Origin of the sequence: Pseudomonas orientalis (genome assembly GCF_002934065.1) — a bacterium.
Classification (GTDB): domain Bacteria; phylum Pseudomonadota; class Gammaproteobacteria; order Pseudomonadales; family Pseudomonadaceae; genus Aquipseudomonas; species Aquipseudomonas orientalis_A.
In genome coordinates this window covers 869,138-925,376 of the sequence record NZ_CP018049.1, presented here as the reverse complement: position 1 = coordinate 925,376, position 56,239 = coordinate 869,138, and the positions used below count along the sequence as shown (strand labels likewise).

The following is a 56,239-nucleotide window of genomic DNA, read 5'->3' as shown; positions in this document are numbered from 1 at the left end:
CCGCGACTACGTGACGGCGGCGCGCCTGGCCGGTGCCGGCCTGCCACGCCTGATGTTCGTCACCGTGCTGCCCAACTGCATGGCGCCGCTGATCGTCCAGGCGACCCTGAGTTTCTCCTCGGCGATTCTCGATGCCGCGGCCCTGGGCTTCCTTGGCCTTGGCGTACAACCGCCAACGCCTGAGTGGGGCACCATGCTGGCTTCGGCCCGTGACTACATCGAACGCGCCTGGTGGGTAGTGAGCTTGCCTGGCTTGACCATTTTGCTCAGCGTGCTGGCAATCAACTTGATGGGTGACGGCCTGCGCGACGCGCTGGACCCGAAACTCAAGAACGCCGCCTGAGGAGATTCCCATGTCACTGTTAGAAATCAAGAATCTCAACGTGCGCTTCGGCGACAAGACCGCCGTACCGGTGGTCGATGGCCTCGACATTACCGTCGACAAAGGCGAAGTCCTGGCAATCGTTGGCGAGTCGGGCTCGGGTAAATCCGTGACCATGATGGCGCTGATGGGCCTGATCGAGCATCCCGGTATCGTCACCGCCGACGCGCTGAACTTCGACGGCAAGGACATGCTCAAGCTGAGCAACCGCCAGCGCCGCCAGATCGTCGGCAAAGACCTGGCGATGGTGTTCCAGGACCCGATGACCGCGCTGAACCCCAGCTACACCGTGGGTTTCCAGATTGAAGAAGTGCTGCGCCTGCACTTGAAAATGTCCGGCCGACAAGCGCGCAAGCGGGCCATCGAACTGCTGGAAAAAGTTGAAATCCCGGGCGCCGCCAGCCGTATGGATGCCTACCCGCACCAACTGTCCGGCGGCATGAGCCAGCGCGTGGCCATCGCCATGGCGATCGCCGGCGAGCCGAAACTGCTGATCGCCGATGAGCCGACCACTGCGTTGGACGTGACCATCCAGGCGCAGATCATGGACCTGCTGCTGGCCCTGCAGAAAGAACAGAACATGGGCCTGGTGCTGATCACCCACGACCTTGCGGTGGTGGCTGAAACCGCCCAGCGCGTGTGCGTGATGTACGCAGGCCAGGCCGTGGAAGTCGGCCAGGTGCCGCAACTGTTCGACATCCCGGCGCACCCGTACAGCGAAGCGCTGCTCAAGGCGATTCCGGAACACAGCCTGGGCGCCACGCGGCTGGCCACGCTGCCCGGCATCGTGCCGGGCCGCTATGACCGCCCGCAGGGTTGCCTGCTGTCGCCGCGTTGCCCGTACGTGCAGGAAAACTGCCGCACCCAGCGCCCGAGCCTTGATCCGAAAACCAACAGCCTTGCACGCTGCTTCTACCCCTTGAACCAGGAGGTGGCGTAATGGCCGTCGTTCTTACCGCCCGCGACCTGACCCGTCACTACGAAGTGTCCCGTGGCCTGTTCAAGGGCCACGCCACGGTGCGCGCCCTTAATGGTGTGTCCTTCGAACTCGAAGCCGGCAAGACCCTTGCCGTGGTAGGCGAGTCGGGTTGCGGCAAGTCCACCCTGGCCCGCGCCCTCACGCTGATCGAGGAGCCGTCTTCGGGCTCGCTTAAAATCGCCGGCCAGGAAGTGGCCGGTGCCGACAAGGCCCAGCGCAAGCAGTTGCGCAAAGACGTGCAGATGGTATTCCAGAGCCCGTACGCCTCGTTGAACCCGCGCCAGAAGGTCGGTGATCAGCTCGGCGAGCCGCTGCTGATCAACACCCACCTGTCCGCCGCCGAACGCCGTGAAAAAGTGCAGGCGATGATGAAGCAAGTGGGCCTGCGCCCCGAGCATTATCAGCGCTACCCGCACATGTTCTCCGGTGGCCAGCGCCAGCGTATCGCCCTGGCCCGGGCGATGATGCTGCAACCCAAAGTGCTGGTGGCCGATGAACCGACCTCGGCGCTGGACGTGTCGATCCAGGCCCAGGTGCTCAACCTGTTCATGGATTTGCAGCAGGAATTCAACACCGCCTACGTGTTCATCTCCCACAACCTGGCGGTGGTGCAACACGTCGCCGACGACGTGATGGTGATGTACCTCGGCCGTCCGGTGGAAGTGGGCCCCAAGGAAGACATCTACGCCCGTCCGCTGCACCCGTACACCCAGGCACTGCTGTCGGCCACCCCAACGATTCACCCGGACCCGAACAAACCGAAAATCAAAATCGTCGGCGAACTGCCCAACCCGCTGAACCCGCCGCCTGGCTGCGCGTTTCACAAGCGCTGCCCGTATGCGACAGCGCGCTGCAGCACCGAGGAGCCGCTGTTGCGGCCGTTGGATAATCGCCAGGTGGCGTGCCACTACGCAGAGCAGTTCGTGGCCTGAGCGATCGTTCCCACGCTCCGCGTGGGAACGACCAGTGATGCGGCGTCAGTGAGTTCTACAGCCCTTCCCGTCAGGTTGCGCATCAGCCTGGCGGGAGGGGCTTCTTTTTGGGTTGGCACCGCGTCTCAGGTTTCGCCGTCATCAAAGGTCACACTGTCTTCGCCTTCGTTGATCGGGTTTTCCGGATCTTTAACGTCTGTGGGCTGAGGCTGCGGTTTCCAACTGCCGGAATTGACCTCGTTGGCCTTTCTCTTGGTGACAGGGCCGGTGTCCTTCCATTGGGGCGTGCCATCGACAGCCAGTGCCGGGAGCGTCGTCAGCCCCGGGCCTGCCAGTAGCATCAGACAAATAGCGTATCGAACATTTCGCACGGAGGTCTCCTTCGCAGTCAATGTGTGAACGCTAGACCCGATGCAGGGTTCTCGCCAATTCCCAGCCGTATAGAGGGCAAAATGTGGGAGGGGGCTTGCCCCCGATAGCAGTGGGTCAGGACATTACATGTGACTGATAGACCGCCATCGGGGGCAAGCCCCCTCCCACAGTTGATAGTGTTTCACAGCCAAGAAAAAGGGCGAAGCCATGACAGCTTCGCCCTTCTGTGTACCGCTCAGACCTTAATGGTGTTCGCGGGTTGCCCGGAATTTCACATCCGGCCAGCGCTCTTCCATCAGCGCCAGGTTGACCCGGGTCGGGGCCAGGTAGGTCAGGTGACCACCGCCGTCCACCGCCAGGTTTTCCACGGCCTTGTTGGAAAACTCTTCCAGTTTTTTCTTATCGCTGCACTCGATCCAGCGCGCCGAGTACACGGTAATAGGCTCGTAGGAGCATTCCACCTTGTATTCCTCTTTCAAGCGGCTGGCGACCACATCGAACTGCAGCACACCGACGGCGCCGAGGATGATGTCGTTGCTGCGCTCGGGGAAGAACACCTGGGTGGCGCCTTCTTCAGCCAATTGCTGCAAGCCCTGGCGCAGTTGCTTGGATTTCAGCGGGTCGCGCAGGCGTACGCGGCGGAACAGTTCCGGTGCGAAGTGCGGGATACCGGTGAAGCCCAGCGCTTCGCCTTCGGTGAAGGTGTCGCCGATCTGGATGGTGCCGTGGTTGTGCAGGCCGATGATGTCGCCGGCGTAGGCTTCTTCGAGCTGTTCACGCTCGGAGGAGAAGAACGTCAGCGCATCGCCGATGCGTACGTCCTTGCCGGTGCGCACGTGGCGCATCTTCATACCCTTTTCGTAGCGGCCGGAGCAGATACGCATGAAGGCGATACGGTCGCGGTGCTTGGGGTCCATGTTTGCCTGGATCTTGAACACGAAGCCGGTGAATTTCTCTTCGACCGGTTCCACCGTGCGCTCGTTGGCGACCCGGGCCAGAGGCTCGGGTGCCCAATTCACCACGGCGTCGAGCACGTGGTCGACACCGAAGTTGCCAAGGGCAGTGCCGAAGAACACCGGGGTCAACTGACCGTCGAGGAATTCCTGCTGGTTGAACTCATGGCAGGCGCCCTGCACCAGTTCCAGTTGGTCGACAAAACGGTCGTACTCATCGCCCAGGTGGGCGCGGGCTTCGTCGGAGTCGAGCTTTTCGATGATTTTCACATCGGTGCGCTCATGCCCGTGGCCGGCGGTGTAGACGATGATGTAGTCATCGGCCAGGTGATACACGCCCTTGAAATCGCGGTAGCAACCAATCGGCCAGGTGATCGGCGCGGCCTTGATCTTCAGGACGGCTTCGATTTCATCCAGCAGCTCGATGGGATCGCGGATATCGCGGTCGAGTTTGTTGATGAAGCTGACAATCGGTGTGTCGCGCAGACGGCAAACGTCCATCAGCGCAATGGTGCGCGGCTCGACGCCCTTACCGCCGTCGAGGACCATCAATGCCGAGTCCACCGCAGTAAGGGTGCGGTAGGTGTCTTCGGAGAAGTCTTCGTGGCCCGGGGTGTCGAGCAGGTTGACCATATGGTCGCGATACGGGAACTGCATGACCGACGTGGTAATGGAAATACCCCGTTGCTTTTCCATTTCCATCCAGTCGGATGTCGCATGGCGGTCGGATTTACGCGATTTCACCGTGCCGGCCACCGCGATTGCCTTGCCCATCAGCAGCAGCTTTTCGGTGATGGTGGTTTTACCGGCATCGGGGTGGGAAATAATGGCGAAAGTGCGGCGTTTCGCGACTTCGGCGGCCTGGTGGGTCATGGGAAATCGCCTGGCAGGTGAGTCAAAAAAGGGCGGCGAGTATAGCGCAAACGCGAGGGTACGGACCACCGTTGAGCCCATTGGGGGTGGCTAAATGCTCCCAAGTGTGGAACCTTTTAAAAGGTAGAGACGTCCACTCCCCTGCTTACGCACTCGGAACAGGGGCTGGAAAATCAGCAAGTTAGCCTGACGAGGCTGCGCTTATGGCTCGAACTCATGCCGCTTTTGACGGCATTGGCGAGCTGCATTTCGCGATCACATTTCGCTGACAGCCAGCAATGGCTTGCCACGCGGGAATGTGTTCGTCGACAGAAGAAAAAAGGAGTCCGCCTGTGGCTATTCGCTATGGCAAAGGGCTTATGGGAGCAGCGGTTGTCGTCGCGCTCCTGGCCCTGCTGGTCCACTGGATCGGCATCAACACGATCGAACTGTACCGCGACGATTTATTGTTTTACCTGCAAGCTCATTTGATTCTCGTCCTGGTCTCCATGCTGGCCGCCCTGATTGTGGGGATCCCCGCCGGTATCCTGCTCAGTCGACCGAACATGGTCGGGCGCGCAGAACGCTTCATGCAGATTTTCAACATCGGCAACACCGTCCCTCCCCTGGCCGTACTGGCCATCGCCCTCGGCGTCCTCGGCATCGGCAGCGGTCCGGCCATCTTCGCGTTGTTTCTCGCCTCTCTCCTGCCCATCGTGCGCAACACCTACGAAGGCCTGAAAAATGTGCAGGGCTCACTCAAGGAAGCCGCCACCGGCATCGGCATGACCCCGCGCCAGGTGCTGTTTCGCGTGGAATTGCCCAACGCCGTGCCGATCATCATCGGTGGCGTGCGGGTGGCCCTGGCGATCAACGTCGGGACCGCGCCGCTGGCCTTCCTGATCGGTGCCAACAGCCTGGGCAGCCTGATCTTCCCCGGCATCGCCCTGAACAACCAGCCGCAACTGCTGCTCGGCGCCGCCTGCACCGCGCTGCTCGCATTGCTGCTTGATGGCCTGGTGACCATGGCCAGCCGCCTTTGGCTGGAACGCGGGTTACGTCCGTCTTAAGGCTTGGCGCCGTTTTAGGCCTGAAACAGGAATTCACATGAAAACACTAAGCTTGATATTAGGCTGCGTCCTGCTGTTTGCAGGGAGTGCGCAAGCCGCTGAAAAACCGGTGATTCGCATCGGCGCCCGGGTGTTCACCGAACAGACCCTGCTGGCCGAAATCACTTCCCAGTACCTGCGCAGCAAGGGCTACGACGCCCGCGTGACCGGCGGCCTGGGCAGCAACCTGGCGCGCAGCGCCCAGGAAAGCGGGCAACTGGATCTGATCTGGGAATACACCGGCGTGTCGCTGGTGGCCTACAACCATATCGACGAGAAGCTCGACAGCGAACAGTCCTACGCGCGGGTCAAGGAACTCGACGCGAAAAAGGGCCTGGTCTGGCTGTCGCCGTCGCGCTTCAGCAACACCTACGCCCTGGCGTTGCCCGAGAAAGTGGCTCAGGAACACCCCGAGATCAACAGCATCAGCGATCTCACCAAAGCCATGGCCGAAGACGCCAAGGATCACCGCCTGGTCGCCCTGGACACCGAGTTCGCCAACCGCTCCGACGGCCTGGCAGGCATGGTCAAGCTGTACGACATGAACCTCACGCGCAAGAACACTCGGCAGATGGACGCAGGCCTGGTCTACACCGCGTTGCGTAATGGCCAAGTGTTTGCCGGCCTGGTCTACACCACCGACGGTCGCCTGAACGCGTTCAAGTTGAAGCTGCTCGAGGACGACAAGCACTACTTCCCGGACTACACCGCCGCCCCGGTGATCCGCCAGGACTACCTCGACAAGCACCCGCAACTGGCCGCCGAGCTCAAGCCTTTGGCCACGCTGTTCGACGACCAAACCATGCGCCAGCTCAATGCGCGGGTCGACGTCGACCATGAAAGCCCGTCCGCCGTTGCCGCCGATTTCCTGCGCCAACATCCAATCAACTAACGAGGAGAAGACATGGAATTTTTGAACGCCTTTTCCCATCTTGATTGGGCCCAGGTCCTGCACCTGACCTGGCAGCACATCACCCTGGTCGGTATCGCTGTGATTCTCGCGATTGTCGTCGGTGTGCCCCTGGGCGTGCTGATGACCCGCTACCCGACCCTCGCGGGCCCCTTGCAAGCCAGCGCCACGGTATTGCTCACGGTGCCCTCCATCGCCCTGTTCGGCCTGCTGCTGCCGTTCTACTCCAAGTTCGGCCAGGGCCTGGGGCCGATGCCGGCGATCACCGCCGTGTTCCTCTACTCCCTGTTGCCGATCATGCGTAACACCTACCTGGCGCTCACCGGTGTCGAGCCGGGCATCCGTGAGGCCGCCAAAGGCATCGGCATGACCTTCGGCCAGCGCCTGCGCATGGTCGAACTGCCGATTGCCGTGCCGGTGATCCTCGCCGGTGTGCGCACCGCCGTGGTGATGAACATCGGTGTGATGACCATCGCCGCCACCATCGGCGCCGGTGGCCTGGGTGTACTTATTCTGGCTTCCATCAGCCGCAGCGACATGTCGATGCTGATCGTCGGCGCCGTGCTGGTCAGTCTCCTGGCCATCTTTGCCGACCTGCTTCTGCAATGGCTGCAACGCTCGCTGACTCCAAAAGGATTGCTCAAATGATCGAACTTCAAAACCTGTCCAAGACTTTTCAAAGCAACGGCAAGACTGTCACCGCCGTCAACGATGTAAGCCTGACCGTCAACGAAGGCGAAATTTGCGTATTCCTCGGCCCGTCGGGCTGCGGCAAGAGTACGACGCTGAAGATGATCAACCGCCTGATCAAGCCCTCTTCGGGCAAGATCCTGATCAACGGTGAAGACACCACCGACCTGGACGAAGTGACCCTGCGTCGCAACATCGGCTACGTGATCCAGCAGATCGGCCTGTTCCCGAACATGACCATCGAAGAAAACATCGTGGTGGTGCCCAAGTTGCTCGGCTGGGACAAGCAGAAATGCCACGACCGCGCCCGCGAACTGATGAGCATGATCAAGCTCGAACCCAAGCAGTACCTGCACCGCTACCCGCGTGAATTGTCGGGCGGCCAGCAGCAGCGCATCGGTGTGATTCGCGCCCTGGCGGCCGATGCGCCGTTGCTGCTGATGGATGAACCGTTCGGCGCGGTCGACCCGATCAACCGCGAGATGATCCAGAACGAGTTCTTTGAAATGCAGCGTGCGCTGAACAAGACCGTGATCATGGTCAGCCACGACATCGACGAGGCCATCAAGCTGGGCGACAAGATTGCGATCTTCCGCGCCGGCAAGCTGCTGCAGATCGACCATCCCGATACGCTGCTGGCGCACCCGGCGGACGAGTTCGTCAGCAACTTCGTCGGCCAGGACAGCACCCTCAAGCGCCTGTTGCTGGTCAAGGCCGAAGACGCGGCGGACAACGCGCCGTCGGTGAGCCCGGAAACCCCGGTGGCCGATGCGCTGGAACTGATGGACGAGCACGACCGCCGCTATGTGGTGGTCACCTGCGCCGAGAACAAGGCGCTGGGCTATGTACGCCGTCGCGACCTGCACCGTCAGACCGGTACCTGCGGCCAATACCTGCGCGAGTTCAACGCCACGGCGGCGTATGACGAGCATTTGCGCATCCTGCTGTCGCGCATGTACGAGTTCAACCGTTCATGGTTGCCGGTGATGGATGCCGAGCGGGTGTTCCTGGGCGAGGTGACCCAGGAATCGATTGCCGAGTACCTGAGTTCCGGCAAGTCCCGTGGCGGCAAGACCAGTATTGTCTCGCCTGCCGAGACTGCCCTGGCCTGACCTGGCACAACACAGTTAAAACTGTGGGAGGGGGCTTGCCCCCGATGAGGGTGGATCAGTCACTAAGGTATTGGCTGACCCACCGCTATCGGGGGCAAGCCCCCTCCCACATTTGGCTCTGCTGGGTGTCAGGGAAATGCACTCAATTCGCCCATCCGGGGAACATCAATCCGTCACACCGGTCGGTTACATAAGTAGCTGCACGGGGTCGCGCGACGAACGCGTGCAAAAACGCGACATTTTTAGTTGATCCCACGCCCATCAAGCCCTAAAGTTCGCGCCGAACGTCCATGCTGGAAACGATCCATCCGGCTCAAGTACTGACGACGAGACAGCAAGGCCAAGGGACGCGTATCCCATGGCCTTTTTGCTTTCGGCGACATGCCTTGGGAAGTAGGCGAACCAAAGTGGGGATACGGAGGACGTTCATTTGCACCCATTGATTAATACAGTTTGCCCTTAGGAGTTCCCAGCATGTCGATCAACGTCGAAGATTATTTCGCGCGCGCCACCTTTGACAAAATGAAGGCGTTCGCCGACAAACAGGAAACCCCGTTCGTGGTGATCGACACCGCGATGATCAGCCAGGCCTACGATGACCTGCGCGCCGGTTTCGAATTCGCCAAGGTGTATTACGCGGTCAAGGCCAACCCGGCCGTCGAGATCATCGACCTGTTGAAAGACAAGGGGTCGAGCTTCGACATCGCCTCGATCTACGAGCTGGACAAGGTCATGGACCGTGGCGTCAGCGCCGACCGTATCAGCTACGGCAACACCATCAAGAAATCCAAGGACATCCGCTACTTCTACGAGAAAGGCGTGCGCCTGTTCTCCACCGACTCCGAGGCCGACCTGCGCAACATCGCCAAGGCCGCACCGGGTTCGAAAGTGTATGTGCGCATCCTCACCGAAGGCTCGACCACGGCCGACTGGCCTTTGTCGCGCAAGTTCGGCTGCCAGACCGACATGGCCATGGACCTGCTGATCCTCGCCCGTGACCTGGGCCTGGTGCCCTACGGCATCTCGTTCCACGTCGGTTCCCAGCAGCGCGACATCAGCGTGTGGGACGCGGCGATCGCCAAGGTCAAAGTGATCTTCGAACGCCTGAAGGAAGAAGACGGCATCGAATTGAAGTTGATCAACATGGGCGGTGGCTTCCCGGCCAACTACATCACCCGCACCAACAGCCTGGAAACCTACGCTGAAGAAATCATCCGCTTCCTCAAGGAAGACTTCGGTGACGACCTGCCGGAAATCATCCTGGAGCCGGGCCGTTCGTTGATCGCCAACGCCGGTATCCTGGTCAGCGAAGTGGTGCTGGTAGCGCGCAAATCGCGTACCGCCGTCGAGCGTTGGGTTTACACGGATGTGGGCAAGTTCTCCGGCCTGATCGAAACCATGGACGAAGCCATCAAGTTCCCGATCTGGACCGAGAAGAAAGGCGAGATGGAAGAAGTGGTCATCGCAGGTCCCACCTGCGACAGCGCCGACATCATGTACGAAAACTACAAGTACGGCCTGCCGCTGAACCTGGCGATTGGCGATCGCTTGTACTGGCTGTCGACCGGTGCGTACACCACCAGCTACAGCGCGGTTGAGTTCAATGGGTTCCCGCCGTTGAAATCGTTTTACGTGTAAGACGGCTGCAACTAAAAAGCCCATGACGTTTCATGGGCTTTTTTGTGCGTGCTCCGAAGTTTCAGCGGTCCGCGCGAACGTGCCATAACCGCAAAACATAGAGTGTCGACGCTTCAAGCGTCAAGCGACTGCGCTCTCCTCTTGATCGACCCAATCGGCAAGCGCTTGCTTTGACCACCCATCCACGTGAGCGATCCATCCGCGCGGCCATCAGCACGTTCTCCATCAAGCACAACAAGCCCCACGCATCAGATGCGCGGGGCTTTTGCGTGTTTTTCGGCAACTCACGGCATAATGCGCGCCGTGACACCTATATCCAGCTAAGCGAGGCGCTTTGACGTGTTGAAGAAAACCCTGTTTCAGTTGCATTGGTTCTTCGGCATCACGGCCGGGCTGGTGCTGGCCTTGATGGGGATCACCGGGGCTGCGTACTCGTTCCAGGATGAAATCCTGCGCGCGCTCAACCCCACGGTACTGAACGTGCAGAAGCGCGAAGCCGGCGTGCTGCCGCCCGCCGAGCTGGTGCGCAAGCTGGAAGCCGCCGAAGGCAAGCGCGTGGCCATGCTGTGGGTGGAAGACCACAGCGGCAAAGCCGCCCGCGTGTCCTTTACCCCGCCGCCAGGCGAGCAGCGTGGCCCGTTGCGTTACTTCGATCCGTATACCGGCGACTACCTGGGTGACGCCGTCGGCCAGGATGTGTTCGGCTTCATCCTGCAGTTGCACCGCTTCCTCGCCATCGGCGACACCGGCCGCAACATCACCGGCGCCTGCACCCTGATCCTGCTGTTCTTCTGCCTGTCCGGCCTGTACCTGCGCTGGCCGCGCCAGGTCAGGAACTGGCGCGTGTGGCTGACCCTGGACTGGCGTAAAAAGGGCCGCAGCTTCAATTGGGATCTGCACTCGGTGTTCGGCACCTGGTGCCTGCTGTTTTACCTGCTGGCGGCACTGACCGGCCTGTATTGGTCCTATGACTGGTACAACCAGGGCGTGACCAGACTGCTCTCGGATGCGCCGCAGAACGAACGCATGCGCAAGCGCGGCCCGCCGCCCCCAGGCCCTGCGCCCGTGGCCAACTATGAGGCGATCTGGAGCAGCATCTACAGCAACGCCGGCCCTGGCTTGAGCGCCTACAACATCCGCCTGCCGGCCGTCGCCGGGCAACCGGCCACCGTGTATTACCTGCTCGACAGCTCGCCCCATGACCGTGCGCTGAACCAGATCAACCTCGACCCGGTCACCGGCGAGGTCACGTCCCATGAGCGTTACGCCAGCAAGAGCCTCAAGGCGCAGTTGCTGACCAGTGTCTATGCGCTGCACACCGGCAGTTATTTCGGGCTGGTCGGGCGAATCGTGCTCACGGTGAGCGCGCTGCTCATGCCCTTGTTCTTTATCACCGGCTGGCTGCTGTACCTGGACCGTCGCCGCAAAAAACGCCAGGTGCGTGACGCACGCAAAGGCCTGGTGGTCAGCCACAGCGACGCGCCGGCCTGGTTGATCGGCTTTGCCAGCCAGAGCGGCTTTGCCGAACAGTTGGCCTGGCAAACCGCCGGGCAATTGCAGGCCGCCGGGCTTGGGGTGAAGGTGCAGCCCCTGGGCAGCGTCAGCCGCGATGACCTCAGCCAGGCGCAACAGGCGTTGTTCGTGGTCAGTACATTCGGTGACGGCGAAGCGCCCGACAGCGCCCGTGGCTTTGAGCGCAGCGTGCTCGGCCAGGATCTGTCCCTCAAAGGCTTGCACTACTCGGTGCTGGCCCTGGGCGACCGCCAGTACGCGCACTTTTGCGGCTTTGCGAGGCGCCTGCACTTCTGGCTGACCCATCAGGGCGGCAACCCGCTGTTTGCGCCGGTGGAGGTCGACAGTGGCGACACCGAGGCCTTGCTGACCTGGCAACAACAACTCGGCCAGCTCACCGGTCACGCGCCGGCAGCGGCGTGGCAGACGGCCCGGTTTGAACACTGGACCTTGAGTCAACGCTCCCTGCTCAACCCTGGCAGCGTCGGCGCCCCCGTGTACCTGCTGGGCCTCACGCCACCCTCGCCCAGCAGTTGGCTGGCCGGTGACCTGGTGGAAATCCTGCCGCGCAATGGCCCACGGGCCGTCGAGCACTTCCTGGAAGGGCTGGGCCTGGCCGGCAGCGACGGCGTATTGATCGAAGGCCTGGCGCAAACGCTGGACCAGGCCCTGGCCACACGCCAACTGCCGGACAACCGCACGCACCTGGTGGGCCTGCATGCCCAGGCAATGGTGGATGCGCTGGTGCCGCTGGGCATGCGCGAATACTCGATCGCCTCGATTGCCAGTGATGGCGTGCTGGAGCTGATCGTGCGCCAGGAGCGTCATCCGGACGGCAGCCTGGGCCTGGGCTCCGGTTGGCTGACTGAGCACGCCGCCGTAGGCTCAAGCATCAGCCTGCGCCTGCGCCGCAACAGCGGCTTCCATCTGCCCGAGGCGCCCGTGCCGCTGATCCTGCTGGGCAACGGCACCGGCCTCGCCGGCCTGCGCAGCCTGCTCAAGGCGCGCATTGCCGAGGGCCGGCAGCGTAACTGGCTGCTGTTCGGCGAACGCCATATCGCCCACGACTACCTGTGCCGGGAAGAACTGCAAGGCTGGCTGGCCAGTGGCGACCTGGCCCTGCTGGACCTGGCGTTCTCGCGGGACCAGGCGGAGAAAATCTACGTGCAGGATCGCCTGCGCGAGTCCGCCGACGTGCTGCGCAAATGGCTGGCCGACGGTGCGGCGATTTATGTGTGCGGCAGTTTGCAGGGCATGGCCACGGGTGTGGACCAGGCGCTGGTGGACATCCTCGGCCGTGAAGCGGTGGAGCGCCTGATCGAACAAGGCCGCTATCGTCGGGATGTGTACTGAGATTTCACAGTCACTGTAGAACCAATGTGGGAGGGGGCTTGCCCCCGATAGCGGTGTATCAGTACCGGAGATATTGACTGACACACCGCCATCGGGGCCTAGCCCCCTCCCACAGTTTTTACCGCGTTCCAGGTCAAGCAGGCTGCAGTTTTTGCTCGAACACCGAGATACCATCGAGATCGCGCAAAATAACGGTCAACTCCGCCGTCTGCCCATCAATCTGCACCTCGCCGAAAAACTGAAACCCGGCAAACGGCGAGGTGTTCTGCGCCGGCGGTGCCTTCTCGAACACCACCTCGGGTCCGAAGGTCTTGTCCAACGGATTGGGCCCGAAGCTCCCCGCATTCAACGGCCCCGCGACGAACTCCCAGAACGGTTCGAAATCCTGGAACGCCGCCCGGACCGGGTGATAGTGATGCGCCGCGCAATAGTGCACATCAGCGGTCAGCCATACATGGTTACGGACCTTGTGCGCGCGCAGGAACCCCAGCAACTCGGCAATTTCCAGCTCACGTCCCTGGGCCGGGCCGGGATCGCCGTTGGCAATCGCTTCCCAGCGTGGCACGCCGGGGCTGACTTCACCGTCGGGCACGCCCAGGCCGATAGGCATGTCGGCTGCAACCACTTTCCACTGCGCCTGGGACGCCTTGAGTTCGCGCTTGAGCCAGTCCAGTTGCTCGCGGCCGAGGAAGGGCTTTTCGCCGCCCAGGTTGTCGTCGTTCGGGCCGCGATAACTGCGCATGTCCAGCACGAACACATCCAGCAGCGGGCCGTAACCGAGCTTGCGGTAAATCCGCCCGCCCGCGTCGGCGCTTTGCCGGCGCATCGGTGAATATTCCAGCCAGGCCTGGCGCGCACGGCCGACCAGGGTGTTGATGTCGCGAGTCTGGTAGCGCTCATCCAACGGCTTGCTGGATGACCAGTTATTGATCACCTCGTGATCGTCCCACTGCCAGATCTGCGGCACCTCGGCATTGAAGCGCCGCACGTTTTCATCCAGCAGGTTGTAGCGGTAATTGCCGCGATATTCATCCAGGGTTTCGGCGACTTTGCTCTTGGCTTCGGTGGTGATGTTGCGCCAGATGCGTCCACCTTCGGTGGCCAGTTGCGCCGGCACCGGGCCGTCGGCGTAGATGGTGTCGCCGCTGTGGATAAAGAAGTCCGGCAGGCGCAGGCGCATGGCTTCATAGATGCGCATGCCGCCGATGTCCGGGTTGATGCCGAAGCCTTGCCCGACGGTGTCGCCACTCCACACAAAACGGATGTCGCGACGCTGTTGCGGCACGCTGCGCAGGTGGCCGAACCAGGGCTCGCTGGCGATGCCGGTCTGGGCGTCTTCGAAATGCACGCGGTAGAAAATCGCCTGGTCGGCGGGCAACCCGGTGAGTTCGACGCGGGCGGTAAAATCGCTGCGGTTGTCGGCCAGGGGCGAGACGAATCGGCGGGGGTTGCTGAACACACTGCGGGTGTCCCACTCCACCACCATCCGTGCCGGGCGGTCGCTGCGGCTCCAGATCATCGCGCGGTCACCGAGCAGATCGCCTGATTGCACACCATCGGTGAGCAGCGGGCGGTCCTTGACCGACGCAATCACCGCCGGCGCCAGGCCCGGCAACAACAGGCCCGCGCCAACAGCTTGCATCACGCGGCGACGGCCGAGATCGAAATGGCTCATGCGTGTGCCCTCTTGAGTATCAAAAGGGCCACTTAAGCATGGGCGGATGAAGCAGATATGACACCGCCCTCACAGACCCTGAAGATCAAATGTGGGAGGGGGCTTGCCCCCGATGGCAGTGTGTCAGCTGCAAATAAGCTGGCTGACACACCGCTATCGGGGGCAAGCCCCCTCCCACATTTTTTACCGCGTCAGGCAGTGACGGCCAGCTCCGCCGCTTCCGGCCGCTTGATCAGCGCATACACCACACCGGTCAGCACACTGCCGGCCACGATCGCCAGCAGATACAGCAGCGCATGATTCATCGCGTTCGGAATCACCAACACGAACAACCCGCCGTGGGGCGCGGCCAGTTTGCAGCCGAAGTACATCGACAGCGCGCCGGTCAATGCGCCACCGGCGATGCTGGCCGGGATCACGCGCAATGGGTCCTTGGCGGCAAACGGAATCGCGCCTTCGGAGATAAAGCACAGGCCGAGAATCATCGCGGCCTTGCCGGCTTCGCGTTCAGTCTGGGCGAACTTGCGCCGGGCCAGGAACGTCGCGATGCCCATGCCAATCGGCGGCACCATGCCGGCGGCCATGGTCGCGGCCATCGGCGCCCCGCTCGACGCCGCCAGCAGGCCGACGGAAAACGCGTACGCCGCCTTGTTGATCGGCCCGCCCAGGTCGACACACATCATGCCGCCCAACAGGATGCCCAACAGCACCGCGTTGGTGGTGCCCATGGTGCTGAGAAAATCCGTCAGCCCGGTCAGCAAGCGCGCCACCGGTGGGCCAACCAGATAGATCATGGCAAGGCCCGTGAACAAACTGGCCAGCAACGGGATGATCAGGATCGGTTTGAGCGCCTCGAGGCTTTGCGGCAAGCGCACCGCCCGCGAGATCAGCTTGACGCTGTAGCCGGCCAGGAAACCGGCGAAGATCCCGCCAATGAACCCGGCGCCCAGCGTGCCCGCCAGCAGGCCGCCGATCATGCCCGGCGCCAGGCCGGGGCGATCGGCAATCGAGTAGGCGATGTAGCCAGCGAGCAACGGCACCATCAGCATGAACGCCTGGTCGCCGACGGTTTTCAGCGCCGCCGCCAGGGTGCCTTTTTCTTCAAACGCATGGATGCCGAACACAAAGGACAAGGCGATCAACAAGCCGCCCGCCACCACCATCGGCAACATGAACGACACCCCGGTGAGCAGGTGTTTGTACACGCCGGTTTTTTCCGACTTGGCCACTGCGCCGCTGCCGGCGCTTTCCACCGCGCCTTCGGCCAGCGCCTTGTTGAGGGTGGCTTCCGATTGCTTGAGGGCAATGCCGGTGCCGCAGCGGTAGATCTTCTTGCCGGCGAAGCGCTCGGTGGCGACTTCGATATCCGCCGCCAGCAGCACCACGTCGGCGTCGGCGATGGCCTGCGGACTCAACGGCGTGCGCGCACCGACCGAGCCCTGGGTCTCGACCTGCAAGTCATAGCCCAGGCGCTTGGCCGTCTGCTGCAAGGCCTCGGCGGCCATGAACGTATGGGCAACGCCGGTCGGGCAAGCGGTAATCGCGACGATGCGCGGGGCATTCCCGGCCGGTGCCTCGGTCGCCACGTACACCTGCGCCTCCTCGGCGCCCCGACGCAATACCGCGTCGACATCCGCCAGCGCCTGGGCCGGCGTGCTCTGGAACACGCGCTTGCCGACAAAACGCTGCATATCCAGCGGCGTGCTGCTGACCAGCAACACCCACTCGGCGTCATCGAGGGTCGCCTGGGACAGCTGGCTGTCCGGGCGCTGCACGTCCACCACTTCAACACTGGTGCTCCAGCCCTGGCGCTGTGCGGCGGCGTCCAGCAAGCGGGCGCACAGCACACTGGTGACCATGCCGTTCGGGCAGGCGGTAACAATGGCTAACTTCATCACAAACCCTCTTATTGTTCTGTCAGCGTGCGCACATCGACGCCGCTTTCGAGACGCGCCAACTGCGCGTCATCGCTGATGCCGAAACCAATCTGCGTCACCGCCATCGCGGCAATCGCCGTGGCGCGGCGCAGGGTCTGCTCGGGCGCTTCGTCGCGCAGCAGGCCGTGTAGCATGCCCGCCAGCAGCGAATCGCCGGCGCCTACGGTGCTGGCCACCGTCACCTTGGGCGGCGTGGCCTGCAGGGTCGCCCCCGAGCTGTACCAGCTCACGCCGGCAGCACCGTCCGAGACCACCACATGTTCCACGCCCTGTTGATGCAACTGGCGGATGGCATCGGTGGCGTTATCCAGCGCCTGGGCGAGCTCTTCAGTATTGGGCTTGACCATCCAGGGGCCCGCCTTCAACCCGGCGCTCAAGGCTTCGCCGCTGGTGTCGAGGGCCACTTTCAAACCGAGGTTTTTCAATTGCTCGATCAGTGCCTGAAACCATTGCGGGCTGACGCCACGCGGCAAGCTGCCGGCGACCACCACCGCGTCGAAGTCAGGGCCGATCAGCGCAAGTCGCTTGAGCAGTTCGGCTTGCGCCTGCTCGCTCACCAGCGGCCCCGGTGCGTTGATGTCGGTGACCCGGCCATCCTGTTCGGCAATCTTGATATTGCTGCGGGTTTCCCCCGGCACGCGAACGAACGCGTCGCCAAACCCACGGTGGGCGATCAGTGCTTCGAACGCCTGCGGGTTGTCTTCACCGAGAAAGCCGCCCACGGTCACCGCGTGGCCGAGGTCCGCCAGCACCTGCGCCACGTTCACGCCCTTGCCGGCGGCATGGGTGATGAGCGTTTCGCTGCGGTTGACTGCACCGGGTTCCAGGCGCGCCAGGCGTACCGTGAGGTCCAACGCCGGGTTCAGCGTCAGGGTCAAAATCCTTGCCATTTACACGGCCTCCACTAGAGCACGTACTTCGGCGGGCGAGCCCACCGCGAGTGCCTGTTGCGCCAGGCTCTGGGCCTGGCTCAGGCTGAATTCACGCACCCGCGCCTTCACTTCGGGGATGCTGCGTGCCGACACGCTCAACTCGTCCACACCCAGGCCAATCAGCACCGGCACCGCCAGCGGGTCCGCCGCCAGCTCGCCGCACACGCCGACCCATTTGCCATGGGCATGGGCGGCACGCACGGTGATGTCGATCAGTTGCAGCACGGCCGGGTGCAGGCCATCGGCCTGGGCCGACAGTGTCGGGTGCCCACGGTCGATGGCCAGGGTGTATTGGGTCAGGTCGTTGGTGCCGACGCTGAAAAAGTCGACTTCCCGGGCGAGCACCGGCGCCAGCAGCGCGGCTGACGGCACTTCGATCATGATCCCCAGTTGCAGGTCGGCCACCGGTATTTCCAGGCGCAGGCGCTCGGTCATGTCCCGAGCCGCGCGCCATTCATCCACGCTGCCGACCATGGGGAACATGATGCGCAACGGCCGGTTGTCCGCCGAACGCAACAGCGCGCGCAGTTGCGCTTCCATGATCTGCGGGCGTTGCAGGGTCAGGCGAATGCCGCGCACACCGAGGAAGGGGTTTTCTTCCTCGGCAATCGGCCAGTACGGCAGCGGTTTATCGCCGCCCACATCGAGGGTGCGTACCACCAGCGGGCGCCCGTCGAGACCGTCGAGTACGCGGCGGTATTCAGCTTCCTGGGTGGCTTCGTCCGGCGCTTGCGGGTGGGCCATGAAAATCAGCTCGGTGCGTAACAGGCCGATGCCTTCTGCGCCCTGCTCTACCGCTGCGGCCACTCCGGCGCTTTCGCCGATATTGGCGAACACTTCCACCGCGTGGCCGTCGCGGGTCAGCGCCGGTTCATGGCGTTGCGCAGAGGCCGCTTGCAGGCGTTGTTCGCGGGTGTCGCGCTCAACGGTCGCGCGTTGCAGGGTGGCCGCATCGGGGTCGACGTGCAGGCGGCCGCGCTGGCCGTCGAGCAACAAGGGTGTACCGGCGCCCAGCAGCAGCACCGCCGCGCCGGCCCCGACCAGCGCGGGAATGCCAAGCGCGCGGGCGACGATGGCACTGTGGGCCGTGGCGCCGCCACGGGCCGTAAGGATGCCGGCAACACGGGCCGGGTCCAGGCGCGCGACGTCCGAAGGGCCGACTTCGTCCATCACCAGGATGTAGGGTTCATTGGGTTCCTGCGCGGTATCGACGCCGCACAATTGCGCCAATACGCGGCGACCGATGTCGCGCAGGTCGGCGGCGCGCTCGGCGAGCAAGGCATCCTGCAACGACTCCTGCTGCCGGGCAGCCGCTTCGATCACGCTCATCCAGGCCGCTTCGGCGCTTTCGCCTTGCTTGAGGCGCGTATCGACTTCGTCGGTCAGCTCCGGGTCGTCGAGCATTTCCTGGTGAGTGATGAAGATCTCCCGAATCGCCTTGGACTGGCTGCGTTCGATCAGGCCCTCGATATCGCGACGCACATCACTCAGCGCAGCCTGCAGGCGCTGGCGCTCAACCGCGCAGGACTCACCGCGCAGTGGGTAGTCGAAGACCTGCTGAACCTGAATATGCGCGGGGCCGATGGCGATACCGGGCGCGGCGGCAATTGCCTGGATCTGGCTACCGGACAGCGGCACGCTGATCACCGGTTCGATGTCGACGGTGGCGGGCTGGGCGCTGACGGTCGGCAAAGGCTCGACCTCTTCCCCCAGGCCTTCTTCAATTGCGGCCAACAGGGCCGGCAGCGCGTCCCCGGCGATGCTCGGCTCGGCGACGAATTCCAGCACCTGGCCACGCCGCGCGCCGAGGCTCAACAGCTTGCTCAGGCTTTTAACCGATACCGCGCCGACCGGACCATCGACAATGCGCACGCGAATATCGCCATCGAAGCTTTTCGCCAGTTGCGCGAGGATCTTCGCCGGGCGAGCATGTAACCCGTGGGCATTGGCCAGGGTGATGCGCGCGCTCGGCCAGTCGGGCGGCAGTTCGCCACCCAGCACCTCAAGCACGGCACGACTGCTGGTGGCGCGGCCCAATTCCTGGCCGCGCCCTTCGATCAGCAAGGCGCACAGGCGCTCGAGCAACGCCTGATGCGCTTCGCCCAGGCTGGCCAGGCAGAACAGGCCATTGAGCGGTTGACCCAGGTAGCGCATGGGTTTGTCCGGCGTAACGAACGCCAGGCCCGGACGCTTGACCGTCTGCTCGCTGTGCAGCCACCACAGGCCATCGCCCAGGGGCAGTGCATCGACTTGCTGCAACACGGCGGCAAACCCATTGCTCACGCAATCGGCCTGGCGCAACAGGCGCGCGCCGCGCCACACCAGTTCCTCGAAATCATCGGCCGACACGCCGAGGCTGATCATCTGGGCATCCAGTGCCAGTTCCTGCGGCGCGCCTTGCAGCAGTTTCAGCAAGGCCTCGGCGGAACCGGCACGGCGCAGCGCCTGGCCGAGGTCGGTTTCGCCGAGGGCGCGGGTCAGCAATTGCAGCAGGCGCAAGTGTTCATCGGATTTGGCGGCAATCCCGATCGCCAGGTACACGACCTGGCCGTCGCCCCAGTCCACGCCTTCGGGAAACTGCAACAGACGCACGCCGGTGGAAAACACCTGGTCGCGGGTTTCCGGGGTGCCGTGAGGAATGGCGATGCCTTGGCCAAGAAAGGTCGAGCCTTGGGCTTCACGGGCTTGCAAGCCACTGAGATAACCTTCGGCAACCAGGCCATCGGCCACCAGTTTTTCCGCGAGCAGGTGCAAGGCCGCAGATTTATCCAGCGCCACCTGGCCCATGGATATCTGCTCTACAGTGAGCTCGAGCATGCCGTTCTCCTAGTTAGTGCGGTGTGCGCACTAGGTATTGTTTTGAATAAATCAGCTTAGCGGTGTTCAAAAGTAACTGACTGAGCGGTCAGTTGGCAGTAGCCACTCAGCGGCGAACATCGTAAAAATACCCTTGCTGAAACGTTTAATCTAGAATTTATGGCAGATTACGCGTTAATTGCGCAAGCTTGAAGGGCCACTCGGCGCCTGTTGTGGGACATTGGTCGTATGCGGGAATCGGTTACGATTGGACAAAATGTCGGGGCACGCTCAAAAAAACAAGGAAACCCGGTTTGAAACTCAGTGATATCGCACGTCTGGCCGGTGTGTCGGTCACAACCGCCAGCTATGTCATCAATGGCAAGGCCGAACAACAACGTATCAGCAACGCGACGGTGGAGCGGGTAAGGGCCGTGGTCCAGGCCCACGGTTTTACGCCTAACCCGCAAGCCGCCGGCTTGCGCAGCCGGCACACGCGCACCCTGGGCTTTATCCTGCCGGACCTGGAGAACCCCAGTTACGCACGCATTGCCAAGTTGCTCGAACAAGGCGCACGGGCGCGCGGCTATCAATTGCTGATCGCCAGCTCCGACGACGAGGCTGACAGTGAGCGCCAATTGCTGCAACTGTTCCGCGCGCGGCGCTGCGATGCACTGTTTGTCGCCAGTTGCCTGCCGGCCGAGGATGACAGCTACCGCGAGCTGCAAGCCAAAGGCTTGCCGGTGATCGCCATCGACCGGGTCATGGAGCCCAGCCAGTTCTGCTCGGTGGTCAGCGATGACCGTCAAGCCTGTCAGCAGCTCACCAGTAGCCTGCTGCAACCGTTGCCCAAGCAAATCGCACTGATCGGCGCACATCCGGAGCTGAGCATCAGCCAGGAACGTGCCGCGGGTTTTCGTGAAGCCCTGCAAGGCTTTACCGGCGAGGTGATCATCGAACAGGGCGAAGCCTTCAGCCGCGACTGCGGGCGACAGTTGATGGAGCAATTACTGCAGCGCCTGGGGCATCTGCCTGACGCGCTGGTGACCACATCCTACGTGCTGCTGCAAGGCGTGTTTGACGCCCTGCACGACTTCCCGCTCAAGTCGCGGCCACTGCGCCTGGGCACCTTCGGCGATACCCAGTTGCTGGACTTCCTGCCGCTGCCGGTCAACGCCATGGCCCAGCAGCATCAATTGATCGCCGACACCGCCCTGCGCCTGGCCCTGGCGGCCATTGAAGAAGAACATTACCAACCCGGCGTGCACGGCATCAGCCGAACCTTCAAGCAGCGTATTCACGAGGCCTGAGCGTGGAGCTGATCGACACCCACACCCACCTGGATTTCGCGGACTTCGACAGTGATCGTCCGCAGGTCCTCGCCCACAGCCGTCTACTCGGTGTGCGGCGCATGGTGGTGCTTGGGGTTTATCAGCGCAATTGGCAACGGTTGTGGGATCTTGTGGTGGAGGATGAAGGCTTGTTCGCCGCCTTCGGCCTGCACCCGGTGTATCTCGATGAGCACCGCCCTGCCGACCTGCTGGAATTGGGCGACTGGCTGACGCGCCTGCAGGGCCACCGGCAACTGTGCGCCGTGGGTGAAATCGGCCTGGATTACTTTCTTGAGCACCTGGACCGAGAGCGCCAGCAAGCGCTGTTCGAAGCCCAGTTGAAACTGGCGGTGGATTTCGCCCTGCCCGCCTTGCTCCACGTACGCCGCAGTCACGCGGCGGTGATCGCCACACTCAAGCGCATCCGCCTGCCGCGTGGCGGCATCATTCATGCGTTCGCCGGCAGCCGGGAAGAGGCCCGCGAGTACATCAAGCTCGGCTTCAAGCTGGGCCTGGGCGGTGCCGCCACCTGGCCCCAGGCCTTGCGCATGCACAAGGTGCTGGCCCAATTGCCATTGGAAGCGGTGGTGCTGGAGACGGACGCGCCGGATATGGCCCCGGCCATGTATCCGGGCCAGCGCAACAGCCCACAACACTTGCCGGCTATCTGCAGCGCCCTGGCCGAACGGATGGGCATCAGCGCTTCACGGCTGGCTGAGGCGAGCACACGCAACGCGTGCGAGCTGTTCCAGTGGTAACCGGCTGACCGCCTGCAGACTCAAGGTCATCCTTTGCCGATGGCGCACGTAGCGCAACACCAGAAAGTGGATCAACAGCGTCGCCAGCGAAATGTTGAATTGCCCGATCACGCTGAGCAGCCCCAGCCATTCTGCAAACAGCGCCGCCAGGAGGCTCGCGCACGTCAGCATGATCATGCCAGGCGGCACCAGGGCCCATTGGTCGAGGGCACGAAAGCGCCGCAGCTGTTTTCGGCAGCACAACTGCAGGCACGCGTGGCAATAGGTACAGACAAAGGGTTCGTCGATGGCAATGGCATTCAGTTGCCAGGGTTTGAGTTCAAACGTCATGTCGCAGTGGGCGCAATGCCCTTTGATGCCGATGACAGCGGCCATCACCGTGCCTCCTTGGGACCGTGACCAGAGGATACAAATTTTCACCTATTCACGACGCATTGAAAGGCCATCAGCGAAATCAGGATAAGTGCTACGCCGGGCAGCGCTAAATCCCACCGACAATTCCTACACGCGAAACGCGCCAATCAACTGCTTCAATTCCATCACCTGCTGCGACAAATGATAGCTGGCCGCTTCGGTCTGGTCGGCCCCCTGGGCGGCGTGCTCACCTGCGCGATTGATAGCGACGATATTCTGATCAATCTCATGGGCGACGGCCGTTTGCTGCTCCACGGCGGCCGCAATCTGCTGGTTCTGATCGACGATCATGCCTACCGCCCCGAGGATGTTCTCCAGGGCTTGCTGGACTTTTTCCGACTGCCCTACCGTGCCATTGGCCATGTCATGGCTGGCGCCCATGGCCTTGACCGCTGCGCCGACGCCACTGTGCAGGCGCCCGATCATCTGCTCGATTTCTTCGGTGGACTGCTGGGTACGCCGCGCCAGCGTGCGCACCTCGTCGGCCACCACTGCAAAACCACGCCCCTGCTCACCGGCGCGCGCGGCCTCAATGGCTGCGTTGAGCGCCAGCAGATTGGTTTGCTCGGCGATGCTTTTGATCACGTCCAACACGCTACTGATGGCCTGGCTGTCGGCAGCCAGCTGGTTGATCACCCGCACCGACTCATCGATCTCCGACGCCAGGCGCGCAATGCTGCCTTGCTGGGACTGCACCAGCCCACGGCCGCTGACAGTTTCATCGTTGACACTGCGCGCGCTGCTGACAGCGGCTGCGGCGCTGCGCGCCACCTCCTGGGCGGTGGATGACATCTGGTTCATCGCCGTTGCCACTTGCTCGATCTGACTGCGCTGGCCGGACACCGCCTGGTTGCTCTGCGCTGAGACTGCCTGTACTTGCCCGGCTTGCAGCTCGACCTGGCCGACCGTGTGCCCGACGCGCTCGATCAGGTCGTGGATCCTGGCCACGGTGCCATTGAATACCTGGCCCAACTCCCCCAGTTCATCGCGACTTTCAGCCACGAAGCTGACCGTCATATCGCCGGCCGCCACTTTGTCCATCATCGCCCCAAGGCTGCGCAAGGTCGCGCGCGTGGACGCATAGAAGCCTGCATACAAGTAGAAAATCAGCGCAAATACCGCCACCAGCGCCGTGACCAACAGCAGCATGTGCAGGCGCTTCTGTGCCAGACGTTGCTCCAGTTGCTGCTTGAGAAATGCCAGGGTCGCGTCATCAAGCTGGTAGGTCTTGGCCATCAGTTGGCTGACATCGTCATAGAAGCCCTGCCACGGTGTGTCCAGGGTTTCAGCCACCACCACCCGCTCTTCGAACAATTCGGCGCCCTGCTTGAGGCTGGCCCGGCTGGCTTGCGCCACGGGATCAAGCGCCACCTGCGCGGCATGGCTGGCGCCGAGCGCATCCTGCAGCTTCAGGCCATATTCGCCCTGGAGCTTTTCCAACTGCTGCAGCAATTCGTCAAAGCGCGTGCTGGAGGACGAATTGATAAAGCCCTGGCCCAGGGAATACGCGCCCATCGCACGCCCTTCGCCGAGCAACTGCGTGACGTGTGGGGTGACGGCGGTGATCAGGTCGCTGAGCTGGCGCAGATCGCTCTGCGAATCCCGGCTCAAGCCCGATTGACTGGCGATGATCTGGCTGAGTATCTGGGCCTGGTTGAGCAATTTGCCGATCAACGCAGTTTTGTTGAGCAGCGACGTTTCCTGTTGCTGAGCCTTGAATGCGGCAATCAGTTCGTCACGCTTGGCATCGAAGGCGGCAACCTGCTCGGGCTCGGTAGCCATCGCACTGAGTCCCTGCACACGGCCGAGCACACTCTGCTCCAGGGCATTGATGCTGGCTTCAAGGTCACCGGCCTTTGCGGATTGGCCGAGGGTCGCGTTGATCTGCACCTGGTTATTGAGCGCTTCCAGCTCGCGACGCACCACCAGGCTGCCACCAAGCAGATCGAGGCTTTGCAGTTCAATGCGGGTGCCCTGGAACTCAGCCCAGGCGTCACGCACCAGAACATAGTTGGTCGCCAGCATCGGCAGCAGGAACAGCACACTGATCAGACTGAACTTCAGGCCGAAACTCAGGCGATTCATCAACGCGACGGCGGGATAGAGCAAGCGCTTCACAGGTGATCTCCCCTTCTATTATTTTTATTGAGGCGCAGGGCGGCGGCAGATAGCCACTATTGGCGCTCTGTCTGTATAGCTCAATTTGAAAGGGAGTTTTGTAACGTAAAGTTAACGACAGGGGGGGGGGGCCCCTGCCGGTTGTCTCAGGGCAACACCGTCCAGATGGCAAATCCGGCATACCACAGCACTGCCGCACGCAGGAGCAATTCCCACAGCTGGTCAAGACTGGTGATGCCTTCGGCGCCCACCACCGGTGGCGGTATTTCCGCAGCCGCCAGGCCGACCTTTTCCACCAGCCGTGCAGCGCTGATATCCCAGCTCAACAATTCGTGGAGCATCACCCGGCTGACCCCGACAAAATTGCCCACCAGGGCAAAGCTCGCCGCCAGCAGACGCACGGGCAGCCAGTCAAAGGCGTGGCGCATTTGCGTGGCGCGCTCGGCCACCAGGGGGTTCTCGCTGTGCTCACTGGCCAGCGCCAGCAGGCGATAGGCCAGAGCGGCCACCGGGCCCAGCAGGAAATACCAGAAAATCACCGCGAAAAAGCTCTGGTACGCCTGCCACAGCACATAGCCTTGAACCCGCTCGAGCAGTTGCTCGCCACTGTCGGCGCCCAGCTTCAAGTCACGTTCGGCCACATGCTCGGCGGCTTGCAGATCACCGCGCCGCCAGGCATCACGAAAGGGTCCCAACGCGGCCAACAGATCGCCACGGCCCAGGCTGTAGATCACCACCAGCACATGCACCGGCAACGCCAACAAACCATAGGCCACGGGCTCCAGCACCAGCAGCAGCAAGCCCAGCAGCGCCACCGGCAGCAGCACCAGCGCCAGCAGGATCAGCCAGGGCCGCTTGCCCATGCGCGGGCTCGATTCAAGCTTGGTCAGCTCATGCAGCCATCCGCCGTCGCGCTGCAACCGCTGACGTAAAGCCGAGAACTTCTCGATCCACACTGCCAGCACCAGCACCAGGAAACTCATTGTGTATGTCCTCCATCCTGCAGCGCGCTGCGAAAGCGCTTCCAATCAAAAGCCTGGCCCGGATCGGTTTTGCGGCCAGGGGCGATGTCGCTGTGACCGCAGATACGTTGGGGAGTGATCGCGGGGTAGGCTGCGAGCAACTGGCGCGCAAGGTCAATCAGCGCCTCGTACTGGGCATCGGTGAACGGCAGATCGTCCGTGCCTTCGAGCTCGATGCCCAATGAAAAATCGTTGCAGGTGTCGCGGCCCTCAAAGCTGGAAACGCCCGCATGCCAAGCCCGGTCCTGGCACGCCACAAACTGCGTCACTGCTCCGTCACGCTCAATCAGAAAATGCGCAGAGACCCGTAGGTCGACTATCCCCTCAAAGTAGGCGTGCTCCGTTACATCCAGGCGATTCTGGAAAAACTCCTGCACTTTACCGGTGGCAAACTGCGCCGGGGGCAAGCTGATGTTATGTACCACCAACAGCGATACCTCGCCTGCCGGGCGCTCGTTGAAGTTGGGCGAAGGGCAATGGCGAATGCCCTCGAACCAACCGCTGACGGGGTCCAACTGCATACAGGCTCCTTGAATGAGACGAAGTGTTACCAGTATGCCGCGTTCCGCCCTGCGGTTGCGATCACTTGCCGCGATTGAGTTGACGCAGGTTACCAATCACCGCCGCCAGGGCGCGGTCGAACAGCAAACCCTCGTCCAGGCTGCGCAGGGCGCCGCACTTGAAAGCCGCAGCCAATTGCCCGGGAGTTTTCTCCAGGACCTTGAGCCCCGTGCGGCTGACGAAAATATAACGATGGTTCGGCGCCATGATCGCGGTGAGCTTGCACCGCAGCATCGTGTCTGCGTCCTGCTGGAACTCCACCCAACCGCCGACCCGCAGCGGGTAGACCTTGAGCAGATCCGGGTCATCATGCGGCAGGTCTTCGACGGCATCCGACAGCCGGGTGCCGAGGACGAAGGGCTCGCGGACTTCAATCAGTCCGCTGCCGCCCTCACCTTCACAGGTTTGAACATGTACGTTCTGCAAGCGTAAAAAGAACTCACGGGTGCTGAAGGGATCGAACGCTGCACCGGCCAGCCCGTCGCGCAACGACTTGAGCAACCCTGGCAATTGCTCCAGCAGATGCCGCCCCGCCTCGGTGTCTTCGTGCAGGCCGACGCTCCAGATCAATTCATCCATGGTGCGCAGCCCGGTTTGCCACTGCACCGAGTGTTCGCCGTGCTTGAGGTTGGCCAGCAACAGCACCTGGCTCCAGGTCTGTTGCAGAAACTGCACCACGAACGGCGGCAGGACCTTGCCTGATAACCGCCGGTTCAGCGCTTGCACCACGCGCTGGCGAGCGACCTCGGTACGCAGGCGCCCTTCCTCGACGTCACGGGTGTGCTGCTCGAGCAACTCACTGCGCTGCTGCTCTTGATTGATGAATGTGCTGAATTGCGCCAGTAACTGCGAAAAAATCGCCGGGTCTTCGATGAACTCATTCAATAGGCGCTGGATGACCTGTTCGATACGCAGGTACAGGCTGTCGTTCTGATAGCCAGTGTACGGGCTGCAACCCATGGCGGCACTGGCGATCTGATTGAGCAAGCGTCGGGCCGGGTGCCCGGGGCAACTGAACAGGCTCTTGTCCAGCACGGCGACTTTCAGTATCGGAATCTGCAAGCGCGCGATCAGGGCTTTGAAGGCGTGGGGCACACTGCGGTCATTGCGGATGAACTCAAAAAGCAGCGCGACGAGGTTGATCACGTCCTCGTCGGCCGCCTCCAGCACCCGCGACTTGCCGCTCTTGACGCTGACGCGAGTCAGCAACTGTTCCAGCTGGTTGCGCAGGTCGACATCGTCTTCGGCCCCAGGCTCCGGTACGTATTGCTGCAAATGCGACAGCAGGCGCAGCAGGTCTCGGCTGGCGATGGGTTGCGGTTGCGCACTGGCTTCAAGGGTTGGCGCTACGCTGCCGCGCATCCCGACCAGCAACGCTTGCAAGGCGGTAAAGGCCTGCACGCCGCTTTCGTCACAAGGGGGTTCGGCGGCCGGCGGACGGGCCTGGTGCTGAAGCTTCCGCGCAACGCGCCCTCCCGCGCGACGGGACGGCACGCTCTTGAGTCCAGGCAGGACCCCGGTGGCAACCAGCAGTTGATTGGCTTCGCCATAGAGCTGGTCGGCATCGCTGAGCACGTATTTCTCGAAAAGCTTGAGGATGATCAGCTTGACCCGGATCTCCACCCCCAGACTGCGGCCGGCCTGCAAAAAAAACTGGCAAAGCCGTGCAGGGCCCAGAGGATTCTCATGATCGGTCATGGGCCTGCCCAGCACTTCACTCAAACGCGCGCTCAGTTGCCCGAGCGCCAAGCCGTCACGGTGTTGCACCCGACCGAGCATTGCCGCCAGTGCCACGGCCTTTTCCCGGTCATCCGCCCGGGCAGTGTCGGCAATCTCATAGGACACCACTGGCACCGGATGCAACTTGCCGCTATCGGCCTGACTCAGACTGGCGAAGGCGGCATACAGGTGTTCCATGAACACGCGCTCGAAGTTCTTGCGCTTGAGGCGCAGGTCGCGCATGGCCTCAAAGAAAATATGCTGGTCGACTGTGCTGCGGGCCTTGTCGGCCATTTCGAACAGGGTGTCGTCGGCGTTATCGAACAGTTCCTGCAACCCCTGTTGCAACTGTTGCGCCGCTTTGTCACGCACCTGCAGCACCACCACCGGCAGACGTGCGAGCGGCGATGGCGTGGCCTGTGCCTGCTTGATAGGCACCACCTTCCCGTCATTGTGCATCCTGGCCTCCTGAAACGGCGGGTGTTGAGATGGGCAAGAACGGGGCCTGGCCCGCTGGGTATTGCAAATACCCGGTCACCATCAGGACGTCAAAGCTATGACGCCAATTGCAAGGCGCGAGATTATCGGCAAATCAGGGGCGTTGCGCCAGTAAACTCTGCCCTGCGCGGTAAATGAATGGCGAGTCTGGGTTCCAGTCCACACAGCCCCTATAATCGCGGCACTTTGTCTGTGGAGCCTGTTATGCCGAACCTGCGTATTGCCGACCTCGCTGTCGAAATCGAAGCCAACGTGCGCCGCGCACTGCTGGAAGACATCGGCAGCGGTGATATCACCGCACAGTTGATCCCGGCCGAACGGCTGGCCAAGGCCACCATCATTACCCGCGATACGGCCGTTATTGCCGGGACAGCCTGGGTGGATACGGTCTTCCGCCAACTGGACCCCCGCGTCGCCGTGCATTGGCAGGTGGCCGATGGTGAACGTGTCAGCCCTAACCAACCTCTATTTCACCTGGAAGGCCCGGCGCGCTCGTTGCTCACCGGTGAACGCAGTGCGCTGAATTTCCTGCAGATGCTGTCAGGTGTCGCCACTCGTGCCCGGTACCTGGCGGATTTCGTCGCCAGCACCCAGGTCAAGCTGCTGGACACCCGCAAGACATTGCCGGGCCTGCGCCTGGCACAGAAATACGCGGTCACCTGCGGCGGTTGTCACAATCATCGCATCGGGTTGTATGACGCGTTCCTGATCAAGGAAAACCATATCGCCGCGTGCGGGGGCATTGCCCAGGCTATCAGCGCGGCCCACAAAATCGCCCCGGGCAAGCCGGTGGAGGTCGAAGTGGAAAGCCTGGAGGAGTTGCGCGAAGCGCTGGCGGCGGGCGCCGACATCATCATGTTGGATGAACTGAGCCTGGACGACATGCGCGAAGCCGTGCGGCTGAACGCAGGCAAGGCCAGGCTGGAAGCCAGCGGAGGGATCAATGAAAGCACCTTGCTGCCCATCGCCGAGACCGGTGTGGACTACATCTCCATTGGTGCGATGACCAAGGATGTGAAGGCCGTGGATTTGTCGATGCGGCTCAGTATCTAAAGAGCCTTGGCTGTAGGAGCGAGCTTGCTCGCGAAAAACTCAAAGGCACCGCGTGCACTCAGATGTCACGCGCTATCGTTAACGTTTTTCGCGAGCAAGCTCGCTCCTACTGGCGGCGTTTAGACTACAAGATTGTTCATCTCGCAGTACTCTTCCCATTCGACACCCAGCACTTCGGCTGCCTCCTTATGCAAAGCGAGCCGTGAGGCTTCGAATTCTTCCGGCATAGAGGTGTATTTGAGGGTCAGTTCCCAAGGCTGGAGGTTCTGGCTTTCCGCCTCGTCCTCGAATGCCCACTGAACCTGATCACGCTGGTCGTCAGCGCTCAGGTCCTTGATCTCTTCTTTGAGCTGCGGCGTTGCCTCGAGGTATTTGTCGAGGGCTGTCTGGTGCCGAACTTCCTGGGTCATCTCAGTTGTGGTCATGTCGTTCTCTTAGATCGAGGAATGGGGATGCATCTGGGTCATCAAGGTTGCGCAGATACGAAAGAACAGGCGCGAATGCCGGCTCGTCTGGCCTTCAGAACCATTCTGGGATCATCTGAAAACAGTGCCTTTGGAACATGCCTTTTGAAACAAGTGAAACAGTGTTGCCTTGGTGCCCGAGACAGGAATCGAACCTGCGACCTTCGCGTTACGAGTGCGCTGCTCTACCGGCTGAGCTACACGGGCGGTGGGCTAAAGCTAGCACCGCATCGGGCATGCGGCAACCAGCTCGCTCACCGCCCGGTGACCGTCATGCGCCGTTGGCGCCACACCCCTTGGCGACGTATTGCGCTTCGGCCGTGGTTGCGCAGGTCCAGCCACTGGTGGCGCTGCGCGTCAGGGTGATGGTCTTGCCCAACACGGGCGCAGGCGCATCGAGGATTTCACAGCTGATGGAGCCGCTGCCCGTGGCGACATCGCCTGTCACATCGATCTTGCAATTGGCGGTGGGGCTCTTGCCGCCTATCGACGACACCGTGGGCACTGCGCCCTGGTTGATGACATCTTCGTAGCCGGCCTTCAATGCGCTGATTTCAGCCAACCCCGCCGTGAACTTGGCCTTGGCCTGGTGCTTGGTATACATGGGCAAGCCAATCGTGGCCAAAATGCCGATGATTGCCACGACGATCAACAACTCGATCAAGGTAAAGCCTTTCTGACGCATCACTTTCACTCTCCAGAATAGAACCATGACAAGGCGCGTCCTGCGCCCCGTAGTGTGCAGCCGCGCCAGTGTACTCATCCCGGCGCGGTCAATCGCATGCCAGAAGCACAATTTGACATTTTATCGCCCGACGCCAGCCTGCCTGTATCCGCCCGCTGGCTAAGCTGTAAATTCTCAATCTGCATGTGCGGACGCGACATGAACGACAGCTCGACGATCTACGCCTGGCAAGGCATCAACCACAAAGGCCGCAGGGTATGCGGGAAAATCGCGGGGCATGACCTTGCGCGGGTCAAGGCACGACTACGCGAGCAGGGGATCTGCCCCGTGCGTGTACGCAGGCAATCGCCAGGCCTGCCAAGCCTGGCGGCGCCGATACTGCCGGCGGACATCGCGCTGTTCACCCGCCAGTTGGCGACGCTGTTGAAGGCGGGCATTCCGCTGCTGCAAGCCTTCGACATCATCAGCGAAGGCGTCGAAAACCGCCCACTGCGCAAGCTGGTAACGGGTCTGAAACAACACATCGCCGCCGGTAACAGCCTGGCCAGCACGCTGCGCCAACACCCCCGTTACTTCGATGACCTTTACTGTCACCTGGTTGCCGCCGGTGAACAGGCCGGTGCCCTGGAAACACTGCTGGAGCGCGTGGCCATTCAGTTGGAGAAAAACCAACAGCTCAAGACCAGGATCAGGAAAGCCATGACCTATCCTCTTGCAGTGCTGGTGGTGGCCGGCCTGGTCAGCGCAGTGTTGTTGATACACGTGGTGCCGCGGTTCCAGAACCTGTTCGCCGGAGCCGACAGCCAATTGCCCGGTTTTACCCTGGGGGTCATTGCCCTCTCCGATTTTCTGCAACAGGCCTGGTGGATACTGGCCCTGGGCCTGGGCGCAGCCATTGGCGGGCTGCGCCACGCCTATCGTGTTTCTGCGGTTTTTCGCTATCGACTGGAAGCGGGTTTGTTGAAAGCCCCCCTGGCAGGCAAACTATTGAACAAAGCTGCCGTCGCCCGCTACGCCCGCACGCTTGCAACCACCTTTGCGGCAGGTGTCCCGCTGGTGCAGGCGCTGGGCTCAGTGGCCGGCGCCGTCGGTAATGGCCCTTTCAAACAGGCAATCGAACATATGCGCCACGACGTATCTACAGGCATGCAGTTGAATCAATCCATGGCCGCCAGCGGCCTGTTTCCAGGCGTGGCGATCCAGATGACGGCAATCGGCGAAGAGTCCGGCACCCTGGACCACATGCTGGAAAAGGTCGCAAATCATTACGAGGCCGACGTAGAGACTCTCGTCGATAACCTCACCAGCTTGATGGAACCGCTGATCATGGTGGTGCTGGGGAGCATCGTCGGTGCGCTGGTGATTGCAATGTACCTACCGGTGTTTCAACTGGGTTCGGCATTTTGAGCGCGTTGCTGGGCGAGCAGCCCTGGGCGTTTGTCGGCATGGCGCTGGTGCTGGGCCTGATTGTTGGCAGTTTTCTCAATGTGCTGGCATGGCGCCTGCCCAAAATGCTTGAGCGGGAATGGCGCGCACAGGCCCATGAGATCCTCGGCCTGCCCGCCGCGCCAGCGGAGCCGGTTTATAACTTGATGCGCCCGAATTCGTGCTGCCCGCGCTGCGACCAGCCGATTCGCCCCTGGGAAAATATCCCCCTGCTCAGCTACCTGATGCTCAAGGGGCGTTGCTCCCATTGCCGTGCAACCATCAGCGCACGCTATCCCCTCACCGAACTGACCTGTGCGCTGATATCCGCCATCGTCGCCTGGCACTTCGGCTTTGGCTGGCAGGCCGGCGCGGTGATGCTGCTGAGTTGGGGGTTGCTGGGCATGAGCCTGATCGATGTGGATCACCAACTGCTGCCGGATGCCATGGTGCTGCCGTTGCTATGGTTGGGGCTTGTCCTCAACAGTCTGGGCCTGCTCGTAACATTGCCCGATGCGTTATGGGGCGCGGTGCTGGGCTACATGAGCCTGTGGAGCGTGTTCTGGCTGTTCAAGCTGGTCACCGGCAAGGATGGCATGGGCCATGGCGATTTCAAGCTATTGGCGCTGCTAGGTGCCTGGGGCGGCTGGCAGATACTGCCGATAACGCTGCTGATGGCGTCAGTGCTCGGGGTGTTTGTCGGGCTGCTGCTGATGCGCTGGCGCAAGGCGCACATGTCGGCACCGATGCCATTTGGACCCTGCCTGGCAATTGCCGGCTGGATTGCATTGCTCTGGGGTGGTCAAATAACCGACTTCTATTTGCAGTCTGTCGGTTTCAGATGACCACTCCTGTTGCAACACCCTGGATTCTCGGCCTCACAGGCGGTATCGGCAGCGGTAAAAGCGCTGCGGCCGAGCACTTCACAAAGCTGGGTGTCGACCTGGTCGACGCCGATCACGCCGCCCGCTGGGTGGTCGAGCCCGGCCGGCCGGCGCTGGCGCGCATTGCCGAGCATTTCGGCAGCGGTGTGCTGCAGGCAGACGGCCAACTGGACCGCGCCGCGTTGCGCAAATTGATTTTTGAAGTACACGAAGAACGTCGCTGGCTCGAAGGCCTGTTGCACCCGCTGATCGCTGACGAAATTCGCGATCACCTGGCACGCGCCCAGTCGCCTTACGCGATTCTGGTCTCACCGCTACTGATCGAATCCGGCCAATACAGCATGGCCCAGCGCATCCTGGTGATCGACGTGCCGCAAACGCTGCAGATTCAGCGTACCCTGCAGCGCGACGGCATCAGCGAGCAACAGGTGCAGGCCATTCTCAAGGCCCAGTCGAGCCGCGAAGACCGCCTGAACCATGCCGATGACGTACTGGTCAATGACCAGGACCTTGCCTGGCTGCACGGCGAGGTTGAGCGACTGCACCACTTTTATCTTACTTTGCGTGGAGGCCGATCATGAGCCAGCCCTTGACCGTCGATTGCCCAACCTGCGGTGCGCCCGTGGAATGGAAAGCGACCAACCTCAACCGACCGTTCTGCTCGGACCGTTGCAAACTCATCGACCTGGGTGCCTGGGCCGCTGAAGAACACAAGATCCCGGTGGCCCCGGACGCCGAAGACGAGTTGTTTTCCGAAGACCTGCCGCCGCGCCACTAAGGCCGCATAAAGGCGTATTCCTGTTGGTCGTCGAGGTTTTCCGCAAGGTATTGCAACTCGTCGGCCAGGTCTTCAAAACTGCGCACGCCCTTGCTTTGCTGCACCACTGCGCTGAGCATGGCGCGCAGGGTCAAGCCCGGATCAAAGCCGATTTCCTGCGCCGCATCCTGGCTTCTACGCAACTCCTGCCGTGCCCATTCGTACACACTCATGATTGGCGCTCCTGAAATTTCGCAGAGCATGGGCCTGTGCGGTCATCTGCCTTTTGACCTGGATCAACGCCGCGAATCGTCGTCCTTCCAGGGCACCGAGAGGTAGCGGGTGCGGTTGAACGTCTCCAGCCACTCCGGGCAGAACACCACCAGGGCACTGATGATCATGCCGTTGATAAACGCTTCCGGAAAAATGATCAGCCACAGGTAGCCAACAAAATCCTCCAGCCATTGCGGCATCGCAAATCGTCCATCGAACCACAGCAACCCCAGGCCGACCAGCAGGCAAAGCAACGCCGAGAGCGCTGCGGCGAAAAAGCCGGAAAAATAAATATACACAAAGGGGTTTCGCGGTTGCGCCCGTTCCACGAGCAGCGCGCAAAGCTCAGTGATGAGTACCGGGAGGCCAATCAGCAACAGCCCATTGATGCCGACGGCGGCGAGGTCCTGACGCCCCAGCCATACCAACCCCAACTGCGCGACAAACCCACCGACGATTGCCAGCGGCCAATCCAGCAGCAGGGTCACCGCGGTCATGCCGATAAAGTGGTAAGACACCCCCGTATCGAAATCCCGCCGCACCAGCCACAACATGAACAGCGCGAACACCGTGCCGAACAGCAAATGCTGGCGCCGTCGGTCGGCAAACAGTTCGACCCAGGGCGCACTTAAAATCGCCCAGATCACCAACGGGGCATACAGCAACCAGCCGATGCCGAGCGTTTGTGGCGCCAACACCATCGCGCCGATCACCGCTTCACCTGCCTCACCGCCTTGCGACCTGTCATTGGCCGGGCTGTGTTGATCCTGCGCATAACGCCTCGCTTCCAGAGTCACTGCCGGTAGTCAGTCTACATCGCCAACGTTCGAGTTGCCGGTTAACGCGTTAAAAGGCTGACACGCGAAAAGAACCTGCAGCGCATTGCGCGATTGATCGATAGAGAAACTAATACCAGCCGTAGTATTACTGCATTGCAGCCGCTGTCACCTTCAAATAAAACCTTGAGGACTTTTAAACCAATCGAAGGAGCAGGAAAACAAGGCCTCTTGTGAGTACTGGGCACATCTATGACAGACAGCATTACTTACCCGCTTTTGATCGATAAACACGTGGCAGCGAGTGACCGCGGCGCAGCGAAACTTGATGCGCATTTAAAAAACACACTGATAAAGCGAACACCGGTACGCACTTCGCTTATTTATCTCAACGCGGCTCTGATTATTGCAGTCGCCATGACACCACTATTACTCGAAGCACTGGGCGCGATTGATCTGCCCTGGTATGCCACAACCTTAAGCATGATCATCCTGGGATTGATTTACGCTCACTTTACCGAGCTACAACATGAACTGCTGCATGGACACGCCTTTAAATCACAACGGTTGAATCGGGGGTTGGGATTTATCTGCGGTCTGTTCATGCTTAACGCTTTCTCCCACTATAAATACCATCATCTTCGTCATCACCGGCATCTGGGCACGCCACACAACAGTGAGTTTTTCAACTACCCGGAAAAAGGCATGGACAGCCCCTGGAAGCTGGCAAGTGCCGCCATCAATCCAGGCAGGTTCATTCGCGTGGGCGCGCTCATGTTTAAAAGCCTCACTGGAGCCAAACTGCAGGATATGGAAGACAGCAAAGCGCAAAAGCATACGAGGCAGGAATATTGCGCGTATTTTTTTATTGTCGCTGCGGCTGTCGCATTCTCGTTATGGTCCGGTTCATGGTTTTTTGTACTGGCCTGGCTCATCCCGATGGTATTGATCGCGGAACCCGCCCATTACCTGATAGAGCTGCCGGAACATTTCGGCCTCGATGCCTACACCGAACCGAACTTCAACAGGAATACCCGAAGCATCGAGGCATCCTGGCTGGCCCGTTGGTATACAAACGCAAACAACCTGCACACCGCACACCATAGCCTGGCGAGCGTGCCCATGGGCCGTTGCCAGACCCTACATGACTGCACTCGGTCAAGCATGGAAGTTATCGAGCCGGATTACTGGACGTTCTATCGCAAAGTCATGTCCGGCGAGCTCAAGCCATTCAACCGCGCCAGTCAATGACAGCTCGTTCTGGCTGACGGCGTCGCTTGAAACACCGGTTATTTCCGATACCCGAAGACGTAGATCATCCCTGCGCTGGCCAGGATTACGCCGGCGACTTCAAGTGAGCTGGGCACTTCGCAAAGGACGAAGATTCCCAGCACACTGGCGATGCACGGCACCAGCCCACCGAAAATAGAGCCGCGTGTGGCGCCCAACACGGTCACGGCCTTGGTATAGAACAGCAGCGCGACAATTGCCGCAAACACGCCTTGAAACAGCCCCTGGAAAACGATTTCGGACAGCGGGGCAGCCAGGATGCCCGGCGTTCCCCACAGGAAGTACAGGGGTAGATACAGCAGCATGGAGACGACGGACACCAGCGCCGTGGCCTGGAAGGCATCTACCTCCCATGCGCGTGAGGCAATGGTATAGATCCCCCATAACGCGCCGGCCGCGATGAACAACAGATCCCCCAGCCAGACCTGCCCTCCACTGTCGGTCATACTGCGCCAGCCCGAGAGAGCAGCCCCGCCCATGACAACCAGAATTCCGATCAGTACGGCTTTCTCTGGTCGGTCGCGCAGTATGAACCAGCCTCCCAGGGTGGAAACCGCAATCATCGCACTGGGAATAAGCACACCGGCATGCCCGGCTGGCGCATAAGCCAGTCCGATGATGCCAAGCAGTACGTGGGGAATACCCTGGCCCACCGTAAGAACCAACGTCTTCGGCAAACCAAGGGTTCCGGTTCCTCTCTTCAGGACAAAAGGCAACAGAATCAACCCGGCCACCATGAAACGCAGGGCGGCTATGTCATAAGCCGACAGCGTTTTTTGCACACCAAAACGGGAAAGGACAGGCCAGGCGCCCCAGATGAACGCTGACAGAAGCCCAAAGCAGACGGCGACGTAAAGCGTTTTTCGATCAACTGCATGCACGCTGCTCATGGCCTGTCCTTTTTCACTCACGCTGACTTTATGGAACGATCGGATGCTGCGCTTTCAACCACGTGCAGTCCGTGGGTGAAATTCGAAAAGCGGTAAGGGTTCATAGGATCATCACAACCTGCTTCAATCAGAATATGCTGGCCCAGCCCGAGCGCCTGCGCCTGGTCAATCAAGACTTCAGTCATGATCTGATCGGCCAATGAAACGCCGGTGCTGTCGAAAATGGTCGGCTTCATCTGATACTGCACATAGTCCTGGGGCGCCTTGACGATCTTGTGTAACTCAGGACCGATACAACCGTATTCTTCTTCGCTCAATTGCTGGCACTCACCCTCATTCAACGCCTGTTCCAGATAATCAGGAACCAGAAACGAGCTCTTCAGCAATTGCGTTGATAACTCATACTTTCTTGGCGTGTCGGCACCCACCGCATTGATATGCACATGCGGTTTCATCCCACCTGCGTGAAGAACCGGGCCAGCATCAAGCCCGATGGAGGTCGCCACGCAAATAATGTCGGACTGCGCCAGTACTGTTTCCTTGGAAACAATGGTTGGCGTAATTCCCAAGGCCGCGACCCGCTTGGCGAATGTAGCTTCAACGGCCGGATCGATATCGTGTACCAGCACCGCATCGAAGTTATAGATTCGGCTGAGCGCATGGGCCTGGGTCACGGCCATGGCACCGGCGCCGATCAGCCCCAGCGTTTTACTTTCAGGATGAGCCAGCAGTTTTGACGCAACGGCCGATGAGGCCCCCGTCCGCACCGCTGTCGCGAATACGCCGTCAACCACAGCGATAAGGTGGCCGTCCGTGACGTCGTATAAGGAGTTGGTCGCCATGACTGTTGGCATGCCGCGATTGAAGGGATTCCCCGGATGGTAGCCAACCACCTTGAGCGCAACGTTCTTATCGCGTCGGTAAGCGGGCATGAATTCAATCAGGCCCATTTCCGGCGTTTCATAGACAAACCCGGTACGCGGTTGGATCTCCACTTCACCATTACCAAAAAGCGTCAGTGCCTGACGTAACCTGGCAATCGTTTCGTCCATTAAAGTGTCGAGGCCGACTGCGGCGGCGATTTCACCGATATTTTCCTCCGAGAGGATAATGGTTGCTCGTTGTGCCACGGTGTCGCTCCTATGGGTTTGGAGAGTTGATTCAGAACTAGGCGGGCGCCAAATGCTGTTTATTTATTGATTCGACGGAACCGCCGCACGTTATTTTTAAATAGAGGAATGTGCGTATAAGGCATGAACACCCGCACACTGCTGCCGCAACTTGATTCAGGCGATCACGGAGGTAAGTCAAAGGCTATTTAATCAAGCCTACGCCTGTTTCAAAAATACGAGACTCGTGAAACAGAGTCGATGGAGTATTTCTTCAGGGGGCATTAGATTTACTAAACGGCAAACAGCAGCGACCCGGGCGGCCAATACCCAGCGCTACAGGCCAGGCTTTATAAGCTTCTTAGCGATCCGGCGAGTGAACGAGTCAACCAAGCCTCAAACTTGTCCAGCGCCTGCATTTTCTGAGAGTACTCAGGTTTCAGGAAGGTATAGCAATTATCGCCGGGAAAGCGAGTCCCCAGGACTTTTTCCAACTGACCGCTGCGCAATTCATGTTCGACCAGGATGGATTCTATCAACGCCAATCCCTGTCCATGAATGGCCGCCGTTAACGCCATATGCCCCTCAGTAAAGATCAATGCAGTCTTACTGAGGTCCAGGGATAAACCCAGCTCACTGAAGACGCCCCTCCAGCTTTTATGCAGCTTCCTGTGGTCTTCAGTTTTTGATTCGTAACTGATTAACTTATGATCATACAGATCGGCATAATGATTGATCGCTGGTGATTTATTTATATAGGCAGGGCTTCCAACAATAATAATATCCGAACGGCCGAGCACCGTGCTGTTGGGTGGAGGATTCTCACCCTTGCCGAACCTGATTGACGCATCGATACCATCGCTGCGAAAACTCCTCACCTCGCAAGACGCATCAATCACAACATTGAGATCCACATGTTGTTCGTAAAACTTGTTTAAATTTGGAATGAGCCACTTAACGGCAAAAGAAGGCGGGGCGGAGATAGAAAGTGTGGTTCTTTGAGTACCGATAATTTCTTCAGCGACTGCGGCCAGTTCGCCCAATGCTTTCTGCGCTACGCCAGCGAGCCGCTGTCCGGCGTCAGTCAGCGTCAGGCCCTTGGCATCCCTGATGAACAGTGGGCAGTTTACGTAGTTTTCAAGATTTTTGATCTGCTGGCTGGCCGCCCCTTGAGTGACGCATAGCTCCACTGCAGCCTTAGTTACACTCAAATGCCGAGAGACTGCTTCAAACGCTTTTACCGCATTAAGTGGCGGGGTCTTCATGGGTCGCTTCTTATCTATCCATAGAAAATTCACTGTCTCGACTCTAACTCAAGCCACCTGTGTTGCCTAGACTTGCCCAAACTCACTGCACCGCGAAACACTTCGGCGCCGTGATGCGATATAACCGGCGGCCTGGCAGTCTTCTTATCTTTATCATGCAACTTTGCGCACTGTTTAAGTGCATGATGCAAGGCCCCGAATACTGGCGCCAATGCGCCGCACCATCACTGGGCACCCAATGCATCGCCTACCAGGCAGCGCCAGTGTCGCAGCGAGTCTTCCTGCGGTCATCATTTGAACGCTAAGCTACGCAGATGGATGACTCAGATTATTTGCGCTTGCTCACCGTAGCAGCCGAACAAGCCAACGCATTTCTGTCCAATGCCCGCAAATGGGAGCGTGAGCGTTGGGTCTGCCAGCGCCTGTTGCAAGGCTTGAACGTGCCCTATCGCGCCGAAGAGTTCCACGCCGCAGGCACCGAGCCGCCGGACGTGCTGTTTCGCGACGCCAGTTTTGAAGTGTTCTTTGTATTGGACGAAGGCCGCCGCCTGAACGACGAATGGCGCGACGAATTGCTGCGCAGACGCAGCGCTTTCTCCTTGAGCCAACTGGTGCGGCGCGAAGCCAAGCCAAAGCGCATTCCCGCCCATGAGTTCCTGTTGCGCCTGGCACCGACACTGCGCAAGAAAGCGCATAACTACAAGGAACGCGGCATGGACCTGGGGGAGCTGGACCTCATCGCCTTCGCCAGCCTCAAGCGCGAAGTGCTGGACCTCAACAGCCACTTTCCGCCGCCAACCGAATATCTGCGCCAGGGCTGGCGCTCCCTGTCGCTGGTGGGGCCAACCTTTGCGCGCGTGCTGTTCGCCCATCCGGACGCGCCGGATTTCTTGCGCAACAACCTGGGCCGCAGCATAGTGTTCGATGTGGGCATCAGCCTTTGATCCACAGGCTGTAACGTGACGCCCTTTTGCAACGTCTACCTGACGAGGCCTTTATGAGCAGCCGCCTGAAACCCGATGACCAACAGCATGTCGAAGAGTACCTGCAACTCTCCCAGCACAGAGTCGAGCGCAAGCCTTTCAGGCCATGGCTGCTCCTCTGTGTGGTGCTGGTGGTGGTGATCGGGCTCGGTCTGCTGAGCCGCCTTTTGAGTTACCTGACGCTATGAGCTGCCTGGCGCTCGCGGGGGTAACTGCTCCGATTTCTTTTAGCCTTGCGAGATATCCCCATGACCCATCGTATTATTGTCGTCGGCGGCGGTGCCGGCGGCCTGGAGCTGGCGACCCGCCTGGGTAAGACCCTGGGCAAACGCGGCAAAGCCAGCATCACGCTGGTGGACGCCAACCTGACGCATATCTGGAAACCGCTGCTGCACGAAGTAGCGGCCGGCTCGCTGAACTCTTCGGAAGACGAACTCAATTACGTCGCCCAGGCGAAATGGAACCACTTCGAGTTCCAGTTGGGACGTATGAGCGGGCTTGACCGCGAACAGAAGAAAATCCAACTGGCCGCCACCCTCGATGAAGAAGGCCGGGAACTGGTGCCTGCACGCGTCCTGGGCTACGACAGCCTGGTCATTGCAGTGGGCAGCACCACGAACGATTTCGGCACCGAGGGCGCCGCGCAACATTGCCTGTTCCTCGACACCCGTAAACAGGCCGAGCGCTTTCATCAGCAGTTGCTCAACCATTACCTGCGCGCCCACGCCGGGCAGACCGACACGGTCGAACAAATCAGCGTCGCCATCGTCGGCGCCGGCGCCACCGGCGTTGAGCTGGCGGCGGAACTGCATAACGCCGCCCATGAGCTGGCGGCGTACGGCCTGGATCGCATCAAGCCGGAAAACATGCACATCACCCTGATCGAAGCCGGCCCACGGGTATTGCCCGCGCTGCCGGAGCGGATCGGCGGGCCGGTGCATAAAACCCTGGAGAAACTCGGGGTGACCGTGCTGACCAACTCCGCCGTCAGCGAAGTGACCGCCGACGCGCTGATCACCAGCAGCGGCCAGGTGATCCCGGCCAGTCTCAAAGTCTGGGCTGCCGGGATCCGCGCACCGGGTTTTCTCAAGGACATCGATGGTTTGGAGACCAACCGCATCAACCAGTTGCAGGTGCTGCCGACGCTGCAGACCACCCGCGACGAAAACATCTTTGCCTTTGGCGATTGCGCCGCCTGCCCGCAACCAGGCACCGACCGCAATGTGCCGCCCCGCGCGCAAGCCGCTCACCAACAGGCTTCATTGCTCGCCAAGTCGCTGAAGCTGCGGATTGAAGGCAAGGAACTGCCAACCTACACATACACCGACTACGGCTCGCTGATCTCGCTGTCGCGCTTTTCCGCAGTGGGTAACTTGATGGGTAACCTGACCGGCAGTGTGATGCTCGAGGGCTGGTTGGCGCGGATGTTCTACGTGTCGCTGTACCGCATGCACCAGATGGCGCTGTATGGCTTTTTCCGCACGGCGATGCTGATGCTCGGCAGCAAGATCGGACGCGGGACTGAGCCGCGCCTGAAACTGCACTGACAAGATAAAACAATGGGGTAGGAGCGAGCTTGCTCGCGAAAAACGTCAACGATAACGCGTGTTTCCTGAATGAACGCGGTGCCTGTGAGTTTTTCGCGAGCAAGCTCGCGCCTACAGACGGTGGTGAAGCCCCACCTACCTTGCAGAATCGCCATCTGAACCAGCCTCTGGCAAGACGCGCCTGGTTATGTAAGGCTTTTTTCGAAGTAAACGCGATCGAAACCATACTCCCTGCGCTCAGCTACTTTCACATACCCAAGCTTGGGATATATCGAGAGGTTGTCTGCCATCTTCGCATTGGTATAGAGATGAACGGCGTTCACACCGCGCGCGCTGGCGGCTTTTTCACAAAAGCTGATCAGCGCCCTTCCAACCCCCCGCCCGGCTGCGCTCGGGAGGACTGCCACGTTTTCCAATAGGCAATACCCGTCCTTGACATAGAACACAATAAAGCCCTGAAACCTGGCTTGATCGTCAAGCGCAACATAGACCACTCCGGCCGCTATCTGCGTGATGAAATCGGCGATCATCGGGGCTGGCTTGCGACCGATCAATGGCACATAACGCGCGTAGGCTTGTTCAGCGCAATGTCTGATCTCGAACTCATCACTTGCTTCGGCTAACCGGATCATATCGCTGTCCTTAAGGCGCTCTATACCGCCAAGCTGTTATCTGCAACTTCCCACCCTGGATGCTTGCCTTCAAAACACTGGACGTTTTGAAAAAGAATTACGCAGCCCATCATTCCGTTGGCGGGCAAGTCATGGCTCGCCTAACTGAACAATCGTTTTACCAAAATTACGTCCCTTGAGTTGGTCAATCAAGGCTTGCGGTGCTGTATGCAACCCATGGGTAATCTGCTCGCGATAACTCAACTTGCCGTCGGCGATCCACTGGACCGCTTCCTCAAGAAAATCTGCCATTTGCTCTTCAGCGTATTCCGTCTGGATGAAACCGCGCAGGGTAAGGCTCTTGCTCATTATCTGCGCCATCGTATTGGATAGACGATCATTGCTTTCCTGAGCACCGGACGGTTTCTCGTATTGAGAAATAATCCCGCAGACAGGAACGCGAGCGTAAGTATTCAAGAGCGGCAGAACAGCATCCCAGACTTTTCCACCGACGCTTTCAAAGTAGACATCAATGCCGTTCGGGCAGGCGTTGGCCAGTTGTTCTGCAAAATCCGGCGCGTTGTAATCGGCGACTGCATCGAAATGCAGCTCGTCCTTCAAGTAGGCGAGCTTTTTCGCACCGGTAGTGATGCCTACCGCTCGAGCGCCACGCAGGCGGGCGATTTGTCCGACCATAGAGCCGACCGCGCCGCTCGCAGCAGCAACCACTACGGTTTCACCTGGATTGGGCTTGCCAATGTTGCGCAAACCCGCATAGGCCGTGAAACCTGTCATTCCCAGTACGCCCAATGCGGTGGAAGGCGGTGCCAGGTCTGGATCAAGTTGACGCAGGTCGCTGCCATCTGAAATGGCAAAGCGTTTCCACCCGGAAAAAGCCAATACCCACAAACCGACTGGCCAATCGGGATGACGGGACTCCCTCACCCGCGACACCGTGGCGCCGACGATGACCTGGTCGATCTCGATAGGATCGTTATAGGATTTTTCCGCCCTCATCCACCAGCGCATATAGGGGTCAATGGAGAGGTAAATGGTCTCCAGCAGAACTTCGCGCTCGCCCGGTATGGGTACTGCGACATCTTCAAGACGAAGGTCGGATGGCTTCAGGTCCCCATCCGGGCGCGCCGCCAGTACGACCTGCTGATTCGATAGCGTTGTCATTACATTTCTCCCGCTCAGGTTGATCAAATGATCCGGTAGGCAGCTTTCGCCGCACTTACATACAAAGTGTATGTGATTAATGTATTAACATACGTACTGCATGTCAATGCACCCATGATTGATAAGGAGAGCCTGATGGCGCGACAAAAACGTGCGGATATGATTGCGTCAACACGCAGCAAGTTGATCGCTGCAGCCCGCAAAGCCTTTGCCGAAAAGGGCTACGCCGAGACCGCCATGGAGGATCTGACAGCGGATGCCGAACTGACACGCGGTGCGCTCTACCACCACTTCGGCGGCAAGAAAGGCCTGCTGGAAGCCGTTATTGCCCAGATAGACGAAGAATCTTCTGCGCACCTGCGTGCAGTTGTAGAACAGGCCAGTACGCCTTGGGAGGGGTTCGTCGAGGAAAGTGTCGAATGGATCAAGCTGGCACTTAACCCGGAAATTCAACGAATTGTGCTGTTGGATGGCCCCGCGGTTCTTGGCGATCCGGCGCGGACGGCCAGCCAGAGCGCCTGCCTGGCCAGCACTATGCGTAGCATTCAAGCGTTGATCGACCAGAACGTGGTCAAACCGGTAGATGCACAGGCGACCGCCTATCTGGTCAATGGTGCAGCGTTGAATGCTTCTCTGTGGATCGCTGGCGCGGCTGACCCACACAAGGCATCGACACAGGCAATCGCCAGCTTTCGTATTTTGCTATCGGGGCTGCTGCGATAGTGTTTGGCGGGCAAGCATCACAGGTAGTTCTTCTGGTGTAATCGGGGGCGAGTCGAATTATCGCACCGCCCCTCCCACACTGTTTCAATCGGTCCTGAGTTTCGCGCAGGCAAAAAAAATCCCCGTATCTTTCGATACGAGGATTTTTAATATGGTCGGGGTAGGGGGATTCGAACTCCCGACATCCTGCTCCCAAAGCAGGCGCGCTACCGGACTGCGCTATACCCCGGTAATAAAAAGGCGACCTTTCAGTCGCCTTCTTCGATCAGTGCTTTTGGCCTCTGATCTTAAGATCTGATTCCAGCGCTAACTGGTCTCAAAAATGGTGGGTCGTGTGGGATTCGAACCTACGACCAATTGGTTAAAAGCCAACTGCTCTACCAACTGAGCTAACGACCCAAATATGGTCGGGGTAGGGGGATTCGAACTCCCGACATCCTGCTCCCAAAGCAGGCGCGCTACCGGACTGCGCTATACCCCGGTTTGAAATTGGCTCCGTGACCAGGACTCGAACCTGGGACCCAATGATTAACAGTCATTTGCTCTACCGACTGAGCTATCACGGAACTATATATTTCAAAGTACAACATATTTCAAACTACAACATTTACCGCTGTGTAGCTTCTCTTCGACCCTGTCCGTATCGCTACGTTAGCGTCTCTGAGGCGCGCTATTCTACAATCTTAAAAACCCCTGTCAACCCTTTAAATTGCTTTTAAGACAATGATTTGCGCTTCTTTCTGATTTCTTCTTGGGGAGAAGAAACCCGTGGGCTGACGTTGCTGCGGGGCGCACTTTACAAGCCTTTGCCTTACAGTTCAACGCCCTATCGAAAAAAAAGGCCCCGCAATGCGGGGCCTCCTCTTATGGCACTGGCCACTGGGCTTAGTGGAAGACGATTTCGTCGTTCTCCACCGTCGCCGCGACGCTGGTGCCCGGCATAAAGCTGCCCGACAGGATCAACTGTGCCAGCGGGTTCTCGATCCACCGCTGGATCGCACGCTTCAACGGCCGCGCGCCGTATACCGGGTCGTAACCCACCGCAATCAGCTTGTCCAACGCCTCGCTGCTCAGCTCCAGGGCCAGCTCGCGCTCGGCCAGACGTGCACGCAGGCGTCCCAGCTGGATCTCGGTAATGCCGGCTATCTGATCCCGCGCCAACGGCTCGAAGATCACCACTTCGTCCACCCGGTTGATAAATTCCGGCCGGAAGTGGGTGGTCAGCGCGTCCATGACAGCGGCCCGCTGTGCCTCGCGATCGCCCACCAGCTCCTGAATCTGCGACGAGCCCAGGTTGGAGGTCATCACGATCACCGTGTTGCGAAAGTCCACCGTGCGTCCGTGGCTGTCGGTCAGGCGACCATCCTCCAGCACTTGCAGCAGGATGTTGAACACATCCGGGTGCGCCTTCTCGACCTCATCCAGCAGGATCACCGAGTAGGGCTTGCGCCGCACGGCTTCGGTCAGGTAACCGCCCTCTTCATAGCCCACGTAGCCCGGTGGTGCGCCGATCAGGCGAGCCACCGAGTGTTTCTCCATGAACTCGGACATATCGATGCGCACCATGGCCTCTTCGGTATCGAACAGGAATTCAGCCAGGGCTTTGCACAGCTCGGTCTTACCCACGCCGGTAGGCCCAAGGAACATGAACGAACCACTCGGGCGATTCGGGTCGGACAACCCGGCGCGGGAGCGCCGCACGGCGTTGGACACCGCCACCACAGCCTCTTCCTGACCGATTACGCGCTGGTGCAACAGGCTTTCCATCTTCAGCAGCTTGTCGCGCTCGCCTTCAAGCATCTTCGACACAGGAATACCGGTCCACTTGGAGACCACCTCGGCGATTTCTTCCTCGGTCACCTTGCTGCGCAGCAACTGGTTCTCGCTGTGGCCATGCTGGTCAACCATCTGCAGGCTGCGCTCCAGGTCCGGGATCACCCCATACTGCAACTCGGCCATGCGGTTCAGGTCGCCTTTACGGCGCGCGGCTTCCAGCTCCTGGCGCGATTGCTCGATTTTCTGCTGGATCTGCGCAGAGCCCTGCACCTCGGCTTTTTCCGAGGTCCAGATTTCCTCGAGGTCCGAATACTCGCGTTCCAGGCGCACGATTTCTTCCTGGAGTTTCTCCAGGCGTTTCTTCGCCGCGTCATCCTCTTCTTTTTTCAACGCCTGGGATTCGACCTTCAGTTGAATCAGGCGACGGTCCAGGCGGTCGAGCACTTCCGGCTTGGAATCGATCTCCATACGGATGCGGCTGGCCGCTTCGTCGATCAGGTCGATGGCCTTGTCGGGCAACTGGCGATCAGTGATATAGCGATGGCTCAGCTTGGCCGCCGCAATGATCGCGCCGTCGGTGATGGCAACTTTATGGTGAACCTCATAGCGCTCTTTCAGGCCACGCAGGATGGCGATGGTGTCTTCTTCGCTGGGCTCTTCCACCAGGACCTTCTGGAAACGTCGCTCAAGCGCCGCATCCTTTTCTATGTACTGGCGGTACTCGTTAAGCGTGGTCGCACCGACGCAATGCAACTCGCCTCGCGCCAGGGCGGGCTTGAGCATGTTGCCGGCATCCATGGACCCCTCGCCCTTGCCCGCGCCGACCATGGTGTGCAGTTCGTCGATAAACAGAATGATCTGCCCTTCCTGCTTGGACAATTCATTAAGCAGGGATTTCAGGCGCTCTTCGAACTCGCCACGGAACTTGGCGCCGGCGATCAACGAGCCCATGTCCAGGGACAGCAGGCGCTTGCCCTTGAGCCCGTCCGGCACTTCACCATTGATGATGCGCTGGGCCAGCCCCTCGGCGATGGCGGTTTTACCCACGCCAGGCTCACCGATCAGCACCGGGTTGTTCTTGGTGCGGCGCTGCAGCACCTGGATAGTGCGACGGATTTCATCGTCACGGCCGATGACCGGGTCAAGCTTGCCCTCTTCGGCGCGCTTGGTCAGGTCAACAGTGTATTTATCCAGGGCCTGGCGCGACTCCTCATGATTGGGGTCGTTCACCGCCTCGCCGCCACGCAGGTTGTTGATGGCGTTTTCCAGGGCTTTCTTGCTTACGCCCTGGCCCAGCAACAACTTGCCAAGCTTGCTGTTGTCGTCCATGGCGGCGAGCAGCACCAGTTCGCTGGAGATGAACTGATCACCTTTTTGCTGGGCCAGGCGGTCGGCCTGGTTCAGCAGCCGCGCCAGGTCCTGCGACATATTCACGTCGCCGGTGGGATTCTGGATTTTCGGCAGTTGGTCGAGCTCTTTGCTCAACTCCTTGCGCAGGCTGTTGACGTCAAAGCCCACCTGCATCAACAAGGGTTTGATAGAACCACCTTGCTGCTCGAGGAGCGCCTGCATCAAGTGCGCCGGTTCAATCGCCGGGTGGTCGAGACCGACGGCCAGGGACTGGGAGTCCGATAAGGCCAACTGCAATTTGCTGGTTAAACGATCAATACGCATTAGTCACCTTCCTTTTGAGCAGGCCGGAGCTATGAACAAACACATCCTGAATGAAGAAACCTGCCAGATACCCCTATAGATGGGGTGGATTCTGCGGGATTCAAGCAGTGGATGGTTGATACAGATCAGGACAGTCTAGCGGTCAAGCCAGACAAGGGAGGCGAATCGGCCCGTACGCGGGCTGCGTCGATAGGAAAAGAAACGCGGGTCGGTCACGGTGCAGTAGCCGCCACCGTAGACGGCGGTGACACCTCGCGCGGCAAGGCGCAGGCGTGCAAGTTGATAGATGTCGGCCATGAACTTGCCGGGATTACGGCTGGGAACAAAGGCTTGGGCAGTTGCCGGCAGTTGCTGCATGAACGCTTCACGCACCTCGGGACCGACTTCAAAGGCCTGCGGGCCGATGGCCGGGCCGAGCCAGACCAGAACGTCGGCGGGCGGGCTCTCAAGGCTTTCGAACGCCGCCTCCAGCACCCCTGCCGCCAACCCACGCCAACCGGCATGAGCCGCCGCAACACGGGTACCTGCTCGATTGCAGAACAATGCAGGCAGGCAATCGGCCGTCATGGCGGTGCAGGCGATGCCAGGTGTGCTGGTCCAACTGCCATCGGCTTCGGCGATCCGGCCCGGATCGGCCTCGACCACCGTGGTGCCGTGGACCTGGCGCAACCAGGCCGGCTGGATATCGAACGCTGCGGTAAGGCGACGACGATTTTCGAGGACGGCCTCAAGGCTGTCCTCCACATGGTCGCCCAGGTTGAGGCTGTCGAACGGCGCCACACTGACGCCGCCCGCACGGGTGGTGACGCAGGCTTTGACCTGAGACGGCGCAGGCCAGTCAGGAATCAGCCAGTCACTCATCCGACAAACGCCTCGCGATCCTGCTTGAGCAGCGACAACAGCCAGACCAGATCGTCCGGAAGCGGCGATTCCCAGCTCATGCGCTGACCGCTCGTCGGATGATCCAGCTCCAGGAAGCGTGCATGCAGTGCCTGGCGCGGGAACGTCTTGAGCGATTCGACCATGGTTTGGCTGGCCGCAGGCGGAATGCGGAAGCGACCACCGTAGGCCGGATCGCCGACCAACGGGAAGTTGATGTGGGCCATGTGCACGCGGATCTGGTGAGTTCGACCGGTTTCCAGCTTGACCCGCACATGGGTGTGGGAACGGAAACGCTCCAGCACGCGATAGTGGCTGACGGCCTGCTTGCCGCCCTCCATCACCGCCATGCGCTGGCGCTGCTGGCCGTGGCGACCAATGGGTGCATTGATCTTGCCACCGGCCACCACGACGCCGATCACGATGCATTCGTAGATCCGGCTGACGCTGCGACTCTGCAATTGAGTAACAAGTTGCGTCTGCGCCTGAATGGTCTTGGCCACCACCATAAGGCCGGTGGTGTCCTTGTCCAGACGGTGCACGATGCCGCAGCGCGGCACGTTGATGATGTCCGGCACGTGGTGCAACAAGGCATTGAGCAAGGTGCCATCAGCGTGCCCGGCCGCCGGGTGAACCACCAGGCCTGCGGGTTTGTTGATGACCAGGATGTCATCGTCCTCATAGACGATATCCAGCTCGATGTCCTGGGCGACCCATTCTCCCTGGGCTTCCTGCTCGGCAGTCAGCTCAAGAATCGCACCGCCATGCACTGTGTCTCGCGGGCGGATAACCGCTCCATCCACAGTCAGGCGGCCGTCTTTGATCCAGGCGGAAAGGCGCGAGCGCGAGTGCTCAGCGAATAATTGTGCGGCGACTTGATCGAGGCGTTGGCCGCCCAATTCGGACGGCACCTCTGCGCGAAGTTCAATTTTATCGGACATGCTCAGACTAGGCGTGGCACAGCCTTTGGTTTCGGCTGCGCGCTTGTGGTTAAATACGGCGTCTTTTGCCCCGAGGCTTTCAACGGGGCGCTCATCATAACAGGACGGCCCCGCCCAAGACAGCGGCCGTCATAGGGACGCAAGCCGCCATGCAAGTGAAACACCTGCTGCTGATCGCCATCCTCGCCATGACTGCTGCTTGCTCGTCAACAAAGGACGTCGTCGACGAAAACCTGAGCGAAGTCGAGCTGTACCAGCAAGCTCAGACAGACTTGGATAACAATAGCTACACCAGCGCCACAGCGAAGCTGAAGGCACTGGAGTCGCGCTATCCGTTCGGACGCTATGCCGATCAGGCCCAGCTCGAGCTGATCTACGCCAACTATAAGAACGCCGAGCCGGAAGCTGCCAAGTCCGCTGCCGAGCGTTTTATCCGCCTGCATCCGCAGCATCCGAACGTGGACTACGCCTACTACATGAAGGGCCTGACCTCGTTCGACCAGGACGTTGGTCTGCTGGCGCGGTTCCTGCCACTGGACATGACCAAGCGCGACCCGGGCGCCGCCCGCGACTCCTACAACGAGTTCGCCCAACTGACCAGCCGCTACCCGAACAGCCGCTACGCGCCGGACGCCAAGCAGCGCATGATCTACCTGCGCAACCTGCTGGCTTCCTACGAGATCCACGTGGCCCACTACTACCTGACCCGTCAGGCGTACGTGGCCGCTGCCAACCGTGGCCGCTATGTGGTGGAGAATTTCCAGGAAACCCCTTCCGTGGGTGACGGCCTGGCTGTGATGACCGAGGCTTACCAGCGCTTGCACCTGGATGAGCTGGCGACCACCAGCCTGGAAACCCTGAAGCTCAACTACCCGGACCACCCGAGCCTGAAAGACGGCCAGTTCGTGCCTCAGGTTGATGAAGCCGACAACCGCTCGTGGCTGAGCAAGTACACCCTGGGCCTGATCGAGTCCCGTCCACCGCTGCCGCCAGGCGAAACACGCGCTAACCAGGACGTGATCAAGCAGTACCAGGACGCCAAGGACGCGATTCCTTCGGACCTCAAGCCGCATGACGAGAACGGCGACGTAATCGAAGAGGAAGAGCCGCAAGCCCTGGGTAACAACCAGGACCGCTCGTGGTTCAGCTACATGACCTTCGGCGTATTCGACTGACGGTTCGACGCAACGCAAAAGGGAGCTCTCAGGAGCTCCCTTTTTCATGGGCGAGTATTTATTGCGCTGTGCGCCCATGGCGACCTTGGCTAAACTGGCGCATTCCTTATCGAGAAACTGCCCATCATGCTTCGTCTATTGTTCTGGATCGCCGTCATTGCCGCTGCGGTATGGCTCTGGCGCAAATTCAAAAGCCCCGCCGCCAGGCAACCCCGCGCCGGCGAACCCAATGCCGCCTTGATGGTGCGGTGCGCCCATTGCGGCGTGCACGTGCCGCAGGATCGTGCGCTGAGTTCAGGCCAGCAATGGTATTGCACCCAGGCGCACCTGCAGCAGGGGCCGAAGTCTATCCAGCGCTGACTCGACCGGCGGGCGCGTAAGGTGCAGGGTCGATGATCGGCGCATGCCCCAGCAGCAAGTCGGCAAATAGCTGGCAGGACGCGGGGGCAAGCACCAGGCCATTGCGGTAATGCCCACAATTGAGCCACAAACCCTTGAAGCCGGGTACCTCGCCGATATACGGGATACCTTCCGGCGAGCCGGGCCGCAACCCCGCCCAGTGCCCCACCACCTCGGCGTCCGCCAGGGCGGGGAGCAGTTCCACCGCAGAGGCCTTGAGACTCTCCAGCGCGCTTATCGTCGGCGTTTTGTCGAATCCCTCATGCTCCAGAGTGCTGCCAATCAGAATATGCCCATCACGCCGCGGGATCGCATAGCGCCCTTTGGCCAGGACCATGCTCGACAAAAAGTCAGACGCGCATTTGTAGAGGATCATCTGGCCCTTGACCGGCTCCACGGGCAGCGCCAAGCCCAGTTTTCCCAGCAGATCCCCGCTCCAGGCACCGGCTGCGAGCACGACCTGATCACCCGTCATGGCGCCAGCGCTTGTATTCACGCCTACCACGGTGTCGCCCTGCAAAATAAAGCCATCGACTTCGCACTGCTCATGAATCGTCACATCGGGCAGCGCCGACAATGCCGCCTTGAGGGATTTGACCAGGCGCGGGTTGCGCACATTGGCCACATCGGCCATGTAGATCGCTTCTGAATATCCGCTGCCCAGCGCCGGAACAGCATCATGGGCAGCTGATACGTCCACTTTGCTCAAGGGCCGACCCTCATGCGCAGCCCAGGCCAGGGCATCGGCTTCGTCATCCAGATCGAGCCAATACAGGCCCGTGGTGTGAACCTCAGGATCAATGCCGGTCGCAGCGAACAGGTGTTGCGCCAGTTGCGGGTAGAAATCCTGGGACCAATGGGCCAAGGCGGTCACCGCCGGGCTATAGCGCCATGGATACAACGGCGAAACAATCCCGCCGCCAGCCCAGGAAGACTCCTGCCCAAGCCCGCCGCGCTCCAGCAATGTAACCGCCTGCCCCCGGTCAGCCAGGTTGTATGCCGTCAACAAGCCAATAACCCCGCCGCCGACAATCACTACTCGCTGTTGCTTAGCCATCATTTGATCCAGCCGATAAAAAGGGAAAAGCGCGCCAGGCGCCCATTCATCCAGCACTCTCATCACTGCCCCCAGCATGCCTTGAACGGCATTTGCGGCGCCGCGCCCGGATTGCTTCGCATGCCGGTGCTGGTCAAGCTGAATTGGCCGCAGGCGTCGTCCGCCATGACTGAGTTCGAGGCAGGCGTGGCGAGCAGGACAAAATCATGAGGGTTCAGTACCGCGCTGATTCTATAGTGATCATTGCCTGTGCTGACGCCGCTTGCATCAATAAAAGTGCCGTTGCGCGTGTAAAAACGCTGCAGATGTTGAGCCTGCTCACTCAGCAGCGCGACGACTTGCACCCGGTACACCTTTTTCACCTGGCCGGTGTATCCGGGGTAAGCGATCCCGGCCAGCAACGCGATGATCGCCACCGCGATCAACAACTCGATCAGGGTAAAGCCCTGGCTATCCATGCCCATTGAATTGCTCCTTATTGAAGTTGCCGCCATAAGACTCGCCGAAACCGCGCGCCGTCGCCCTCCCCCACCCGCGCATACACCGTCTCAAGCACCGTGCGCGACTGGTCACCCAGCCCCACGGCCGTTACCCTAAAGAGCGCGGCCGGGATAAGCGGCGGTAAATGCGCCTGGCCCATTCCCACGCCCAGGGATTGAATGCCATATACCCCATTCTTGAACGCCACCCAATTCACCGCAGAGACCGGATTTGGCCCAGGGCCAACCACCAAAAATGCCTCCGCGGGCGGCGCGCAGTTGATGATCGAGTGGCAAAGTGGCAGCGCAGGTCCGCCCCTGCGCACCGCCGACTCCCCCAGCCGCAAGCCACTTTCGGCCGTCTGGAACGACTGATTACGCTGCCAAAGGCTACTGGCGACCTTCTGCTGAGAGATCGCGCCCTGCATTGATGACAACCCCACCAGTGACAGCAACAGCAGAAATACCAGGCTGATCAGCAATACCATCCCCGCCTGGCGCACAGGGCTCCTCCCAATCATGATCATCGCCCTACTCCAGCCGGTTGCGCAGTGCGGCCACGACGCTGTAGGCCTGATCCTTCACCCGCCCGGTCGGGTCCTGCAGAGTCATGCGGATGCGCACGCTGCGGATCAACGATGCGTCGCCAGGATGGCTGTCGTAACGCGCCACGTCCGTCGATTCAGGCCCGGCGGCCACCCCGAAACTGATCTCGAAGGCCTGTACGTTATCTATCAGCGCCGCCTTGGCCGGTGCCGACGGGGTACTGACTTTCAACTGCCCCGCCTCATAGGTATAGGTGAGCGCGCGTATGGGAAAACGAATCTGGCCGGGCGCGATCACAGGCGGCGTGCCGGCGTAAGCCTGGGCTGCCTCCTTGCAGTCGGACACCACCGTCCAGTCCGGCTTGCCGACACCGTCGCCGGCATTGGCGGTCACCAGTGTCAGTGACGTTGCGCTTGCCGACATTTCCCAGCCGATCGGCCGCTCAAACGCCGCCGGGGCATTGTCGATAAAGGCCGGGGCCAGACACCCCAGCATGCCTGCCTGGCGAATGTCCTGGATCAACTTGCTCAGGACGAATCGCGCATCATCCTGCAGCACCATGGCGGCCTGTTGGCTGGCCTGGGTCAGCCGCGCGCTGATCAGCACCTGACTCGCACCGAGGATCAGCACCAGGCCGACGGCCAGCGCAAGTAGAAACTCCACCAGCCCGAAACCACATGCCGGACGATTCATTGCAACCTGCCTTGCCCGTTGGCAATCCGGCTGGTCAGGGTGAAGGTTTGCCGCGCGCCCAGGCTGCTCGCCAACCTGGCGTCTTCCCAAGTGATGCTGATGGTGACTTCATTGTCGTTGACCGCCACGGCACCTTTGGCGTCTTTTCCGGCAAAACCAACAATATTGGCTTCGAAATCATGCAAGTCCAGGTCACGCACGCTGGCGGTCGAGGTGCCGGGCGGCGCGCGCTCGGCTTGGGCCCAGGCGTAATCGACCCCGGCATTGGCGCGAATTCGATCGAGCATATCGTAGGCAATGAAACTGGCCTGGCTGGTCATCCGTGCATTGTCGGTGTATTTGGGCGCGTTGAGCTGGAGAGCCGCGGCCCCCAGCAGTCCGATAGCCAGGACCAGCACCGCTACCAGTACCTCGATCAGGGTCATGCCGGCTTGAGGTCGATGAACTGCGCGTAGAAATAAGGTGTTGCTGCACAAAGGCATTACCGTCGTCGTCCATGTCGAGGGCCGTAGAAAAACAGCAGAACCCTGCTGTACGCCCCAAGACTAGCGCCGGTTTTTGGCGGCTGCCGCTATCGGAACAAAGGGAAATACATTGGACGTAAAGGCCATCATTCAGCATCAGGGAGCAAACGCTATACCTATGCCTGTCACTTAAAGATCAACCGCATCCACGGAGGGACGCACATGACACAACGAGGGTTCACCTTGATCGAATTACTGCTGGGGCTGATCGTCACGGGCGTTCTGGCGCAACTGGCCATACCCGGCTTCAAGGGTTTGCTGGAATCGCAGCAGCAACAAAGCGTGGCCCGGTCACTGGCCGACGGGCTGCGTTATGCGCGAACGGAGGCGATCGCACGCAGCCGTGCAGTGGTCATTCATGCAAGGGAGCAAGACTGGAGCCAGGGCTGGCGGGTGATCCTGGATATCAGTGGTCGCGGCCATCTGGATGACGAGAATCCAGTGCTACTGGAGCGACAGGACAGCGGGCGCGTGCCGGTGGCCGGTAATGGCCCGGTCAGCAGCCAGGTGCGTTTCAGCGCGTTGGGGGAGCCGGTGTTTGCGGGCGGCGGGTTTCGTGCCGGCACCGTGCATGTGTGCGACGCGACGCAGGCACAAAGCCTGTATCAGATAGTGCTGGCGCCAAGTGGGCGCGTCAGCCTGCGCAGTGACAAGACCGAGCAGGCGTTATGCCGTGGTTGAGCGAAGCGGGTTCAGAGCAGCGAGCGCACCCGCAGTTCCTTGGGCATAGAAAACGTAATGTTTTCTTCGCGCCCCGCCAACTCATCGGCACCGGTAGCCCCCCAGGCGTGCAATTGCTGGATGACGCCACGCACCAGGACTTCCGGGGCCGAGGCCCCCGCCGTGATGCCGATGCGCTCGACACCGTCGAACCAGCTACGCTGCATATCCTCGGCGCCATCGATTAGGTACGCTGGTGTCGCCATGCGCTCGGCCAGCTCCCGCAAGCGATTGGAGTTGGAGCTGTTGGGGCTGCCGACCACCAGCACCACATCACACTCATCGGCCAGTTGCTTGACCGCGTCCTGGCGGTTCTGCGTGGCGTAGCAGATGTCGTCCTTGCGTGGGCCGCCAATGGCCGGGAATCGCGTGCGCAGGGCATCGATAACGCGGCTGGTGTCGTCCATGGACAAGGTGGTCTGGGTAACGAACGCCAAGCGTTCCGGGTTCTGCACTTGCAGGTTGGCGACGTCTTTTTCGTCTTCCACCAGGTAGATGGCGCCGCCATTGCTGGCGTCGTACTGGCCCATGGTGCCTTCGACTTCCGGATGACCGGCGTGGCCGATCAGAATGCATTCACGTCCATCACGGCTGTAGCGCGCCACCTCGATGTGCACCTTGGTCACCAGCGGGCATGTGGCATCGAATACTTTCAGGCCACGGCCGGACGCTTCGGTGCGCACGGCCTGGGAAACGCCGTGGGCGCTGAAGATAACGATAACATCGTCAGGCACCTGGTCGAGCTCTTCGACGAAGATGGCGCCGCGCGCACGCAGATCTTCAACCACGAACTTGTTGTGGACGACTTCATGCCGCACGTAGATCGGCGGGCCGAAGACTTCCAGGGCGCGGTTGACGATTTCGATCGCCCGGTCCACACCGGCACAGAAGCCACGGGGGTTGG

The 56,239-nt window shown here is 60.6% G+C and carries 52 protein-coding genes, 5 tRNA genes and 1 pseudogene (2 of these 58 cut by a window edge); 24 read left to right on the top strand and 34 right to left on the bottom strand.

Features of this window, described 5'->3' with window-relative positions; all coding sequences use genetic code 11:
• The 3 genes in view from BOP93_RS04095 to BOP93_RS04085 are tightly spaced (at most 10 nt apart) and all read left to right on the top strand, a layout consistent with a single transcriptional unit that may run on beyond the window.
• On the top strand, window positions 1–343 hold the final stretch of the coding sequence (locus tag BOP93_RS04095) for an ABC transporter permease subunit (protein WP_065883645.1). The gene continues 569 nt to the left of window position 1, outside the view; 343 of the gene's 912 nt are visible here — the last part of the coding sequence; its start codon lies off the left edge, out of view; it ends in the stop codon at window positions 341–343.
• 10 nt (window positions 344–353) lie between these two features.
• Window positions 354–1,322, top strand: coding sequence for an ABC transporter ATP-binding protein (locus BOP93_RS04090; protein ID WP_065883643.1), 969 nt, complete (start codon window positions 354–356; stop codon window positions 1,320–1,322).
• Complete coding sequence (locus BOP93_RS04085) at window positions 1,322–2,293, top strand: peptide ABC transporter ATP-binding protein (RefSeq protein ID WP_104501643.1); 972 nt, start codon at window positions 1,322–1,324, stop codon at window positions 2,291–2,293. The genes BOP93_RS04090 and BOP93_RS04085 overlap by 1 nt, the downstream gene beginning before the upstream one ends.
• A 125-nt stretch (window positions 2,294–2,418) precedes the next feature.
• On the opposite strand, the gene BOP93_RS04080 is transcribed toward BOP93_RS04085, so the two are convergent.
• The gene (locus BOP93_RS04080) at window positions 2,419–2,664 is read right to left on the bottom strand and encodes a hypothetical protein (protein WP_065883640.1); all 246 of its coding nucleotides are present in this window, start codon (window positions 2,662–2,664) and stop codon (window positions 2,419–2,421) included.
• 243 nt (window positions 2,665–2,907) lie between these two features.
• Window positions 2,908–4,491, bottom strand: coding sequence for a peptide chain release factor 3 (locus tag BOP93_RS04075; protein WP_104501642.1), 1,584 nt, complete (start codon window positions 4,489–4,491; stop codon window positions 2,908–2,910).
• Window positions 4,492–4,850: 359 nt separating this feature from the next.
• Between BOP93_RS04075 and BOP93_RS04070 the strand changes: the two genes are divergently transcribed.
• The 6 genes from BOP93_RS04070 (at window position 4,851) to BOP93_RS04045 (ending at window position 12,794) form a co-directional block, all read left to right on the top strand.
• Window positions 4,851–5,540 carry an ABC transporter permease gene (locus BOP93_RS04070; RefSeq protein WP_170827556.1) on the top strand — a complete coding sequence of 230 codons (690 nt, stop codon included), beginning with the start codon at window positions 4,851–4,853 and terminating at the stop codon, window positions 5,538–5,540.
• A gap of 37 nt (window positions 5,541–5,577) precedes the next feature.
• Window positions 5,578–6,471: a glycine betaine ABC transporter substrate-binding protein gene (locus BOP93_RS04065; RefSeq protein ID WP_104501641.1), complete on the top strand. Its 894-nt coding sequence runs from the start codon at window positions 5,578–5,580 to the stop codon at window positions 6,469–6,471.
• 12 nt (window positions 6,472–6,483) lie between these two features.
• Window positions 6,484–7,137 carry an ABC transporter permease gene (locus BOP93_RS04060; protein WP_057726112.1) on the top strand — a complete coding sequence of 218 codons (654 nt, stop codon included), beginning with the start codon at window positions 6,484–6,486 and terminating at the stop codon, window positions 7,135–7,137.
• Window positions 7,134–8,291, top strand: coding sequence for an osmoprotectant ABC transporter ATP-binding protein OsmV (locus tag BOP93_RS04055; protein WP_005784718.1), 1,158 nt, complete (start codon window positions 7,134–7,136; stop codon window positions 8,289–8,291). The genes BOP93_RS04060 and BOP93_RS04055 overlap by 4 nt, the downstream gene beginning before the upstream one ends.
• A 474-nt stretch (window positions 8,292–8,765) precedes the next feature.
• On the top strand, window positions 8,766–9,929 hold the full coding sequence (locus tag BOP93_RS04050; protein ID WP_003188470.1) for a type III PLP-dependent enzyme: 1,164 nt from the start codon (window positions 8,766–8,768) through the stop codon (window positions 9,927–9,929).
• A gap of 339 nt (window positions 9,930–10,268) precedes the next feature.
• Window positions 10,269–12,794, top strand: a complete 2,526-nt coding sequence (locus BOP93_RS04045; protein ID WP_104501640.1) for a PepSY domain-containing protein — start codon at window positions 10,269–10,271, stop codon at window positions 12,792–12,794.
• Between the two features lie 133 nt (window positions 12,795–12,927).
• Here the strand turns inward: BOP93_RS04045 and BOP93_RS04040 are convergent, their stop codons facing one another.
• The 4 genes from BOP93_RS04040 to ptsP all read right to left on the bottom strand — a co-directional run bounded on the left by BOP93_RS04040 (window position 12,928) and on the right by ptsP (window position 20,155).
• Complete coding sequence (locus BOP93_RS04040) at window positions 12,928–14,469, bottom strand: alkaline phosphatase D family protein (protein WP_104501639.1); 1,542 nt, start codon at window positions 14,467–14,469, stop codon at window positions 12,928–12,930.
• Window positions 14,470–14,660: 191 nt separating this feature from the next.
• Complete coding sequence (locus BOP93_RS04035; protein WP_065893650.1) at window positions 14,661–16,364, bottom strand: PTS fructose-like transporter subunit IIB; 1,704 nt, start codon at window positions 16,362–16,364, stop codon at window positions 14,661–14,663.
• Window positions 16,365–16,375: 11 nt separating this feature from the next.
• Complete coding sequence (gene pfkB, locus BOP93_RS04030) at window positions 16,376–17,296, bottom strand: 1-phosphofructokinase (protein WP_104501638.1); 921 nt, start codon at window positions 17,294–17,296, stop codon at window positions 16,376–16,378.
• A complete protein-coding gene (gene ptsP, locus BOP93_RS04025) occupies window positions 17,297–20,155 on the bottom strand; it encodes a phosphoenolpyruvate--protein phosphotransferase (protein WP_104501637.1) in 2,859 nt (952 codons plus the stop codon).
• Window positions 20,156–20,448: 293 nt separating this feature from the next.
• Between ptsP and cra the strand changes: the two genes are divergently transcribed.
• Complete coding sequence (cra, locus tag BOP93_RS04020) at window positions 20,449–21,444, top strand: catabolite repressor/activator (RefSeq protein ID WP_104501636.1); 996 nt, start codon at window positions 20,449–20,451, stop codon at window positions 21,442–21,444.
• 2 nt (window positions 21,445–21,446) lie between these two features.
• Window positions 21,447–22,223: a TatD family hydrolase gene (locus BOP93_RS04015; protein ID WP_104501635.1), complete on the top strand. Its 777-nt coding sequence runs from the start codon at window positions 21,447–21,449 to the stop codon at window positions 22,221–22,223.
• On the opposite strand, the gene BOP93_RS04010 is transcribed toward BOP93_RS04015, so the two are convergent.
• The 5 genes from BOP93_RS04010 to BOP93_RS03990 form a co-directional block, all read right to left on the bottom strand.
• A complete protein-coding gene (locus tag BOP93_RS04010) occupies window positions 22,170–22,598 on the bottom strand; it encodes a hypothetical protein (RefSeq protein ID WP_104501634.1) in 429 nt (142 codons plus the stop codon). The genes BOP93_RS04015 and BOP93_RS04010 overlap by 54 nt on opposite strands.
• Window positions 22,599–22,724: 126 nt before the next feature.
• A complete protein-coding gene (locus BOP93_RS28090) occupies window positions 22,725–23,429 on the bottom strand; it encodes a methyl-accepting chemotaxis protein (protein ID WP_430758789.1) in 705 nt (234 codons plus the stop codon).
• 1,472 nt (window positions 23,430–24,901) lie between these two features.
• Entirely contained in the window at window positions 24,902–25,738 is an 837-nt protein-coding gene (gene ampE, locus BOP93_RS04000) for a regulatory signaling modulator protein AmpE (protein WP_104501632.1), read from the bottom strand.
• Complete coding sequence (gene ampD / locus BOP93_RS03995; protein ID WP_104501631.1) at window positions 25,735–26,298, bottom strand: 1,6-anhydro-N-acetylmuramyl-L-alanine amidase AmpD; 564 nt, start codon at window positions 26,296–26,298, stop codon at window positions 25,735–25,737. The genes ampE and ampD overlap by 4 nt, the downstream gene beginning before the upstream one ends.
• 61 nt (window positions 26,299–26,359) lie before the next feature.
• Window positions 26,360–28,516 carry a DUF1631 domain-containing protein gene (locus BOP93_RS03990; RefSeq protein ID WP_104501630.1) on the bottom strand — a complete coding sequence of 719 codons (2,157 nt, stop codon included), beginning with the start codon at window positions 28,514–28,516 and terminating at the stop codon, window positions 26,360–26,362.
• Between the two features lie 243 nt (window positions 28,517–28,759).
• Between BOP93_RS03990 and nadC the strand changes: the two genes are divergently transcribed.
• Window positions 28,760–29,608 carry a carboxylating nicotinate-nucleotide diphosphorylase gene (gene nadC / locus BOP93_RS03985; RefSeq protein WP_104501629.1) on the top strand — a complete coding sequence of 283 codons (849 nt, stop codon included), beginning with the start codon at window positions 28,760–28,762 and terminating at the stop codon, window positions 29,606–29,608.
• A 119-nt stretch (window positions 29,609–29,727) separates the two neighbouring features.
• Here nadC and BOP93_RS03980 read toward each other — a convergent pair whose 3' ends face one another.
• From BOP93_RS03980 to BOP93_RS03970, 3 genes are all read right to left on the bottom strand, one after another.
• On the bottom strand, window positions 29,728–30,033 hold the full coding sequence (locus BOP93_RS03980; protein WP_104501628.1) for a DUF6388 family protein: 306 nt from the start codon (window positions 30,031–30,033) through the stop codon (window positions 29,728–29,730).
• A 170-nt stretch (window positions 30,034–30,203) separates the two neighbouring features.
• Window positions 30,204–30,279 (bottom strand) — tRNA-Thr (locus tag BOP93_RS03975).
• Window positions 30,280–30,343: 64 nt separating this feature from the next.
• Complete coding sequence (locus BOP93_RS03970) at window positions 30,344–30,757, bottom strand: pilin (RefSeq protein WP_104501627.1); 414 nt, start codon at window positions 30,755–30,757, stop codon at window positions 30,344–30,346.
• Between the two features lie 198 nt (window positions 30,758–30,955).
• On the opposite strand from BOP93_RS03970, the gene BOP93_RS03965 reads away from it, so the two are divergent.
• From BOP93_RS03965 to yacG, 4 genes are read left to right on the top strand one after another with little or no spacing between them, the layout of a single operon-like run.
• Window positions 30,956–32,164, top strand: a complete 1,209-nt coding sequence (locus BOP93_RS03965; RefSeq protein ID WP_104501626.1) for a type II secretion system F family protein — start codon at window positions 30,956–30,958, stop codon at window positions 32,162–32,164.
• Window positions 32,161–33,027: a prepilin peptidase gene (locus BOP93_RS03960; protein WP_104501625.1), complete on the top strand. Its 867-nt coding sequence runs from the start codon at window positions 32,161–32,163 to the stop codon at window positions 33,025–33,027. The genes BOP93_RS03965 and BOP93_RS03960 overlap by 4 nt, the downstream gene beginning before the upstream one ends.
• Window positions 33,024–33,647 carry a dephospho-CoA kinase gene (gene coaE, locus BOP93_RS03955; RefSeq protein WP_104501624.1) on the top strand — a complete coding sequence of 208 codons (624 nt, stop codon included), beginning with the start codon at window positions 33,024–33,026 and terminating at the stop codon, window positions 33,645–33,647. Before BOP93_RS03960 ends, coaE begins: the two co-directional genes overlap by 4 nt.
• Window positions 33,644–33,844 (top strand): DNA gyrase inhibitor YacG, encoded by a 201-nt coding sequence (gene yacG, locus BOP93_RS03950; protein ID WP_003188437.1) that lies wholly within the window; start codon window positions 33,644–33,646, stop codon window positions 33,842–33,844. The genes coaE and yacG overlap by 4 nt, the downstream gene beginning before the upstream one ends.
• Here yacG and BOP93_RS03945 read toward each other — a convergent pair.
• The gene (locus tag BOP93_RS03945; protein ID WP_003171680.1) at window positions 33,841–34,056 is read right to left on the bottom strand and encodes a hypothetical protein; all 216 of its coding nucleotides are present in this window, start codon (window positions 34,054–34,056) and stop codon (window positions 33,841–33,843) included. The two genes, yacG and BOP93_RS03945, sit on opposite strands and share 4 nt — an antisense overlap.
• A 63-nt stretch (window positions 34,057–34,119) precedes the next feature.
• Window positions 34,120–34,809: an energy-coupling factor ABC transporter permease gene (locus tag BOP93_RS03940; RefSeq protein ID WP_104505237.1), complete on the bottom strand. Its 690-nt coding sequence runs from the start codon at window positions 34,807–34,809 to the stop codon at window positions 34,120–34,122.
• A 315-nt stretch (window positions 34,810–35,124) separates the two neighbouring features.
• Between BOP93_RS03940 and BOP93_RS03935 the strand changes: the two genes are divergently transcribed.
• Entirely contained in the window at window positions 35,125–36,123 is a 999-nt protein-coding gene (locus BOP93_RS03935) for a fatty acid desaturase family protein (protein WP_104501623.1), read from the top strand.
• A 38-nt stretch (window positions 36,124–36,161) separates the two neighbouring features.
• On the opposite strand, the gene BOP93_RS03930 is transcribed toward BOP93_RS03935, so the two are convergent.
• From BOP93_RS03930 to BOP93_RS03920, 3 genes are all read right to left on the bottom strand, one after another.
• Complete coding sequence (locus BOP93_RS03930; RefSeq protein ID WP_237140393.1) at window positions 36,162–37,052, bottom strand: DMT family transporter; 891 nt, start codon at window positions 37,050–37,052, stop codon at window positions 36,162–36,164.
• A gap of 17 nt (window positions 37,053–37,069) precedes the next feature.
• Entirely contained in the window at window positions 37,070–38,182 is a 1,113-nt protein-coding gene (locus tag BOP93_RS03925) for an ornithine cyclodeaminase family protein (protein WP_104501621.1), read from the bottom strand.
• Between the two features lie 329 nt (window positions 38,183–38,511).
• Complete coding sequence (locus tag BOP93_RS03920; protein ID WP_104501620.1) at window positions 38,512–39,426, bottom strand: LysR substrate-binding domain-containing protein; 915 nt, start codon at window positions 39,424–39,426, stop codon at window positions 38,512–38,514.
• 314 nt (window positions 39,427–39,740) lie between these two features.
• Between BOP93_RS03920 and BOP93_RS03915 the strand changes: the two genes are divergently transcribed.
• From BOP93_RS03915 to BOP93_RS03905, 3 genes are read left to right on the top strand one after another with little or no spacing between them, the layout of a single operon-like run.
• Window positions 39,741–40,370, top strand: coding sequence for a DUF1780 domain-containing protein (locus BOP93_RS03915; RefSeq protein WP_104501619.1), 630 nt, complete (start codon window positions 39,741–39,743; stop codon window positions 40,368–40,370).
• 53 nt (window positions 40,371–40,423) lie between these two features.
• Window positions 40,424–40,597 (top strand): DUF3094 family protein, encoded by a 174-nt coding sequence (locus BOP93_RS03910; protein ID WP_104501618.1) that lies wholly within the window; start codon window positions 40,424–40,426, stop codon window positions 40,595–40,597.
• 60 nt (window positions 40,598–40,657) lie between these two features.
• The gene (locus tag BOP93_RS03905; protein ID WP_065891873.1) at window positions 40,658–41,956 is read left to right on the top strand and encodes an NAD(P)/FAD-dependent oxidoreductase; all 1,299 of its coding nucleotides are present in this window, start codon (window positions 40,658–40,660) and stop codon (window positions 41,954–41,956) included.
• Between the two features lie 185 nt (window positions 41,957–42,141).
• On the opposite strand, the gene BOP93_RS03900 is transcribed toward BOP93_RS03905, so the two are convergent.
• Together BOP93_RS03900 and BOP93_RS03895 are read right to left on the bottom strand one after the other, a co-directional pair.
• On the bottom strand, window positions 42,142–42,588 hold the full coding sequence (locus BOP93_RS03900) for a GNAT family N-acetyltransferase (protein WP_104501617.1): 447 nt from the start codon (window positions 42,586–42,588) through the stop codon (window positions 42,142–42,144).
• Window positions 42,589–42,717: 129 nt separating this feature from the next.
• A complete protein-coding gene (locus BOP93_RS03895; RefSeq protein ID WP_104501616.1) occupies window positions 42,718–43,749 on the bottom strand; it encodes an NADP-dependent oxidoreductase in 1,032 nt (343 codons plus the stop codon).
• Between the two features lie 135 nt (window positions 43,750–43,884).
• Here BOP93_RS03895 and BOP93_RS03890 point away from each other — a divergent pair, with 135 nt between their 5' ends.
• Window positions 43,885–44,472, top strand: a complete 588-nt coding sequence (locus BOP93_RS03890) for a TetR/AcrR family transcriptional regulator (RefSeq protein ID WP_065896505.1) — start codon at window positions 43,885–43,887, stop codon at window positions 44,470–44,472.
• 152 nt (window positions 44,473–44,624) lie between these two features.
• Here BOP93_RS03890 and BOP93_RS03885 read toward each other — a convergent pair.
• From BOP93_RS03885 to rluD, 7 genes are all read right to left on the bottom strand, one after another.
• A tRNA-Pro gene (locus tag BOP93_RS03885) sits at window positions 44,625–44,701 on the bottom strand.
• A 94-nt stretch (window positions 44,702–44,795) separates the two neighbouring features.
• Window positions 44,796–44,871 (bottom strand) — tRNA-Lys (locus BOP93_RS03880).
• A 5-nt stretch (window positions 44,872–44,876) separates the two neighbouring features.
• Window positions 44,877–44,953 (bottom strand) — tRNA-Pro (locus BOP93_RS03875).
• Between the two features lie 9 nt (window positions 44,954–44,962).
• Window positions 44,963–45,038, bottom strand: a tRNA-Asn gene (locus tag BOP93_RS03870).
• A 319-nt stretch (window positions 45,039–45,357) separates the two neighbouring features.
• Window positions 45,358–47,922 carry an ATP-dependent chaperone ClpB gene (clpB, locus tag BOP93_RS03865; protein WP_104501615.1) on the bottom strand — a complete coding sequence of 855 codons (2,565 nt, stop codon included), beginning with the start codon at window positions 47,920–47,922 and terminating at the stop codon, window positions 45,358–45,360.
• Between the two features lie 135 nt (window positions 47,923–48,057).
• On the bottom strand, window positions 48,058–48,783 hold the full coding sequence (gene pgeF / locus BOP93_RS03860; RefSeq protein ID WP_065932407.1) for a peptidoglycan editing factor PgeF: 726 nt from the start codon (window positions 48,781–48,783) through the stop codon (window positions 48,058–48,060).
• Window positions 48,780–49,742: a 23S rRNA pseudouridine(1911/1915/1917) synthase RluD gene (rluD, locus tag BOP93_RS03855; RefSeq protein ID WP_065888000.1), complete on the bottom strand. Its 963-nt coding sequence runs from the start codon at window positions 49,740–49,742 to the stop codon at window positions 48,780–48,782. The genes pgeF and rluD overlap by 4 nt, the downstream gene beginning before the upstream one ends.
• Window positions 49,743–49,891: 149 nt before the next feature.
• On the opposite strand from rluD, the gene BOP93_RS03850 reads away from it, so the two are divergent.
• Both BOP93_RS03850 and BOP93_RS03845 read left to right on the top strand, forming a co-directional pair.
• Entirely contained in the window at window positions 49,892–50,917 is a 1,026-nt protein-coding gene (locus BOP93_RS03850) for an outer membrane protein assembly factor BamD (RefSeq protein WP_104501614.1), read from the top strand.
• Between the two features lie 126 nt (window positions 50,918–51,043).
• Window positions 51,044–51,277 carry a PP0621 family protein gene (locus BOP93_RS03845; RefSeq protein WP_104501613.1) on the top strand — a complete coding sequence of 78 codons (234 nt, stop codon included), beginning with the start codon at window positions 51,044–51,046 and terminating at the stop codon, window positions 51,275–51,277.
• Here BOP93_RS03845 and thiO read toward each other — a convergent pair.
• From thiO to pilV, 5 genes are all read right to left on the bottom strand, one after another.
• Window positions 51,264–52,373 carry a glycine oxidase ThiO gene (gene thiO, locus BOP93_RS03840; RefSeq protein WP_104505236.1) on the bottom strand — a complete coding sequence of 370 codons (1,110 nt, stop codon included), beginning with the start codon at window positions 52,371–52,373 and terminating at the stop codon, window positions 51,264–51,266. The two genes, BOP93_RS03845 and thiO, sit on opposite strands and share 14 nt — an antisense overlap.
• Window positions 52,374–52,435: 62 nt before the next feature.
• Window positions 52,436–52,837: a type IV pilin protein gene (locus BOP93_RS03835; protein ID WP_104501612.1), complete on the bottom strand. Its 402-nt coding sequence runs from the start codon at window positions 52,835–52,837 to the stop codon at window positions 52,436–52,438.
• A gap of 11 nt (window positions 52,838–52,848) precedes the next feature.
• Window positions 52,849–53,379 (bottom strand): pilus assembly PilX family protein, encoded by a 531-nt coding sequence (locus tag BOP93_RS03830; RefSeq protein WP_104501611.1) that lies wholly within the window; start codon window positions 53,377–53,379, stop codon window positions 52,849–52,851.
• A 4-nt stretch (window positions 53,380–53,383) separates the two neighbouring features.
• Entirely contained in the window at window positions 53,384–54,091 is a 708-nt protein-coding gene (locus tag BOP93_RS03825; RefSeq protein ID WP_104501610.1) for a PilW family protein, read from the bottom strand.
• Window positions 54,088–54,573: a type IV pilus modification protein PilV gene (pilV, locus tag BOP93_RS03820; protein WP_104501609.1), complete on the bottom strand. Its 486-nt coding sequence runs from the start codon at window positions 54,571–54,573 to the stop codon at window positions 54,088–54,090. The genes BOP93_RS03825 and pilV overlap by 4 nt, the downstream gene beginning before the upstream one ends.
• 204 nt (window positions 54,574–54,777) lie before the next feature.
• Here pilV and BOP93_RS03815 point away from each other — a divergent pair.
• Window positions 54,778–55,345 (top strand): annotated as a pseudogene (locus tag BOP93_RS03815) (GspH/FimT family pseudopilin).
• Here the strand turns inward: BOP93_RS03815 and ispH are convergent.
• Window positions 55,308–56,239, bottom strand: partial view of a 4-hydroxy-3-methylbut-2-enyl diphosphate reductase gene (ispH, locus tag BOP93_RS03810; RefSeq protein ID WP_057725850.1) — the 3' portion only. Its footprint extends 16 nt past the window's final position; 932 of the gene's 948 nt are visible here — the last part of the coding sequence; its start codon lies off the right edge, out of view; its stop codon occupies window positions 55,308–55,310. The pseudogene BOP93_RS03815 and the gene ispH sit on opposite strands and share 38 nt — an antisense overlap.

Excerpts from the sequence above, each read along its gene's own strand:
- BOP93_RS04050 (WP_003188470.1), top strand. The coding sequence starts at position 8,766 with ATGTCGATCAACGTCGAAGATTATTTCGCGCGCGCCACCTTTGACAAA.
- BOP93_RS04040 (WP_104501639.1), bottom strand. The coding sequence starts at position 14,469 with ATGAGCCATTTCGATCTCGGCCGTCGCCGCGTGATGCAAGCTGTTGGC.
- coaE (WP_104501624.1), top strand. The coding sequence starts at position 33,024 with ATGACCACTCCTGTTGCAACACCCTGGATTCTCGGCCTCACAGGCGGT.
- BOP93_RS03845 (WP_104501613.1), top strand. The coding sequence starts at position 51,044 with ATGCTTCGTCTATTGTTCTGGATCGCCGTCATTGCCGCTGCGGTATGG.
- BOP93_RS03895 (WP_104501616.1), bottom strand. The coding sequence starts at position 43,749 with ATGACAACGCTATCGAATCAGCAGGTCGTACTGGCGGCGCGCCCGGAT.
- thiO (WP_104505236.1), bottom strand. The coding sequence starts at position 52,373 with ATGGCTAAGCAACAGCGAGTAGTGATTGTCGGCGGCGGGGTTATTGGC.
- BOP93_RS03850 (WP_104501614.1), top strand. The coding sequence starts at position 49,892 with ATGCAAGTGAAACACCTGCTGCTGATCGCCATCCTCGCCATGACTGCT.
- BOP93_RS04075 (WP_104501642.1), bottom strand. The coding sequence starts at position 4,491 with ATGACCCACCAGGCCGCCGAAGTCGCGAAACGCCGCACTTTCGCCATT.
- ampD (WP_104501631.1), bottom strand. The coding sequence starts at position 26,298 with ATGCAGTTGGACCCCGTCAGCGGTTGGTTCGAGGGCATTCGCCATTGC.
- yacG (WP_003188437.1), top strand. The coding sequence starts at position 33,644 with ATGAGCCAGCCCTTGACCGTCGATTGCCCAACCTGCGGTGCGCCCGTG.
- BOP93_RS03905 (WP_065891873.1), top strand. The coding sequence starts at position 40,658 with ATGACCCATCGTATTATTGTCGTCGGCGGCGGTGCCGGCGGCCTGGAG.
- BOP93_RS03910 (WP_104501618.1), top strand. The coding sequence starts at position 40,424 with ATGAGCAGCCGCCTGAAACCCGATGACCAACAGCATGTCGAAGAGTAC.
- rluD (WP_065888000.1), bottom strand. The coding sequence starts at position 49,742 with ATGTCCGATAAAATTGAACTTCGCGCAGAGGTGCCGTCCGAATTGGGC.
- BOP93_RS03830 (WP_104501611.1), bottom strand. The coding sequence starts at position 53,379 with ATGATCATGATTGGGAGGAGCCCTGTGCGCCAGGCGGGGATGGTATTG.
- ampE (WP_104501632.1), bottom strand. The coding sequence starts at position 25,738 with ATGAGTTTCCTGGTGCTGGTGCTGGCAGTGTGGATCGAGAAGTTCTCG.
- BOP93_RS04070 (WP_170827556.1), top strand. The coding sequence starts at position 4,851 with ATGGGAGCAGCGGTTGTCGTCGCGCTCCTGGCCCTGCTGGTCCACTGG.
- nadC (WP_104501629.1), top strand. The coding sequence starts at position 28,760 with ATGCCGAACCTGCGTATTGCCGACCTCGCTGTCGAAATCGAAGCCAAC.
- pilV (WP_104501609.1), bottom strand. The coding sequence starts at position 54,573 with ATGCCTTTGTGCAGCAACACCTTATTTCTACGCGCAGTTCATCGACCT.
- BOP93_RS03930 (WP_237140393.1), bottom strand. The coding sequence starts at position 37,052 with ATGAGCAGCGTGCATGCAGTTGATCGAAAAACGCTTTACGTCGCCGTC.
- BOP93_RS04090 (WP_065883643.1), top strand. The coding sequence starts at position 354 with ATGTCACTGTTAGAAATCAAGAATCTCAACGTGCGCTTCGGCGACAAG.
- BOP93_RS03980 (WP_104501628.1), bottom strand. The coding sequence starts at position 30,033 with ATGACCACAACTGAGATGACCCAGGAAGTTCGGCACCAGACAGCCCTC.
- BOP93_RS04060 (WP_057726112.1), top strand. The coding sequence starts at position 6,484 with ATGGAATTTTTGAACGCCTTTTCCCATCTTGATTGGGCCCAGGTCCTG.
- BOP93_RS04085 (WP_104501643.1), top strand. The coding sequence starts at position 1,322 with ATGGCCGTCGTTCTTACCGCCCGCGACCTGACCCGTCACTACGAAGTG.
- BOP93_RS03965 (WP_104501626.1), top strand. The coding sequence starts at position 30,956 with ATGAACGACAGCTCGACGATCTACGCCTGGCAAGGCATCAACCACAAA.
- pfkB (WP_104501638.1), bottom strand. The coding sequence starts at position 17,296 with ATGGCAAGGATTTTGACCCTGACGCTGAACCCGGCGTTGGACCTCACG.
- BOP93_RS04055 (WP_005784718.1), top strand. The coding sequence starts at position 7,134 with ATGATCGAACTTCAAAACCTGTCCAAGACTTTTCAAAGCAACGGCAAG.
- BOP93_RS04035 (WP_065893650.1), bottom strand. The coding sequence starts at position 16,364 with ATGAAGTTAGCCATTGTTACCGCCTGCCCGAACGGCATGGTCACCAGT.
- ptsP (WP_104501637.1), bottom strand. The coding sequence starts at position 20,155 with ATGCTCGAGCTCACTGTAGAGCAGATATCCATGGGCCAGGTGGCGCTG.
- BOP93_RS03970 (WP_104501627.1), bottom strand. The coding sequence starts at position 30,757 with ATGCGTCAGAAAGGCTTTACCTTGATCGAGTTGTTGATCGTCGTGGCA.
- BOP93_RS28090 (WP_430758789.1), bottom strand. The coding sequence starts at position 23,429 with ATGTCATCCACCGCCCAGGAGGTGGCGCGCAGCGCCGCAGCCGCTGTC.
- BOP93_RS03990 (WP_104501630.1), bottom strand. The coding sequence starts at position 28,516 with ATGCACAATGACGGGAAGGTGGTGCCTATCAAGCAGGCACAGGCCACG.
- clpB (WP_104501615.1), bottom strand. The coding sequence starts at position 47,922 with ATGCGTATTGATCGTTTAACCAGCAAATTGCAGTTGGCCTTATCGGAC.
- BOP93_RS03825 (WP_104501610.1), bottom strand. The coding sequence starts at position 54,091 with ATGAATCGTCCGGCATGTGGTTTCGGGCTGGTGGAGTTTCTACTTGCG.
- pgeF (WP_065932407.1), bottom strand. The coding sequence starts at position 48,783 with ATGAGTGACTGGCTGATTCCTGACTGGCCTGCGCCGTCTCAGGTCAAA.
- BOP93_RS03945 (WP_003171680.1), bottom strand. The coding sequence starts at position 34,056 with ATGAGTGTGTACGAATGGGCACGGCAGGAGTTGCGTAGAAGCCAGGAT.
- BOP93_RS04010 (WP_104501634.1), bottom strand. The coding sequence starts at position 22,598 with ATGGCCGCTGTCATCGGCATCAAAGGGCATTGCGCCCACTGCGACATG.
- BOP93_RS03920 (WP_104501620.1), bottom strand. The coding sequence starts at position 39,426 with ATGAAGACCCCGCCACTTAATGCGGTAAAAGCGTTTGAAGCAGTCTCT.
- BOP93_RS03900 (WP_104501617.1), bottom strand. The coding sequence starts at position 42,588 with ATGATCCGGTTAGCCGAAGCAAGTGATGAGTTCGAGATCAGACATTGC.
- BOP93_RS04065 (WP_104501641.1), top strand. The coding sequence starts at position 5,578 with ATGAAAACACTAAGCTTGATATTAGGCTGCGTCCTGCTGTTTGCAGGG.
- BOP93_RS03890 (WP_065896505.1), top strand. The coding sequence starts at position 43,885 with ATGGCGCGACAAAAACGTGCGGATATGATTGCGTCAACACGCAGCAAG.
- BOP93_RS03835 (WP_104501612.1), bottom strand. The coding sequence starts at position 52,837 with ATGGGCATGGATAGCCAGGGCTTTACCCTGATCGAGTTGTTGATCGCG.
- BOP93_RS03935 (WP_104501623.1), top strand. The coding sequence starts at position 35,125 with ATGACAGACAGCATTACTTACCCGCTTTTGATCGATAAACACGTGGCA.
- BOP93_RS03915 (WP_104501619.1), top strand. The coding sequence starts at position 39,741 with ATGGATGACTCAGATTATTTGCGCTTGCTCACCGTAGCAGCCGAACAA.